61 protein-coding genes, 1 tRNA gene, 1 pseudogene and 1 riboswitch (1 of these 64 only partly in view) are annotated in these 54,384 nt (G+C 57.6%); of the genes and pseudogenes, 29 read left to right on the top strand and 34 right to left on the bottom strand.

Translation table 11 applies throughout. From position 1 onward, the window contains the following. Positions 1 to 679 carry the 3' portion of a bifunctional diaminohydroxyphosphoribosylaminopyrimidine deaminase/5-amino-6-(5-phosphoribosylamino)uracil reductase RibD gene (gene ribD, locus DS906_RS02950; RefSeq protein WP_113788757.1) on the top strand. It extends 422 nt beyond the left edge of the window, so only the last 679 of its 1,101 coding nucleotides appear in the window; its start codon lies off the left edge, out of view; its stop codon occupies positions 677 to 679. Here ribD and DS906_RS02945 read toward each other — a convergent pair. The 3 genes from DS906_RS02945 to DS906_RS02935 all read right to left on the bottom strand — a co-directional run bounded on the left by DS906_RS02945 (position 676) and on the right by DS906_RS02935 (position 5,203). Beyond that, the gene (locus tag DS906_RS02945; protein ID WP_113788756.1) at positions 676 to 2,673 is read right to left on the bottom strand and encodes a capsular polysaccharide biosynthesis protein; all 1,998 of its coding nucleotides are present in this window, start codon (positions 2,671 to 2,673) and stop codon (positions 676 to 678) included. The genes ribD and DS906_RS02945 overlap by 4 nt on opposite strands. Then, entirely contained in the window at positions 2,673 to 3,824 is a 1,152-nt protein-coding gene (locus tag DS906_RS02940; protein ID WP_113788755.1) for a polysaccharide biosynthesis/export family protein, read from the bottom strand. Before DS906_RS02940 ends, DS906_RS02945 begins: the two co-directional genes overlap by 1 nt. Before the next feature lie 80 nt (positions 3,825 to 3,904). Then, on the bottom strand, positions 3,905 to 5,203 hold the full coding sequence (locus tag DS906_RS02935) for a capsule biosynthesis protein (RefSeq protein WP_113788857.1): 1,299 nt from the start codon (positions 5,201 to 5,203) through the stop codon (positions 3,905 to 3,907). Positions 5,204 to 5,344: 141 nt separating this feature from the next. On the opposite strand from DS906_RS02935, the gene DS906_RS02930 reads away from it, so the two are divergent. Further along, positions 5,345 to 5,947: a riboflavin synthase gene (locus DS906_RS02930; protein ID WP_113788754.1), complete on the top strand. Its 603-nt coding sequence runs from the start codon at positions 5,345 to 5,347 to the stop codon at positions 5,945 to 5,947. Here DS906_RS02930 and DS906_RS02925 read toward each other — a convergent pair. After that, positions 5,902 to 6,903 carry a phosphatase PAP2 family protein gene (locus DS906_RS02925; RefSeq protein ID WP_113788753.1) on the bottom strand — a complete coding sequence of 334 codons (1,002 nt, stop codon included), beginning with the start codon at positions 6,901 to 6,903 and terminating at the stop codon, positions 5,902 to 5,904. The two genes, DS906_RS02930 and DS906_RS02925, sit on opposite strands and share 46 nt — an antisense overlap. 376 nt (positions 6,904 to 7,279) lie before the next feature. On the opposite strand from DS906_RS02925, the gene ribB reads away from it, so the two are divergent. From ribB to nusB, 3 genes are read left to right on the top strand one after another with little or no spacing between them, the layout of a single operon-like run. Continuing rightward, positions 7,280 to 8,401, top strand: a complete 1,122-nt coding sequence (gene ribB, locus DS906_RS02920) for a 3,4-dihydroxy-2-butanone-4-phosphate synthase (protein ID WP_113788856.1) — start codon at positions 7,280 to 7,282, stop codon at positions 8,399 to 8,401. 2 nt (positions 8,402 to 8,403) lie between these two features. Then, positions 8,404 to 8,955, top strand: a complete 552-nt coding sequence (locus tag DS906_RS02915; RefSeq protein ID WP_113788855.1) for a 6,7-dimethyl-8-ribityllumazine synthase — start codon at positions 8,404 to 8,406, stop codon at positions 8,953 to 8,955. Further along, positions 8,952 to 9,434, top strand: a complete 483-nt coding sequence (nusB, locus tag DS906_RS02910) for a transcription antitermination factor NusB (protein WP_108858974.1) — start codon at positions 8,952 to 8,954, stop codon at positions 9,432 to 9,434. Before DS906_RS02915 ends, nusB begins: the two co-directional genes overlap by 4 nt. 154 nt (positions 9,435 to 9,588) lie before the next feature. Here nusB and DS906_RS02905 read toward each other — a convergent pair whose 3' ends face one another. Further along, complete coding sequence (locus tag DS906_RS02905; protein WP_199528451.1) at positions 9,589 to 9,996, bottom strand: response regulator transcription factor; 408 nt, start codon at positions 9,994 to 9,996, stop codon at positions 9,589 to 9,591. An 18-nt stretch (positions 9,997 to 10,014) separates the two neighbouring features. Further along, positions 10,015 to 10,368 (bottom strand): autoinducer binding domain-containing protein, encoded by a 354-nt coding sequence (locus DS906_RS02900; protein ID WP_113788752.1) that lies wholly within the window; start codon positions 10,366 to 10,368, stop codon positions 10,015 to 10,017. A 94-nt stretch (positions 10,369 to 10,462) separates the two neighbouring features. Here DS906_RS02900 and DS906_RS02895 point away from each other — a divergent pair, with 94 nt between their 5' ends. Next, the gene (locus DS906_RS02895) at positions 10,463 to 10,759 is read left to right on the top strand and encodes a hypothetical protein (protein ID WP_113788751.1); all 297 of its coding nucleotides are present in this window, start codon (positions 10,463 to 10,465) and stop codon (positions 10,757 to 10,759) included. Positions 10,760 to 11,014: 255 nt separating this feature from the next. Here DS906_RS02895 and DS906_RS02890 read toward each other — a convergent pair whose 3' ends face one another. Next, complete coding sequence (locus DS906_RS02890; protein WP_113788750.1) at positions 11,015 to 11,440, bottom strand: SRPBCC domain-containing protein; 426 nt, start codon at positions 11,438 to 11,440, stop codon at positions 11,015 to 11,017. Beyond that, on the bottom strand, positions 11,437 to 11,757 hold the full coding sequence (locus tag DS906_RS02885) for a helix-turn-helix transcriptional regulator (protein WP_109311983.1): 321 nt from the start codon (positions 11,755 to 11,757) through the stop codon (positions 11,437 to 11,439). The genes DS906_RS02890 and DS906_RS02885 overlap by 4 nt, the downstream gene beginning before the upstream one ends. A 116-nt stretch (positions 11,758 to 11,873) precedes the next feature. On the opposite strand from DS906_RS02885, the gene DS906_RS02880 reads away from it, so the two are divergent. After that, positions 11,874 to 12,305: an MmcB family DNA repair protein gene (locus tag DS906_RS02880; protein ID WP_113788749.1), complete on the top strand. Its 432-nt coding sequence runs from the start codon at positions 11,874 to 11,876 to the stop codon at positions 12,303 to 12,305. A 4-nt stretch (positions 12,306 to 12,309) separates the two neighbouring features. Here the strand turns inward: DS906_RS02880 and DS906_RS02875 are convergent, their stop codons facing one another. Beyond that, the gene (locus DS906_RS02875) at positions 12,310 to 12,498 is read right to left on the bottom strand and encodes a DUF6324 family protein (RefSeq protein WP_113788748.1); all 189 of its coding nucleotides are present in this window, start codon (positions 12,496 to 12,498) and stop codon (positions 12,310 to 12,312) included. 77 nt (positions 12,499 to 12,575) lie between these two features. Here DS906_RS02875 and DS906_RS02870 point away from each other — a divergent pair, with 77 nt between their 5' ends. Together DS906_RS02870 and DS906_RS02865 are read left to right on the top strand one after the other, a co-directional pair. Next, positions 12,576 to 13,058, top strand: a complete 483-nt coding sequence (locus DS906_RS02870) for a GNAT family N-acetyltransferase (protein WP_113788747.1) — start codon at positions 12,576 to 12,578, stop codon at positions 13,056 to 13,058. Positions 13,059 to 13,105: 47 nt separating this feature from the next. Beyond that, positions 13,106 to 13,182, top strand: a tRNA-His gene (locus DS906_RS02865). A gap of 104 nt (positions 13,183 to 13,286) precedes the next feature. On the opposite strand, the gene DS906_RS02860 is transcribed toward DS906_RS02865, so the two are convergent. The 11 genes from DS906_RS02860 to secG all read right to left on the bottom strand — a co-directional run bounded on the left by DS906_RS02860 (position 13,287) and on the right by secG (position 22,172). Continuing rightward, the gene (locus DS906_RS02860; protein WP_113788746.1) at positions 13,287 to 14,093 is read right to left on the bottom strand and encodes an ABC transporter permease; all 807 of its coding nucleotides are present in this window, start codon (positions 14,091 to 14,093) and stop codon (positions 13,287 to 13,289) included. Beyond that, positions 14,090 to 14,977, bottom strand: coding sequence for an ABC transporter permease (locus tag DS906_RS02855; RefSeq protein ID WP_113788745.1), 888 nt, complete (start codon positions 14,975 to 14,977; stop codon positions 14,090 to 14,092). Before DS906_RS02855 ends, DS906_RS02860 begins: the two co-directional genes overlap by 4 nt. A 72-nt stretch (positions 14,978 to 15,049) precedes the next feature. After that, positions 15,050 to 15,763, bottom strand: a complete 714-nt coding sequence (locus DS906_RS02850) for a transporter substrate-binding domain-containing protein (RefSeq protein ID WP_113788744.1) — start codon at positions 15,761 to 15,763, stop codon at positions 15,050 to 15,052. 31 nt (positions 15,764 to 15,794) lie between these two features. Next, on the bottom strand, positions 15,795 to 16,571 hold the full coding sequence (locus DS906_RS02845) for an ABC transporter ATP-binding protein (RefSeq protein ID WP_113788743.1): 777 nt from the start codon (positions 16,569 to 16,571) through the stop codon (positions 15,795 to 15,797). A gap of 125 nt (positions 16,572 to 16,696) precedes the next feature. Further along, positions 16,697 to 17,278 carry a phosphate/phosphite/phosphonate ABC transporter substrate-binding protein gene (locus tag DS906_RS02840; RefSeq protein WP_233494664.1) on the bottom strand — a complete coding sequence of 194 codons (582 nt, stop codon included), beginning with the start codon at positions 17,276 to 17,278 and terminating at the stop codon, positions 16,697 to 16,699. 167 nt (positions 17,279 to 17,445) lie between these two features. Then, positions 17,446 to 17,883, bottom strand: a complete 438-nt coding sequence (locus DS906_RS02835; protein ID WP_113788741.1) for a TerB family tellurite resistance protein — start codon at positions 17,881 to 17,883, stop codon at positions 17,446 to 17,448. A gap of 20 nt (positions 17,884 to 17,903) precedes the next feature. Continuing rightward, positions 17,904 to 18,353 carry a TerB family tellurite resistance protein gene (locus DS906_RS02830; protein WP_058276107.1) on the bottom strand — a complete coding sequence of 150 codons (450 nt, stop codon included), beginning with the start codon at positions 18,351 to 18,353 and terminating at the stop codon, positions 17,904 to 17,906. 109 nt (positions 18,354 to 18,462) lie between these two features. Continuing rightward, positions 18,463 to 19,239, bottom strand: a complete 777-nt coding sequence (locus DS906_RS02825) for an isocitrate lyase/phosphoenolpyruvate mutase family protein (protein ID WP_113788740.1) — start codon at positions 19,237 to 19,239, stop codon at positions 18,463 to 18,465. A gap of 160 nt (positions 19,240 to 19,399) precedes the next feature. Further along, complete coding sequence (locus DS906_RS02820; protein ID WP_113788739.1) at positions 19,400 to 19,882, bottom strand: bacterioferritin; 483 nt, start codon at positions 19,880 to 19,882, stop codon at positions 19,400 to 19,402. Positions 19,883 to 20,004: 122 nt separating this feature from the next. Next, entirely contained in the window at positions 20,005 to 21,648 is a 1,644-nt protein-coding gene (locus tag DS906_RS02815) for a CTP synthase (RefSeq protein WP_113788738.1), read from the bottom strand. 158 nt (positions 21,649 to 21,806) lie between these two features. Then, positions 21,807 to 22,172, bottom strand: a complete 366-nt coding sequence (secG, locus tag DS906_RS02810; protein WP_113788737.1) for a preprotein translocase subunit SecG — start codon at positions 22,170 to 22,172, stop codon at positions 21,807 to 21,809. A gap of 150 nt (positions 22,173 to 22,322) precedes the next feature. Here secG and nthA point away from each other — a divergent pair, with 150 nt between their 5' ends. From nthA to DS906_RS02785, 5 genes are all read left to right on the top strand, one after another. After that, positions 22,323 to 22,937, top strand: coding sequence for a nitrile hydratase subunit alpha (gene nthA, locus DS906_RS02805; protein ID WP_113788736.1), 615 nt, complete (start codon positions 22,323 to 22,325; stop codon positions 22,935 to 22,937). Beyond that, positions 22,934 to 23,611 (top strand): nitrile hydratase subunit beta, encoded by a 678-nt coding sequence (gene nthB, locus DS906_RS02800; RefSeq protein ID WP_113788735.1) that lies wholly within the window; start codon positions 22,934 to 22,936, stop codon positions 23,609 to 23,611. The genes nthA and nthB overlap by 4 nt, the downstream gene beginning before the upstream one ends. Beyond that, on the top strand, positions 23,608 to 23,943 hold the full coding sequence (locus DS906_RS02795) for a nitrile hydratase accessory protein (RefSeq protein ID WP_113788734.1): 336 nt from the start codon (positions 23,608 to 23,610) through the stop codon (positions 23,941 to 23,943). Before nthB ends, DS906_RS02795 begins: the two co-directional genes overlap by 4 nt. A gap of 215 nt (positions 23,944 to 24,158) precedes the next feature. Next, entirely contained in the window at positions 24,159 to 25,454 is a 1,296-nt protein-coding gene (locus DS906_RS02790) for an adenylosuccinate synthase (RefSeq protein ID WP_113788733.1), read from the top strand. Next, positions 25,454 to 25,696: a DUF2842 domain-containing protein gene (locus DS906_RS02785; RefSeq protein WP_108858957.1), complete on the top strand. Its 243-nt coding sequence runs from the start codon at positions 25,454 to 25,456 to the stop codon at positions 25,694 to 25,696. The genes DS906_RS02790 and DS906_RS02785 overlap by 1 nt, the downstream gene beginning before the upstream one ends. A 75-nt stretch (positions 25,697 to 25,771) precedes the next feature. Here DS906_RS02785 and DS906_RS02780 read toward each other — a convergent pair whose 3' ends face one another. Further along, positions 25,772 to 27,403, bottom strand: coding sequence for a hypothetical protein (locus tag DS906_RS02780; RefSeq protein WP_113788732.1), 1,632 nt, complete (start codon positions 27,401 to 27,403; stop codon positions 25,772 to 25,774). 121 nt (positions 27,404 to 27,524) lie between these two features. Here DS906_RS02780 and DS906_RS02775 point away from each other — a divergent pair, with 121 nt between their 5' ends. Then, complete coding sequence (locus tag DS906_RS02775; protein ID WP_113788731.1) at positions 27,525 to 28,232, top strand: thiamine diphosphokinase; 708 nt, start codon at positions 27,525 to 27,527, stop codon at positions 28,230 to 28,232. Here the strand turns inward: DS906_RS02775 and DS906_RS02770 are convergent. The 4 genes from DS906_RS02770 to DS906_RS02755 are packed head-to-tail and all read right to left on the bottom strand — an operon-like array spanning position 28,177 to position 31,642. After that, positions 28,177 to 29,091 carry a DMT family transporter gene (locus DS906_RS02770; RefSeq protein WP_113788730.1) on the bottom strand — a complete coding sequence of 305 codons (915 nt, stop codon included), beginning with the start codon at positions 29,089 to 29,091 and terminating at the stop codon, positions 28,177 to 28,179. The genes DS906_RS02775 and DS906_RS02770 overlap by 56 nt on opposite strands. A 39-nt stretch (positions 29,092 to 29,130) precedes the next feature. After that, positions 29,131 to 29,541 carry a GFA family protein gene (locus tag DS906_RS02765; RefSeq protein WP_113788729.1) on the bottom strand — a complete coding sequence of 137 codons (411 nt, stop codon included), beginning with the start codon at positions 29,539 to 29,541 and terminating at the stop codon, positions 29,131 to 29,133. 24 nt (positions 29,542 to 29,565) lie between these two features. Next, positions 29,566 to 30,939, bottom strand: coding sequence for an L-serine ammonia-lyase (locus tag DS906_RS02760; protein WP_113788728.1), 1,374 nt, complete (start codon positions 30,937 to 30,939; stop codon positions 29,566 to 29,568). A gap of 1 nt (position 30,940) precedes the next feature. Further along, positions 30,941 to 31,642 carry a glutathione S-transferase family protein gene (locus DS906_RS02755; protein ID WP_113788727.1) on the bottom strand — a complete coding sequence of 234 codons (702 nt, stop codon included), beginning with the start codon at positions 31,640 to 31,642 and terminating at the stop codon, positions 30,941 to 30,943. A gap of 167 nt (positions 31,643 to 31,809) precedes the next feature. On the opposite strand from DS906_RS02755, the gene rpiA reads away from it, so the two are divergent. From rpiA to DS906_RS22115, 7 genes are all read left to right on the top strand, one after another. Continuing rightward, positions 31,810 to 32,595, top strand: a complete 786-nt coding sequence (rpiA, locus tag DS906_RS02750) for a ribose-5-phosphate isomerase RpiA (RefSeq protein ID WP_113788726.1) — start codon at positions 31,810 to 31,812, stop codon at positions 32,593 to 32,595. A 324-nt stretch (positions 32,596 to 32,919) separates the two neighbouring features. Continuing rightward, complete coding sequence (gene gor, locus DS906_RS02745) at positions 32,920 to 34,278, top strand: glutathione-disulfide reductase (RefSeq protein WP_113788725.1); 1,359 nt, start codon at positions 32,920 to 32,922, stop codon at positions 34,276 to 34,278. Positions 34,279 to 34,350: 72 nt separating this feature from the next. Next, the gene (gene hflK / locus DS906_RS02740; RefSeq protein WP_113788724.1) at positions 34,351 to 35,496 is read left to right on the top strand and encodes an FtsH protease activity modulator HflK; all 1,146 of its coding nucleotides are present in this window, start codon (positions 34,351 to 34,353) and stop codon (positions 35,494 to 35,496) included. Beyond that, on the top strand, positions 35,496 to 36,392 hold the full coding sequence (gene hflC, locus DS906_RS02735; protein WP_113788723.1) for a protease modulator HflC: 897 nt from the start codon (positions 35,496 to 35,498) through the stop codon (positions 36,390 to 36,392). Before hflK ends, hflC begins: the two co-directional genes overlap by 1 nt. Next, positions 36,392 to 36,586 carry a DUF2065 domain-containing protein gene (locus DS906_RS02730; protein ID WP_113788722.1) on the top strand — a complete coding sequence of 65 codons (195 nt, stop codon included), beginning with the start codon at positions 36,392 to 36,394 and terminating at the stop codon, positions 36,584 to 36,586. The genes hflC and DS906_RS02730 overlap by 1 nt, the downstream gene beginning before the upstream one ends. 185 nt (positions 36,587 to 36,771) lie before the next feature. After that, positions 36,772 to 38,208 (top strand): Do family serine endopeptidase, encoded by a 1,437-nt coding sequence (locus DS906_RS02725; RefSeq protein WP_233494672.1) that lies wholly within the window; start codon positions 36,772 to 36,774, stop codon positions 38,206 to 38,208. A 35-nt stretch (positions 38,209 to 38,243) separates the two neighbouring features. Then, positions 38,244 to 38,414 (top strand): hypothetical protein, encoded by a 171-nt coding sequence (locus DS906_RS22115; protein ID WP_158541275.1) that lies wholly within the window; start codon positions 38,244 to 38,246, stop codon positions 38,412 to 38,414. Positions 38,415 to 38,428: 14 nt separating this feature from the next. Here the strand turns inward: DS906_RS22115 and DS906_RS02720 are convergent, their stop codons facing one another. The 5 genes from DS906_RS02720 to DS906_RS02700 form a co-directional block, all read right to left on the bottom strand. Then, positions 38,429 to 39,097: a Crp/Fnr family transcriptional regulator gene (locus DS906_RS02720; protein ID WP_058274845.1), complete on the bottom strand. Its 669-nt coding sequence runs from the start codon at positions 39,095 to 39,097 to the stop codon at positions 38,429 to 38,431. Between the two features lie 160 nt (positions 39,098 to 39,257). Continuing rightward, positions 39,258 to 39,863 (bottom strand): inner membrane-spanning protein YciB, encoded by a 606-nt coding sequence (locus DS906_RS02715; protein ID WP_113788720.1) that lies wholly within the window; start codon positions 39,861 to 39,863, stop codon positions 39,258 to 39,260. 16 nt (positions 39,864 to 39,879) lie between these two features. Continuing rightward, the gene (locus DS906_RS02710; RefSeq protein ID WP_113788719.1) at positions 39,880 to 40,782 is read right to left on the bottom strand and encodes a DMT family transporter; all 903 of its coding nucleotides are present in this window, start codon (positions 40,780 to 40,782) and stop codon (positions 39,880 to 39,882) included. Positions 40,783 to 40,868: 86 nt separating this feature from the next. After that, positions 40,869 to 42,032 (bottom strand): signal recognition particle-docking protein FtsY, encoded by a 1,164-nt coding sequence (gene ftsY, locus DS906_RS02705; protein ID WP_113788718.1) that lies wholly within the window; start codon positions 42,030 to 42,032, stop codon positions 40,869 to 40,871. A 58-nt stretch (positions 42,033 to 42,090) separates the two neighbouring features. After that, positions 42,091 to 42,729 carry a lysoplasmalogenase gene (locus tag DS906_RS02700; protein ID WP_113788853.1) on the bottom strand — a complete coding sequence of 213 codons (639 nt, stop codon included), beginning with the start codon at positions 42,727 to 42,729 and terminating at the stop codon, positions 42,091 to 42,093. Positions 42,730 to 42,862: 133 nt separating this feature from the next. Between DS906_RS02700 and DS906_RS02695 the strand changes: the two genes are divergently transcribed. After that, positions 42,863 to 43,258 carry a hypothetical protein gene (locus DS906_RS02695; protein WP_113788852.1) on the top strand — a complete coding sequence of 132 codons (396 nt, stop codon included), beginning with the start codon at positions 42,863 to 42,865 and terminating at the stop codon, positions 43,256 to 43,258. 12 nt (positions 43,259 to 43,270) lie between these two features. On the opposite strand, the gene xseA is transcribed toward DS906_RS02695, so the two are convergent. Beyond that, positions 43,271 to 44,764: an exodeoxyribonuclease VII large subunit gene (gene xseA / locus DS906_RS02690; protein ID WP_113788717.1), complete on the bottom strand. Its 1,494-nt coding sequence runs from the start codon at positions 44,762 to 44,764 to the stop codon at positions 43,271 to 43,273. 74 nt (positions 44,765 to 44,838) lie between these two features. Between xseA and purD the strand changes: the two genes are divergently transcribed. Further along, positions 44,839 to 46,101, top strand: a complete 1,263-nt coding sequence (purD, locus tag DS906_RS02685) for a phosphoribosylamine--glycine ligase (RefSeq protein WP_113788716.1) — start codon at positions 44,839 to 44,841, stop codon at positions 46,099 to 46,101. Between the two features lie 81 nt (positions 46,102 to 46,182). Here purD and DS906_RS02680 read toward each other — a convergent pair whose 3' ends face one another. Both DS906_RS02680 and DS906_RS02675 read right to left on the bottom strand, forming a co-directional pair. After that, the gene (locus tag DS906_RS02680; RefSeq protein WP_113788715.1) at positions 46,183 to 46,905 is read right to left on the bottom strand and encodes a VCBS repeat-containing protein; all 723 of its coding nucleotides are present in this window, start codon (positions 46,903 to 46,905) and stop codon (positions 46,183 to 46,185) included. Continuing rightward, a complete protein-coding gene (locus DS906_RS02675) occupies positions 46,905 to 47,228 on the bottom strand; it encodes a 2Fe-2S iron-sulfur cluster-binding protein (RefSeq protein WP_113788714.1) in 324 nt (107 codons plus the stop codon). The genes DS906_RS02680 and DS906_RS02675 overlap by 1 nt, the downstream gene beginning before the upstream one ends. Before the next feature lie 127 nt (positions 47,229 to 47,355). Here DS906_RS02675 and DS906_RS02670 point away from each other — a divergent pair, with 127 nt between their 5' ends. Further along, positions 47,356 to 47,727, top strand: a complete 372-nt coding sequence (locus DS906_RS02670) for an OB-fold nucleic acid binding domain-containing protein (protein WP_113788713.1) — start codon at positions 47,356 to 47,358, stop codon at positions 47,725 to 47,727. A gap of 143 nt (positions 47,728 to 47,870) precedes the next feature. After that, positions 47,871 to 49,631, top strand: a complete 1,761-nt coding sequence (locus tag DS906_RS02665) for an arylsulfatase (RefSeq protein WP_113788712.1) — start codon at positions 47,871 to 47,873, stop codon at positions 49,629 to 49,631. A gap of 400 nt (positions 49,632 to 50,031) precedes the next feature. On the opposite strand, the gene DS906_RS02660 is transcribed toward DS906_RS02665, so the two are convergent. Next, the gene (locus tag DS906_RS02660) at positions 50,032 to 50,721 is read right to left on the bottom strand and encodes a glutathione S-transferase N-terminal domain-containing protein (protein WP_113788711.1); all 690 of its coding nucleotides are present in this window, start codon (positions 50,719 to 50,721) and stop codon (positions 50,032 to 50,034) included. A gap of 121 nt (positions 50,722 to 50,842) precedes the next feature. Further along, positions 50,843 to 50,920, top strand: a riboswitch (SAM riboswitch). 65 nt (positions 50,921 to 50,985) lie between these two features. Between DS906_RS02660 and metZ the strand changes: the two genes are divergently transcribed. The 3 genes and pseudogenes from metZ to DS906_RS22110 all read left to right on the top strand — a co-directional run. Further along, the gene (gene metZ / locus DS906_RS02655) at positions 50,986 to 52,176 is read left to right on the top strand and encodes an O-succinylhomoserine sulfhydrylase (protein WP_113788710.1); all 1,191 of its coding nucleotides are present in this window, start codon (positions 50,986 to 50,988) and stop codon (positions 52,174 to 52,176) included. Between the two features lie 169 nt (positions 52,177 to 52,345). Continuing rightward, a complete protein-coding gene (gene folE2 / locus DS906_RS02650; protein ID WP_113788709.1) occupies positions 52,346 to 53,449 on the top strand; it encodes a GTP cyclohydrolase FolE2 in 1,104 nt (367 codons plus the stop codon). A gap of 280 nt (positions 53,450 to 53,729) precedes the next feature. After that, positions 53,730 to 54,384: pseudogene (locus DS906_RS22110) on the top strand (hypothetical protein); the annotation flags it as partial.

The following is a 54,384-nucleotide window of genomic DNA, read 5'->3' as shown; positions in this document are numbered from 1 at the left end:
CCTGAAAACCGAACAGGGGCGTCCTTTCGTAACCCTGAAACTGGCCAGCAGTTTTGATGGGCGCATAGCCACCGCCACGGGGCACAGTCAATGGATCACCGGCCCAAAGGCGCGGCGTGCGGTGCATGCCATGCGAGCGCGTCATGATGCGGTGATGGTCGGGGCGGGAACCGCGCGCGCCGATGACCCATCCCTGACCGTTCGGGATATAGGGGTCGACGCTCAGCCTGTTCGAATTGTGGTCTCGCGCCATTTGGACATTCCCTTGTTGGGGCAGCTGGCGCGCACGGCTGCTGAGATACCCGTATGGCTATGTCACGGCCCATCCCCGGATGCCGAACGCGCGCGTGCTTGGGAAGGGCTGGGCGCGCGCTTGCTGCCCTGCGCGCTGGACGATCACCAGATCGATGCAGCGGACTTGTTGCAGCAGTTGGGTAAAGCGGGGCTGACCCGCGTGTTCTGCGAGGGCGGGGCGGCTTTGGCCGCGTCGCTACTTGCCGCGGATATGGTCGATGAATTGGTCGGGTTCACCGCCGGGCTTGCGATCGGTGCCGAAGGGTTGTCAGCCATCGGCACGCTGGGGCTGGAAAAGTTGGACAATGCCCCGCGTTTTGAGTTGATCGAGACCCAGGTCATCGGGCCGGACATCATGCATCATTGGGCGCGGGCGCTGCGTTAACGACGCCAGATATGTGCATGGGTCGCGAATGCGCCTTGTAGTTTTGACAGAACTCGAAGCAGTGGACCGCCTGCGGGCGCCGCACCTTGTGACAGCCGTTCAACCGCGACTTCTATGGGGCAGGGCTCACCTGTCACAGGGTCCAAATACCGGGGATAGTCGATCAGCGCGGCGTGAACCAAACCCAAAACCGTAGGTCGTGCACCCCTGCGGACTGGGACGGTTCCCAAATCGTTCGTCAGCCCCCAACCCGCATAAAAAGGCGCGCCCAGGGTGGTCACACTGACACCGCGCATCAAAGCCTCGAACCCTAGCAATGAGGTCATGGTCCAGACTTCTTGGACCTGCGACAGCAGAGCTGCCGGGTCGCAATGGGTGGCGATGACATCGGCGAGGTCTGCGGCCTCGACTGCCCCATCGCGCAAGCCCGCTTCGACATCGGGGTGCGGTTTGTAGATCAGAATGGCGTTTGGGTTTGCATCGCGCACAGCGCGCAACAGATCGGCATTTGTGCGAACAGTGCTGGTGCCCAAGCGGATTGAAGCATCGTCTTCGACCTGACCGGGGACCAGTATGCGATGCCCTTCAGGCAAATCGGGTACGCCGGACCCTGTGTTGTACTTGGTGATTTGGGCGGACACGATTTGAGCGATCAACCTTTCGACACGCAATTCCTGATCTGGCCGCAGGGTTTCCCGGGCGGCAATAAACCCTTCCAGCTGGCTGGGATGTGTCGGGTCGTAATAAATACCCTGATTGTCCGTTGCCAATGACAGCGGCGGTACAAGATCTGCGCCCAGCCCGCACGAGCGCAAAAAGCCATCCTCGACCCGGACGGCGCTTTCCGTGCCCCTGGCTTTACTTGCCCAGACCATATGAGGACGATCTGACTGCGCTGGTTGATCCGCTGTGAAGCGGACCGTTTTCTCTCGCCCAAACATCCGTTGCAGATGTTTGCGTTTCCACAGGCGCATACCCGAGGCGGTCCATCCCTTGTGATCCTGCCGCCAGGCGCGGCATCTCGCCTCCAGCGTATCCAGAACGGTTTCCAACTCGCTCAGCTGGTCCCGGTGTGGATCGTACCAGGTTGGATAGAGGATCATCGCCGCAGCGAACAATTGCGCGCGCGTCAGGTTGCGTTGGCGGCGTGGCAAGTGTGCTTCATCCTGCGTCAGCCCCCAACCTGCATAAAAGGGCTGGCCGAAAACACGCGGTTTATGCCCGGCCAAAATCGCCTCGAACCCCATCTGCGAGGACAGGGTGTAAACGCCAACCGCACCTTCCAACAAAGCCCACGGGCTGACCGGCGTACTGATGACCGAGACGCGATCGGATTGGTCTGTCTCGGTGAAATAACCTGAACGATATCCGACAATGGTGTCGGGATGTGTCTTGATCAGAACTCTGGCGCCGGGGTTTTCTTCCTGCGCCATCACCAGCATTTCGCGAAACCGGGCCTCATCTCCGGCGCTGGCCGTTACGGATGCGTCGTCGCGGGCCTGATCGACCACTAGCACATAGCCGGGGTCGGGGGGAGGAACGGACAGATCATAGGCCGAGTATTTGCTAAGGTGCAGGTTGCGCATCCGTTCGATCCCGCCTCGTGCGCGGTTCAGCAGGGCGGTGTCATCCAACGGATGAGTGGCCAACAACGTTTCCAGATCGGACGTCTGGGCCACGTCGAAATGCAAGCCGGACCGATCAAGCAACAGGCCAAGAGGCGGCTCTCCGCTGCGGCCAGGATGCAGAGACCGAAGAAATGCGTCTTCCACGCGCAGCACTGGGGCATTGTGCCGAGCCGCGACACCAAGGCCGCGATGGGCCGTCGGGCTGTTACCCCAAACCCCGACGGCATCACCGTCTTTGGGCAGGCCAATCCGGATGTCGTAACCGGACAGGGACAACATTCGGCGAATTCGGCGGGATGTCAGGAAGCCGCCATTGTAGACAAGCAGCCGGGTACGTTCAGACCCGGCTGTTGTTTCAGGCGACATCAGTTGCCTGTCAGCGTGGCGACATTGGCCAACGGCGTAAGGCCACCAGCGATCAGGGAAATTGACTTGGTCCACTGCGCATATGGTGCTTCGGTCACATAGATAGTGTCGTCGTCGCGGATCACGAAATCCCGAGCAACGAACAGCCCGTTGGGGGCGGTCAGGTTCAACAGGTAGACCATACGCTGATCACCCTGCAGGTCCGAACGTCCCATCACCGAGCGTGCGATATCCTGACGTTCGTCACGCAGGATAAAAATCCCCGTTGGATCGGACGACAGCGACAGCAGGCCACCGACTTGCGCCAAAGCCTCAAGCGCTGAAAGGTCCTGCGTGTCAAACGCTACGCGCGACTGGCCGCCAGTTGCCCCAAGAGCAATGTAGGACCGGCTGTCCGCTTCGACCAGAATGCGGTCGCCGCCGCGAAGGGCCACATCCAGCTTGGAATTGCTGAACAGGTCATCGTACCAGATGGTCCCTTTTTGGTTTCCGCGGATCAATGTCACGAGCGAAATGTCAGTACCACCTGATGCACCTGCACCAGTTGATACACCTCCGGCTTCTGACAACATGCCGGTCAACGTGCGGGTCGGGAGTTCGATTGGATAGATTCCCGGCGCCGCGACGCTTCCAGACACCGCGACAGTTGCGCCATCTCCGGCGGACCGGCGGACCTCGACCTGAGGGTCTGGCGTTTGATCCTGTAGTTTTGCAGTGATCACCTGACGCAGCTGCTCAGGTGTGTTTCCAGACGCACGCACACGTCCGGCATATGGCACGAAGATGAATCCGTCGGCGTCCACCTGAACTTCACTCAGCGTGGTCGAGGATCCGACTTCACCCGACAGCAGGCCGTCATCGACGTTTTCCCAGATCGTCAATCCCAACACGTCGCCAGGGCGAACGGTATCCGCCGTTAGGCTTTGCGCGCTGGTGAAGGACGACGAAAACCCAAATTGGGGGACTTTGGATGTCGCTTGTGCGACCCTGTCATCCACCTCGACGACAAAGGCATTGCCACCATTTTCAACTGAACCCGCCAAAATCTCGGATTTGTTGGGGCCAGATTTAGGGAGCTGGCACGCGGTCAGCACGCCACATAGAGCCACAAGGGCGGCTCCTCGCACCCAGCGAATTGGAAAGCACTGCACTGCCGATTATCCTCAGTCGTCTTTTGTTTGCGTCAACTTAACTTGTTCGGGGTTCAACATCCAGCACCAACCAACCCGGCTCAATCGACGAGTTTCAACTGTGGCGTCGACGCCTCGTTGTCGGACAGAACGGACTGATAGGGATCATGCGCCTGCAACAGCATGTCCGCAGCACGGCGCAGCAGTTGCCGTCGCCCACGCAGTGAATAAAATCCGCCGGGTAACTGGCTGGTTTTCAAAAGAAATTGCCGGTAAGCCCGGTAAGAATCGTGGTCCGGGATGTCCGGGTTAGCAAAGAACTGGGCAATGGGTTGTTGTGAAACAAATTCGGGTTTGTCGTAGACAGATCTTCCGAAACTGCGCAACGGGATCCCGCGCCACAGAACTTGTTGACCAGCCGTGGAGTTGATCGTCACAGCTGTGTTCGCGTCATCCAGCAATCCGGCCAGTTTGCCGCCGGGAACGTAGTGCACGCGATCCGCCACTTGGTGCGCGCGGGCTATTTCGCGCGCCCTGCGGCGCAGCGGCTCGCGGTGGTTTTCCAGCGGATGTTCCTTCAAAACCAGAAGGTGATGGGCCGGAGCGCCTTTGGCAAAACCCGATATGACATGCTCCAGAAAATCTGACATGCAGGTATAGTCTGAATGGGCTTGCACCGAACTGTCATGACCCAGTTGCAACAGGGCCAAGTGATAGGGTGCACCGTTTCGCCGAACGCGCATGGTGGCCCAGCGACGCCTAATCCTGTGGAAAGGCATCAGTGCAAGTCGTTTGAAGTACAGACGAAATTCTTTTGAAACGGGCAATTCTCGGTGCGTCTTGAAGTTGGAGTACCTCTGGTTCAGGAACAGAACAAACCAGTGATAAAGCGCGCCAAAGAATATGTGTTGCCGCATATCGCCCCAATGGGACGGTGGCGGTGGAACCGGTGCCTCGGACTGGTCAAGCGCATCTTGCATCTGCGCGACGTCCAAAGACATCAGCTGTGAGTGCCCATTTGATCCGTTGCGTTCGTAAGTGACCCACCACGGGCGCAGATACCCCTCTTCGAAAACATGGACAGTCACATCCATCTCGCGCGCAACATCCACAGCTTTGGCATGCACCGGACGGGTGTCGCCGTATAGAACGATATCTGTGACCGACTGCGACCGGATCAGTTCCCGAAGGGTTTCAGGCCATTGCTCGGAATTGTCCAAAAACGGGATGTAGGTGCTGCGGTCAAACCAGAACGCCTGATCACCGGCGTTAAACCCCACGCGCAGAACATCAGCCCCTGCGGCGCGCAAAGCGCGTGCCAGTGCGCTAAAGAAAGGGCCATGCGGTCCCTGCAAAAACAGGAATACACGGCGATGCGAGCGCGAGGCGAGTGGATGCATCCTGGTCTGCTCTTTGTCGTTTGGTACCAAAATTATGCCTGTATACATCAATCCGGGCAAGGCAGGGCTTGCCCGCAGCGTTTCTTGGGCTTACCTCGGCGGTTACACATACGCACAGGTTATAAGCTAAGGGTGAAAGCAATGTTCACAGGGATCGTCACCGATATCGGAATTGTTACCGAGTTGGACCAGCAAGGGGATCTGCGCGCTCGGATCAAAACGGGCTATGACACTGCGGGTATTGATATTGGCGCATCCATCGCCAGTGACGGCGTCTGTCTGACTGTGATTGCCCTTGGGGATGATTGGTACGATGTGCAGATCAGCGCCGAGACGGTGTCGAAAACCAATCTGAACAGTTGGCGAGTTGGCAAACGCCTGAACCTTGAACGCGCCCTCAAAGTTGGGGACGAACTGGGTGGGCACATCGTTTCCGGCCATATCGACGGCGTGGCCGAGGTTGTTGCCCTGCAGGACGAAGGCGACAGCACCCGTGTAACGTTGCGCGCGCCCAAGGAATTGGCCCGCTTTGTCGCGCCCAAGGGATCAGTTGCGCTGAACGGAACCTCGCTGACGGTCAATGACGTGGACGGTTGCGATTTCGGGATCAATTTCATCCCCCACACCAAAGAGGTGACAACTTGGGGCGATGTCTCGGTTGGTGATCAGGTGAACCTCGAGATTGACACATTGGCGCGTTACGTCGCCAGGCTTGCTGATTGGAGCCCGACTGATCCCAAATAGAATTTTTCGGTCAGGATTTTGGCGACATACCAGCAGACTAGCGCGACAAGCGCACCGAAGTATCCGTCAACTGCATAATGCCATGCCAGATGTACGGAGGCGATTTGGATTACTAGTGCAAAGACTGTGAACGCCCAGCCAAGCCAGCGTGAGTAGCGGAACGCAAAGAGTGCCATCAGGACACTGCTAGCGACATGCATACTGGGCATGGCGGATATCCCGCGGATCACGCCTTCGGTATTGTAGTTGGTCAAGAGAATTTTGTGTACATTAAGCGCCCAGACGGGACTGATCTCATTGAGCGATTCAAGCTTGTGCACCTGCTCTGAAAAGGTATCTCCAAATCCGAATGCTTCAAAATAGACTGGGCCGACAGAAGAAAATAGCGTGGCCAGCACATTGCCGCCAATGATAAATGTCAGAGCAAAAGCCACCAAATAGACCATGCCCCGTTCTGGATCGCGTCGGTCATATGCAGCTACGAAGGCCAGCAAGTAAATCAGAAGAAACCAAATGTGATATGCGACGTTTATCACCGTCGTGACAAAAGGATATCCAAACACGGGCCAGAGAAGGATCCACACATCGAAACCTCCATGCAGCATCCGATCCAGTTCGGCAAAAGTTGGATCCAAGAAAAATGGAACAAAATCTGAGATCAAATTCTTTAGCAGCGTAAACGTGTTTGCCAGCACTGCGAGTGCGACAAAGCATATAGTGCCATCAACCAACTTCACGTATCGTTGTAAGGAATTTCGAATGTCGACAATCATCCAGTGGATTGGTTTTTTGGGCTTTGCTCGGAAAATGGCGTAAATAAATCGCCACCCGACAAAAAAAGTGGCGAAAACACTAGTGAACTTGAGGATCATCAACAGTGTTGTGCGCAGACTGTCCAAAAGCAATGCCCAATACGGAATGCCAATAGGCAAACTGAACACGGCGCCAGCGAACATGTGCAGAAATACGATTGAAAGAAATAGGCGGTTTCGCCAAAGTGCCGACCTTAGCCCGCACCCGGCTGCGGTGATACCTGCAGAAATTGCTCCGTAAGCCATTTGCGCCACTTTTTAAAATCCGGTTGATAAATTCCAACAAAAATACCTGAGGTATATTGGCGCGTAATGGGCGGTATTAAGGTTTTTTTGTGGCCGACTAAAGTGCAACAAATTGGGATTTGATTTGTTGACCTTGATCGAGAGATAAAATGTCGGCCAATAAAGGTTGGAGAGCAGGTTGTCAGGCAGTATGTCGCTGCCGTTTGTGGTCTGGCATTTGGCGCCCGGTTGGTCTATCCAGCCGTCCAGACACGCTCTTGCGAAAGGCTGCCCCATGAGCTTTGAAACCCCCGGTCCGGTCGAGGCCCAGCTGCGCGACGCGATCAGCCCGATCGAAGATATCATCGAAGAGGCGCGCAAGGGCCGGATGTATATCCTGGTCGATCATGAAGATCGCGAGAACGAGGGTGATCTGGTCATCGCGGCCGAGTTTGCGGATGCCGAGGCGATCAACTTTATGGCCACCCATGGGCGCGGGTTGATCTGCCTGCCGATGACGGCAGAGCGCGTCGACGCCCTTGGCTTGCCGATGATGGCCGTGAACAACTCATCCCGTCATGAAACCGCGTTCACCGTGTCCATCGAGGCGCGCGAAGGCGTGTCAACCGGCATCTCGGCAGCGGATCGTGCGCTGACGGTTGAAACAGCAATCAACGAACAGAACACGATGGCGGAAATCGCGACACCGGGTCATATCTTTCCGCTGCGCGCCAAACGGGGCGGGGTGCTGGTGCGCGCCGGCCATACAGAGGCGGCGGTCGATATCTCTCGGCTTGCCGGGTTGAACCCCTCAGGGGTGATTTGCGAGATCATGAAGCCCGACGGCACCATGGCGCGCCTGCCTGATCTGGTCGCGTTCGCCAAAGAACATGACATGAAGATCGGCACGATCAGCGATCTGATCACCTATCGCTCGCGAAACGACAATCTGGTCGTCGAAACCTCACGCAGGTCGGTGACGTCAGAATATGGCGGCGAATGGGAAATGCGCCTGTTCGCGGATCAGACACATGGCATCGAACACGTCGTCATGATCAAGGGTGACATCACCACGCCCGAGCCGGTTTTGACTCGAACACATGCACTGCATGAAGCGCCTGATATTCTGGGCCTGGGGCCAAAATCGCCGCAGGAACTGCCGCGTGCGATGGAAAAGATCGCCGCCGAAGGACGTGGCGTGGTTTGCCTGTTTCGTGAGCCGCGCAATGCGCTTTACGCAACCGATGACGAAGGCCCGCGCACCATCAAGCAAACCGGTCTTGGGGCGCAGATCCTGTCCAAGCTGGGCATCCAGGAACTGGTGTTGCTGACCGATACACCGGAAACGAAATATCTAGGGCTCGACGCGTTTGGAATCTCCATCGTCGGAACCCGTTCCATTCTCAAGGATGATTGATCGTGGCTGAACAAGACAAACACGGCGTACTGCCAACGCCGACATTCGACAAGCCTGTGAAACTTTTGATTGTGGTGGCGCCTTTCTATCGGGCCATTGCCGACAATCTGGTTTCTGGTGCCAAGGCCGAGATCGAAGCCGCTGGCGGCACGTGCGAAGTTGTTGAGGTTCCAGGCGCGCTGGAAATTCCGACCGCCATCGCCATGGCTGATCGCCAGTGCAACTATGATGGCTACGTGGCGCTAGGCTGTGTCATTCGCGGCGAAACCACGCATTATGAAACGGTGTGCAATGACTCGAGCCGGGCGATCCAGTTGATGGGCCTTCAGGGTCTTCTCATTGGCAACGGCATCCTGACAGTCGAAAATGACGATCAGGCTGAGGTGCGTGCAAATGCCAAAAAGATGAATAAAGGCGGTGGTGCGGCCGCTGCGGCCTTGCATCTGATTGCACTCAGCCGTAAGTGGGGCTCTTCCAAAAAGGGCGTCGGGTTCAAGCCGCCGTCCGAGTCCATCCTTGTGGCGGGCGACAACAACGGACCCACAACAGCATGACCCAGACAGACGCGCCGAAACCGGCCAACCAGAAACGCCTGATGAAATCCGCCGCCCGGCTGTATGCCGTTCAGGCGCTGTTCCAGATGGAGCAATCAGGACAAACGACCGAAGCAGTCGTGAACGAGTTTTTGGATCATAGGTTTGGCGCTGTCTATGAGGGCGAGGAAATGCTGGACGGCGATATCCGCGTGTTCCGCAAGTTGGTTGAAGACGCGGTGAATTATCAGGCACCGATTGACCAGATGACTGACCGTGCTCTGGTCGCCAAATGGCCCATCGCGCGCATTGACCCGACCCTGCGCGCCACCTTCCGTGCAGCCGGGGCCGAACTGACCCAAGGCGATACGCCACCAAAGGTTGTCATCACCGAATTTGTTGACGTGGCGCGCGCATTCTTCCCGGACGGCAAAGAACCGAAATTCGTCAACGCCGTTTTGGATCACATGGCCCGCGAAGCACAGCCAGAGGCGTTTTGAGTTAAGCCTTAGTCCAGATGAATAAGGCGCAGCCACACAAAGCGCTGCGCCTGAAATCTAAAAATACACTTGTGCAAACAAGTCTTCGGCCTCCACCACTCACAGTTTTTTCCAAAGACACCAACATTTTACCGGAACGTAGCCGGCGTGCCACCTATCGATTCCGATAGCCCGGCGGATTGATCAGGCCAAGTTGCATCGCACGGACCAGTGCGGATTCTCGGGTCGGAGCTCTCAATTTTTCGCGCGCATTCTTCAAATGGGTTCGTACCGTTATCTCCGAGAGGTTCAACAGCTCGGCGATTCTATCGTTCCGGTGCCCAAGAGCCAAAAGGTTCAGGACCTGCATCTCTCGTGGCGTCAGGTCCGGAGCGGTTGGAGCAATGCTGGCGATGTCGTACACACGACCGTGATTGCTGGGGATATCCGATCCCAGATTGGTGGCCAGCACGGTTGCCAGGACACGCATTTCGCGCTGCCGTTCAGTCATCTGAACCTGGGCGTCCGCTCGGTCCGATGACAGAACCACCAGCTTGGCCTCGTTGTCGGGGCAGGGAACCACCAGAGAGTAAAGGTGAATTTATCCGGCCTTTTCCAGATCGTGATTCAGACCCAGCGCCTTGGAGGAATGGCCGTCCGCGGACCGGAGGCTTGCGGCCTGCACGTAGAGGCTTTCCTTGCCATTTTGAACCTGCGCCAGCATCGGATCCGCTTCGGCATAACCTTGGCTGTCATAGCGGTTCAGCCAACCTTTGGACATTGAACTTCGAACCCAATGAATTGCGCCAGTCTCGGGTGTGAAGCAAAGCATGTTCAGGGCGTTAAATCCGATCTCAGTCAGACGGTCTAACGTGAACTCCCACCGTTCCTGATCATCATGGCGCAGAGAAAGTTCTTCGAGAAGATCCAACGTGAACAGGCTGAGGGCATTCATAGAGACTCCGAATATAGTGTCGCACCCGTTGAGGCCGCGGTTTACTCAGCACGACCATGCGCTATTATCACGGTATCAGACAAGGAGCTTTGTCGTGCCCAAACTGATCCGCCTTTACATCACGCAAGTTGCATGGGGATTTGTCATCTCGGCCCTGTTTGTCGGGGTGCTGCTGGCGCTGAACGCGGCCAACTTGCGCGGCCTGATTTTCGGATCCGAGATCGGGTTAATCGCTCTGGCAATGATCTGGTTCATGAATGGCATTGTTTTCGCCGGTGTTCAGTTCGCCTACGCGATCATGAGCATGGCGGAAAAGCCGCAAGGCCCCAGGCGTGGTACACCTATTGCGGCCAAGTTCGAACCCGCCCGCGTTGCGGTGGACAAGGGCTGAGCCAACCTATTTCGGAAAATTAAGACTCTCCCAGACCGGGCGAGAGATAAGTTTATGTGGCGGGACCACCAGTCAACCGTGCGGTGTGATTCCCGAGGACCTGTATGTACAGGTGGGCGCCAGGTAATCAGGCCAGGACCTGAACAGAGCCAGCCCCCTCGGAATTGCTTAAGGCCACCAGAATGCTACCAATCACAAGAAGGGCAGAACCCGCCACGGGCCTAAGTAGGGGTTGCGGCGGGTTTGCACAAGGGGTCAGGCGTCAACAGTTTCGTGCAGGGCATTGCGCATCTTGCCCAAATGTTCGTCCCAACCGTCATCGAGTGCAAGGATCAGGCCAAATGCCTCTGCGCCTTGCGGCAGCCCTTCGTGAACCAAGCCCAGCCGGGTACCGCCCGGTACCGGGTCCAGCGTCCATTTTACGACGCTAACGGCGTCTCCCATGGGTTTGATGGTGAATGTATATTCCAGATATTCGGGCGGACGTGCAGCGCGTACCTCACCCCAGATCAGAAGATCGCCGCTAGTTGTCCCGAACATCTCAAGCTTTTGACCGGCGGCAAGCGGTTGTTCGGGTTTGTGAAACCACTCTGCCAAGCGGGCGGGTTCGGTCAAATAGGCCCAAACAGTTTCCGGCGCGGCCTTCAGGAAAATCTGCTTTTGCAGAACTGCGTTCGTCATTTCTTATTCCTTTCAATAGCTTCCTTCAGATTATTCAGGCGATCATCCCAGAACTGGTCAAAATAACTGAACCAGTCGAGGATGGGGGCCAATCCGTTCGGCTCCAGCCGGTTAATGCGCTCGCGTCCACGCGCCTCGACGGTGATGAGGCCGCCGTCGGAAAGAACCGTCAGGTGTTTTTTGACGGCTGCGCGGGTCATATCGAACTGATCGGTTAACTGAGCGATCGTCATGTCCCCGGAGGCAAGGATCTGAACGATCTCCCGCCGGGTCGGGTCCGCAAGGGCGCGGAATGCGTTTTGAATTTGTGTCTGCATTAGTCACCTCGATAGTGATACCATCTGGTATCGCAATTTATGTGATACCAAACGGCATCATGTCAAGGGCCTTTCAGGCGCTTGATTTTTGTTCACGAATTGTTCACATTTCAGGGATGACACTGGATTTACAGCCCGGACAAAAACTGGCCCGTGGGGTTTCGCGCCACTTATTGGCGCATGGCTTTGTATCTGTTGAGGAATTTGTTCCCACCCGCGGTTTGCGCGTCGACGTCATGGGATTGGGCCCCAAGGGTGAGTTGTGGGTGATCGAGTGCAAATCAAGCCGCGCAGATTATCTGACGGATTCCAAATGGCAGGGGTATCTGGATTGGTGTGATCGCTTTTTCTGGGCCGTGGATACCGATTTCCCAACCGATCTGTTGCCCGAGGAAACCGGGCTGATAATCGCAGATGCTTATGACGCCGAAATTGTCCGAATGGCGCCGGAAGATAAGCTGGCACCTGCGCGGCGCAAGAAGATGATTCAGAAGTTTGCAACAGATACAGCCCGCAGATTGCAGGCATTGCGTGATCCAAGAATTTGAACTGTCAGTCTTTTACGATCCGGGCAGCTTGCACAGCGGCGAGGATTTCGTCTGCGATTTCTTCCGCTTCTTCTGGTTCGAAGTCCATCGGAATTTCGACGCCGTCAGCCTCGATGAACAGGCGTACCATGCCGTGGTCGGTCGGGCCGATCTGAAGGTTTGCCTGAATGTCACGTTCGGTGTTTATGCTCATTTTCGCCTCCGGGACTGAGCGTTCCTGCTAGCGCGCAAAGGGTTGAGAATCAAGCCGCCTTTGCGGTCAGGTGGGGTATGGAAGATATTCTGATCAGATCATTCCGCCCGGAAGATACACCTTGGTTGGTCGAACAGCACGGCCGCCTCTATCAGCGGGATGAGGGGTTTGATGATACTTTCGCGCCCCTCGTTGAACGGATTCTGGCAGATTTCGTGGATGCGCACGATCCGGCGCGCGAGAGGGGCTGGATCGCGGAACAGGATGGCGCGCGCATCGGCAGTATCTTTTGCGTGGCGCTGGATAAGCACACCGCGAAGTTGCGGTTGTTTCTGCTGCTGCCAGAGGCCCGTGGGCAGGGTTTGGGTAGGCGCATGCTCAACACTTGTATGGGGTTCGCCCGCAATGCCGGTTACCGCGAAATGGCGTTGTGGACCCATGAAAGCCATCGGGCGGCCTGTGCGCTTTACAGGGCGTCTGGGTGGCAATTGACCGGCAGTAAGAAAGTCCATTCCTTTGGCCGCGATCTTGTCGAACAAAGCTGGGAATTTCGTCTTTAATTCTCTTGCATTCCCTGTGCGCGTTCGGTAAATCGCCTCTCACGAGTGCCGCCTTAGCTCAGTTGGTTAGAGCGCTGGATTGTGGATCCAGAGGTCGCCGGTTCGAATCCAGCAGGCGGTACCATTTCCCTTCATACGCAGAGCTTTCTCAGATGTTTTCCGAGAGATTTTTTGAGAAAAAAACCGGGCACAAACAAGCCCGGCTTCCGCATTGTTTGATCGTCTGACTTAACGGGCCAGGTTCAAACGGAACCTCATCTTCGCCTTTCTGGCCGCCGGTAGGTGGCGGTTCAGCCGTTTGTTGATCAGCCCGAACACACCGACAACCACCAGCGTCAGCAGGATGAAGTAGAAGGCCAGGATCGGGTAGGGGATGAACGGGTTGAACGTCTTGTCGGCGAAATAACTGGCGTAATACAGCGCGTCGCCACGTTGTTGCCAGGCGGGGAAGGCCGAAAAGAAGACCAGCGTGGTGGCGTGAAACAAGAAGATAGCTTCGTTCGTATAGGCAGGCCACGCCAGACGCAGCATGGTGGGCCAGATGATCCGACGGAACCTAGACCAGCCCGACATGCCATAAGCATCAGCGGCCTCGATATCACCCTTGGGGATCGAGCGCAGCGCGCCATAGAAGATCTCACCGGTATAGGCGGCGGTGTTCAGGAACAGAACGATCAACGCCCCCAGCCATGCCGATGTCAGGGCGTCGAACATGGGGTAGGACTTCTTCAGCGACAGGAAGAAGAAGTAGGCAAAGAAAAACTGAATGAACAGCGGTGAGCCGCGAAACAAAAAGATAAACCACTCGGACGGTTTGCGCAGCCACTTGTTGGAGGAGGCTTTGCCCAGAGCGACCGTTGTGGCCAGAAAGAATCCGGTGGCCAGCGCCATGAGGCCGAAATAGATATTCCAGATCATGCCTGAGCCGATCAGAGTGAATTGCTCGCACAGGGTAAAGTCGTTGCGCGGCAACAGACGCTCGCCAAGGCCCAGGGAACGCAGGCCGTAATCCTGGATGGTCTGGATGCAGCTCATGCGGTTGTCTCCTTGCGCAAAAGCTCTCCGCCTGATGTGGCCTGTCCGTGGGACAGGCGGCGCATCAGCTTTTCAAGCCCGATTTCCGAGACGCGGGTCATGCCGAGGTAGAAGATCAGCAGAGCCAGGAAGTACCACATGCGCCAGTCGCCATGGGGGTATTGGGTGAATTTCGTGGTCTTGGTCCCGCCCAATTCGCGGGCCCAATAGACGATGTCTTCGATGCCCAGCAGGAACAGCAGTGGGGTGGCTTTGATCAGCACCATCCACAGGTTCGACAGGCCGGGCAGGGCGTAAACCCACATTTGCGGCACAAGGATGCGCCAGAATGTCTGGCTGGGGGACAGGCCATAAGCGGCTGCTGTTTCCAGCTGCGCATGGGGAACCGCCCGCATGCCCCCAAACATCACGTTGGCGGCAAAGGCCCCGAAAACGATCGAGAAAGTGATGACCGCGAGGAAGAAACCATAGGTTTCATGCACAAATTCCGGCGCGGTGCTCAGCGGCAGTTTCGCCGACTGACAAACGATGAAGTCATTGCCCTGGCGGATCGGATCGGTCCAGTCGGGACAAAGGATCTTATGGCGCGTCCATTCAAAAGCCTGATCCAGCGCGATCACGAAGAACATGAAGAAGGCGATGTCCGGCACACCCCGTACAATCGCGATATAGCCTTTACCCAGCCAGCTGACGGGGGGGATATGCGAGCGGGCGGCCATCGCTCCAACGAACCCAAAACTCAACGCTACGGGCGCCGTGACGGCCAGCAACAGCAGGACCTTCAGGAACGACAGATAGAACGACCAGTGTACGCCGTTGGTCAGATAGCAGGAAAACCAGCGGAACGTGTCCAGCGTATCGGGATCAGTGCAAAACGAGAAAATGGCGGGCCTCTTGAGGTGCTAAGGCTCAGGGGCGGCGCGCCCTGGTATTCAGGGCGCGCAACCTGATTTAGATCAGAAGGTCGAGGACACTTCCCATTTGGTGATCAGCTCGTTCAGGCTGCCGTCATCCTTCATGGACTGGATGGCAGTGTTGAGCTTTTCTTTCAGATCCCCGTCCGACTCGCGCACGCCGATGCCGACACCACCGCCCAGCGGCACATCCCCAGCGACAAAGCGCAGGTCTGCGTCTTCATCTGCAATCGGCGCAAGGAACGACTTGTCGGCCAGAACGGCGTCAGCTTCGCCATTGCGCACGGCCGCGATGGTTTCCTCGGGGCTGGCGAACTCGACCAGAGTTGCACCGGATTCGGCAATGTAACCGGCCTGAATCGTGCCGGTCTGTGCCGCAACAACGCCGTTCGCGACATCTACGTCGTCGGAGGTTGCAACATAAGCCGACGGATCCGGAGGTGTGTAGTTCTGAGTGAAATCAATCACTTCGTCGCGCTCGTCAGTGATCGACATGCCCGCGATGATGACGTCATAGTTGCCAGACACCAGGTTCGGAATGATCGAATCCCAGTCGTTCTTGACCCATTCGCATTCCAGGTTTGCGCGCTTGCACAGCTCGTCACCCAGCTCACGCTCGAAACCGTCGATCTCGCCGGCGTCATTGATGAAGTTCCACGGAGGGTAGGCGCCCTCGGTGCCCATGCGGACCGTATCGGCCATGGCCATACCGGCGCTCAGCGCCAGTGCTGCTGTGGTCAGAATCAGGTTTTTCATTGTTACTCCCCTTTTTGGTTCTGTCCTGAATTTATGCCGCCATGGTGGCGGAGAGAAAACCCTGAAGTCGCGTGGATTCAGGGGTCGTAAAGATGTCTTCCGGCAGGCCTTCTTCTTCGATGAGGCCTTGATGCAGGAACACCACATGGCTTGAGATATCGGCAGCCATCTTCATATCGTGTGTCACGATGATCATGGTGCGGCCTTCGGCGGCCAGATCCTTGATCACCTTGATGACTTCCTGTTCCAGTTCGGGATCGAGGGCCGATGTGGGTTCGTCGAACAACAGGGCCTGAGGCTCCATGCACAGGCCACGCGCAATCGCGGCGCGCTGCTGCTGGCCGCCTGACAACTGCGCCGGATACGCGTCGCATTTGTCGCCGATGCCGACCTTTTCCAGATACCTGCGGGCGCTGTCCTCAGCCTCGGCCTTGTCGCGGCCCATGACGGTCACGGGGGCCTCCATCACGTTTTGCAGGATGGTCATATGGGCCCACAAATTGAACTGCTGAAACACCATCGACAGGTTGGTGCGAATGCGCAGGACCTGTTTCGGATCGGCCGGTCGGCGGTTATGCCCGTTGCCAGCCCAGCTGACCGGTTCGCCCTTGAACAGAATTTCGCCCTCTTGGCTGTCTTCCAACAGGTTGCAGCAGCGCAGAAGCGTCGATTTGCCAGAACCGGACGAACCGATCAATGAGACGACGTCACCACGTCTGGCGGTGATATCCACCCCTTTCAATACCTCAAGATTGCCAAAGCTCTTGTGTAGGTTCTTGATCTCGATGACCGGAGTGGAATCTGTCACGGGTGGTCCAGCTGCAATTGGTGTTGGTGCGGTACTAGGGCTGAAATTTCAGAGCAATGCAATGCGCAAATGACACGGAACGGGCCACAAACTGTCAAAATGACCAGCCGTTCTGACCAAAGTGGTCACGGATCGATCAATTTGGCAGCCTCAGGGGACGGGTCGGGAACGGCAAGGTAATGCTCGGCTGGAATGTCGATCAGACCACGCAAGTGCAGCATCTTTTGGTCGGCGGGGGAAAGATCGTTGATGGCTGCACGAACCGCCTTTGCAATCTGGGGCGCATCCTGACCATTGGCCGTGATGTAGGGCAGGGCCGGCGAAGGTTCCGTGGCTGTGACCTCGCGAAGCTCAGCGCCCAAATTCGAATGTTCCTTGAGTAATTCCCACGTCAGCGCATCCAGCGCGGCATAGTCCGCGCGGCCTTCCGCAATAGCGGCTGCCGAATGGGCGTGACCGCCAGATTCGGACACAGTACTTGGTAGGCGGCTGTGACGTGACAGATGAACCATAGGCGCAGCCCAGCCGGACTGTGACAGCGCTTCGTTATAGGCAAAGGTACCGTCGGCAAGCTGATCCAGATCGCGAGTATCGTCTTTTAGGGCCACGATAACAGATCGATAATACCCCGCTGGACAACCGGCCAAACCGAAATCCGGTGTGCCGACAAGCTGAACCTTCCCGTGCAGTCGGGTGCGGTAAGGCATGCTGCAGGTTTGGGAAAAAACAAGGTTGGGACTATGCCAGACATCCCAAAACTCTGCACCACGTGTCAGATATGTCGGGCCAAAACCAAGATGCGCCCGAATCAACGACCAGAGTCGGTCATTGGCAGGTTGCAGAGCGGGCATGTCGTACATGCCCAGCGCAGCAATCACGATTTGGCAGCCTTTTGCCGGGCCAGGGCAGAGTCGACGTCGCTGACACCCAGCAGGCTGACCACCAGACGCAGCAGCGAATCTTCTTCGCCAGTCCGATGCCCATCGGCCAGCGCGACCGACCACATCGCCTGTACCACGGCCAGACGGTCTTCGTAGGCGACGGCCTCTTTGATCGCGCGGGTAAAGCGGACGGTATCGGGGGCTTCGGCTTCTAGATCCTCGGCGCTGGCGCGCAAGGCTGCAGCCTCAAAAGGGGACAGGCCATAGCGTTCCACTGATATCCGGTCGATTCGTGCCATTTCCGTGTCGGCATAGTCGTTGTCGGATCTGGCGATACGTACCAGAAGGGCCGTCAGGGCCAAACGGGCGTCGTTATCGGCAAGTGGGTCGGGCTGCGGCTGCGTGAGCCGGGACAGAAAATCGCTGAACATGAATTGGTTATAGAAGCGGACTACTTCTGTTCCAAGCGCGTTTGTACCCGTTCATGCGCTTCTTGGCTGTCTTTAAAGCTCAGGCCCATGGCAATGCGGGCTTCTTCGACGATCTTCATTTCGCCTTCGTCCGAATTGCCATCGGCCAGAACGACCTCCCACAAGGCGTCCAGCGCGGCCAGACGTTCCTGCAGGTCGGTTGTTTCGCGGATCAACTTGCCGAATGTATCGGTGTCTGGCGCGGCGGCGTGTAGTTTTTCGCAGGTGGCACGGACTTTGGCGGCCTCGATCGCGTTGTGCTGATAGAGCCGGGCAAGAATGCGGTCGATCAGGCTGATTTCTTCCAGCTTGTAATCCCGATCCGCCTGCGCCACGCGCACCATCAAAGCACCCAAGGCCAGTTCGGCGTCAGGATCGGGCAAATGATCGTGCTGTGGCGGGCGAAACGCCTGAAGGAATTTTTTCAACATGCTGTGAGGTTATTCCATATTTTGTGGCCCGCCAAGCGCTGACTACCCGTCATAGCCGTGAATGGTAACAACTTTGCCGGTATCCGCTTGTATCGGTATCTACCCGCCGCTATGTGCCGGGTTGCAGCGCCTGTTTTGCCTGTTCCTGCAACCAGCCCAGCATCTTCCTGTACGGCACCGGCCCATAGCTGATCCGTGCGACGCCCAGCGACGCAAGCGTCGCAGTATCCGGGGTGCCGGGCAGGGCGATGATGTTCACCGGCAAATCAGTCGAATCACAGAGCCGGGCGATCATACCCTCATCCTTAAGGCCGGGTGCGAAAAACCCGTTGGCCCCTGCGTCGGCAAAGGCTTTGGCACGGGCCATGGCATCGTCCAGCATTGCCTCGTCATGCGTTTCCGGCGCAGCCTTCAGGAAGATGTCCGTTCTTGCGTTGATAAAGGCGGGGACGCCGGCGACGTCACACCCTTCGCGCATTGCGCTAACGCGGGCCGCCTGGGTTTCGATGTCGTACAGGTCTTTGGTGCCGACAATCTGGTCTTCGAAGTTGAATCCGACGACACCCGTCTCAAGCGCGCTTTGGACATTGGCGATGATCACTACTGCGTCCTCGGCATAGGCCCCCTCGAAATCCAATGAGACAGGAAGGTCTACGGCGCTGACGATTCGGCCGACGTTGTCCAAGGCGACATCCAGCGGGATGTTCTGGCCGTCGCCAAACCCCTGCGCCATTGCAACGGGTGCGCTGCCGGTCGCCAATGCCATGGCACCTGCATCCCGCACGGCACCGGCGCTGCCAGCGTCCCAGATGTTAAAAAGGATGACCGGATCGCCCTTTTTGTGCAGGGCCGCAAAGGTTTCTGCGTTTTGGATTTGATCGGTCATTTGGGCCTCTCCTGTCATCATTTACCCAACAGTAACCACTTGGAACTGTGCCCGAGTAGTGTTTTTTGGCCGCAGGCCGTCACTTTGCGGTGACGAAAGAAAATGGGCCAACATTTGTTGGCCCGAATTTTGCGACATGGTGAGATTAGTTGAAGAGGATTTAGTCTTGGCCGGCAGTGCCAGATACGTACCTGGCACTGAACGCCGACTCGCCTAGCCGCTTAAGAAGTGACAACTCGGTCTCCAACCATGCTTTGTGGCCTTCTTCCTCCAGCAAAATTCGTTCAAACAATGTTCGGGTTCCGATGTCGCCGGCCTCGGCCGCCTGTGCTGCGGCATGGGTGTAGAAATCGATGGCTTCCATTTCATCCTTCAGGTCCGCGGTAAACATCTCTTCCAGGCCGTCCGCCGCCTTTGGGTTTTTCTGAAGCTCAAGCTCTGGCTTAGCGCCCAGGAAAAGAATGCGTTCGATATATGCATCAGAGTGCCCCAATTCTTCCTGCATTTCGCCGCGCATTTTTTCGGCCAGAATGTCCAAGCCCCAGTCATTCAGCACATGCGCATGCAGCTGGTACTGATGCGCAGCTGTCATTTCCATGTGAAGCGCTTGTTGGAGGTTTATTATTGTTGTCGCATTGCTCATCGGAATACTCCTGAATCTTTGAACTGCATCTAACTACGCGGCACGCGGGCCTGCTTGTTCAAATAGTTAGGAAGTCACACCCCACAAAACAATGCGGGGTGACAGTCCGACACAGATAGCTCTTAAACGAGGCGAGAGGTGTCTTTCGCTGCGCGCACAAAGTCGCGGAACAGTGGATGCGGTTCAAATGGTTTGGATTTCAGTTCCGGATGGTACTGAACGCCGATGAACCAAGGGTGGTCAGACCATTCGACGATTTCGGGCAGACGACCATCGGGCGACATGCCCGAGAAGTTCAGACCAGCCTTTTCCAGCTTGTCGCGATACTTGATATCCACCTCATAGCGGTGGCGGTGGCGTTCTTCGATTTTGGTGCCGCCATAAACCTCGGCCACTTTCGAGCCCTCGGTCAGCATTGCGTCATATGCGCCAAGGCGCATAGTGCCGCCCTTGTCGTCGCCCACTTTGCGTTCAACCTTGTGGTTGCCCTGCACCCATTCTTTCAGGTGATAAACAACGGGTTCAAAACGTTTCTTGCCGGATTCGTGGTCGAACTCTTCCGAGCCCGCCTCCTTGATGCCAGCAGCATTGCGGGCCGCTTCGATCACGGCCATCTGCATGCCAAGGCAGATCCCCAAATAGGGCACCTTATGCTCGCGCGCGTATTGCGCCGCCTTGATCTTACCTTCGGTGCCACGTTCGCCAAAACCACCGGGGACGAGAATCGCGTGGAAGCCCTCCAGATGCGGGGCTGCGTCTTCGGTATCAAACACCTCGGCATCGACCCATTCGACTTTGACGCGAACCCGGTTGGCCATACCGCCATGGGTCAGGGCCTCGGCAATCGATTTATAAGCGTCTTCCAGTTGCGTGTACTTGCCGACAATGGCGACTTTCACTTCACCTTCGGCATTGTGGATACGGTCACTGACATCTTCCCATTTCGACAGATCAGGCTTGGGGGCCGGGCTGATCTGGAACGCGTCCAGAACTGCCTGATCCATACCTTCGCGGTGATAAGCCAGCGGGGCGTCATAGATGGTCGACAGATCCTGTGCTGCGATCACGCTGTCAGGGCGCACATTGCAGAACAGCGCCAGCTTTTCGCGTTCTTTGATCGGGATGGGACCCTCGGAGCGACAGACCAAAATGTCAGGGGCCAGACCGATCGAGCGCAGTTCTTTCACTGAGTGCTGGGTAGGCTTGGTTTTCAATTCGCCCGAGGCTTTGATGTAGGGTAGCAGGGTCAAGTGCATAAACAGGCATTGGCCGCGTGGCTTGTCCTGGCTGAACTGACGGATGGCTTCAAAGAAGGGCAGGCCTTCGATATCGCCGACGGTGCCGCCAATTTCACACAGCATGAAATCGACCTCATCCTCACCGATCGAGATGAAGTCTTTGATCTCGTTGGTGACGTGCGGAATCACCTGAATGGTTTTGCCCAGATAGTCGCCGCGGCGCTCTTTCTCGAGCACGTTGGAATAAATCCGACCAGAACTGACCGAGTCGGTCTTGCGCGCCGCCACTCCAGTGAAACGTTCGTAGTGACCAAGATCCAGGTCGGTTTCGGCCCCGTCATCGGTCACGAACACTTCGCCATGCTCGAACGGCGACATCGTGCCGGGGTCAACGTTCAGATAGGGGTCCAGCTTGCGCAGACGCACCGAATACCCTCGGGCCTGCAACAGCGCGCCCAAAGCCGCCGAAGCCAGTCCTTTACCCAAAGACGAAACCACACCACCAGTGATGAAAATAAAACGCGCCATGTTTTCGGCTGCTCCCGTGAGACGTCAAAATCAGCTGCCCGACGGTTCCGAAAAACCGCTGCACCACGGGACTTCACATATAAAGGATTCGCGCCAATAGCGCAAGAGAACCGCAAGATGCTGTTGCAGTTCTCTTTCAGGTTTCTAGGTTTTGTGGATCAGTTGGCTTGCGGGATCAGCGGCGCGTTGTCGCCATCTGCCGGAGGCAGCAGATCGTCAGCCGACGGAACCGCAGGTGTGCTTTCCTCAGTCGGTGCCGGGGCCGGAACGCCCAAACGGTCGATCACCGAACTGCCCGAGGATTTCTGTGCGGCCAGAATGGTCAGCGTGATTGATGTCACGATGAAACAAGCGGCCAAGATCCACGTCACTTTGCCCAGAGCGGTTGCCGCCGAGCGACCAGCCATTGCACCGCCGCCACCGCCGCCCATGCCAAGGCCACCGCCTTCGGACCGCTGCATCAGAACGACGGCGATCAGGCCCAGAGCCAAGAGGAGGTGGATAATGAGAACGACGTTTTCCATGGTGTTCCTGTACAGCGTGGCGTGTATCGCGTGGTACTTATGCAAGTTTTCCAGCGGGGGCAAGGGAGGAGTTGGCATCAAGAACGGTGATGTTTCAGATCACGGCAAAGGGACTGGACAGCATGGCCGCACCTCGCGCAGGCTGCGGCCATGCCACATGATGATCACGACCACCCGCACGCCCTTTTGCCCCCTGATCCTGCGCTGCGCGTAAAGGCGCTGGAAACGATTCTGACTCGCAAGGGGCTGATCGATCCGGCGGCGCTAGATGAAATTATTGATACCTATCAGAATAAGATCGGCCCGCAGAACGGCGCGCGGGTTGTTGCCAAAGCCTGGACCGACCCGGACTTCAAAGCCGCGTTGCTGAAAGATGCCACGTCGGTTGTCGCCGATCTGGGTTATTACGGGCGTCAGGGCGAACACATGGTTGTCGTCGCAAACACGCCCGAACAGCACAACATGGTCGTGTGCACCCTGTGCAGTTGTTACCCGTGGCCGCTGCTGGGTATTCCGCCGGGTTGGTATAAATCCGATGCCTATCGGGCGCGGGCTGTGCGTGAGCCGCGCAAGGTCCTGGCTGAGTTCGGGGTGACCCTGCCCGAGACGTCCTCGGTTCGTGTTTGGGATTCGACAGCTGAGGTGCGGTACCTTGTGCTGCCGATGCGGCCTTCAGGCACGGACGGCTTAACCGAAGACGAATTGGCGGCGCTTGTCACGCGCGACAGCATGATCGGAACCGGCCTGCCAAAGGTGCCGTCATGACCAGAGTTCACGATATGGGGGGGCGGTTTGGCGATGGAGCTGTGCGTCTTGAACCCGATGATGCCCCGGTTTTTGCCGAAGACTGGCATGCACGGGCATTGGCCGTCACGCTGGCTGCTGGATCGCTGGGGCAATGGAATATTGATATCTCACGTCACGCACGCGAGAGGCTCTCGCCCAAGGATTACACGCGATTTTCTTATTATGAGAAATGGATTTCAGCCCTGACGGACCTGCTTGTCGAAAGCGGCGTGCTGACCGAGGAAGACCTACGTGGCGAGGCAGACAAAGAAGAACACCCGCTGGCGGGCCGTAAGATGAAGGCCGAAGCGGTTGCTGGTGTGCTGGCCAGTGGTGGTCCTGCGGATCGGCCCTCGAACGTGCCGGTAGAATTTAAACCGGGGCAAGAGGTTGTGACCGCCCGTCAGTCCGCAAACCGCCTCGTCGATGGCGGGCATACCCGCTTGCCTATGTACGCCACCGGGGCGAAGGGTCGTGTTCTTATGGTGCATGGAACGCATGTGCTGCCAGACTCCAGTGCCCATAAGTTGGGCGATGCCCCCGAACCGCTGTACGCCGTGGTCTTCCCGGCATCCGAACTTTGGGCGAGCCCTGAACACCCGCAGGATGAAGTGGTTCTGGATCTCTGGCAAAGTTATTTGGAACCCGCATGAGTGAATGCCCTAGGCATACGGCACCAGAACCTGTTTTTGCCGAACCATGGCACGCGCAGGTCTTTGCCGTGACGGTCGCGCTGAACGAGGCCGGACTGTTCGATTGGCCGGATTGGGCTGCGCGCTTCTCAGCCACTTTGAAACGGAACGGTTTGGATCGTGAACTGAATGGCGGGGACGATTATTTTACCGCGTGGCTGGAAACGCTCGAGGCCCTGTTGACCGAACAGGGGTCCACAGCAACAGGTGATATCAGCCATTTGCGCGACAAGTGGGAAGAAGCCTATCTGACGACGCCCCACGGCCAGCCCGTGCGACTGACCAAGGGATAGGGGGCTCTGCCCCCGCCGCCCGTGCCGGGCGACTCCCCCGGGGATATTTTTAGCCAGATGGAGCAGGGGATCCGTTTCTTCATCTGGCCAAATAATTCCCCGCCGGAGACATCGTGCGCAACATGATCCCTGCATGCGTCGAATTACCGGTTTCCCTGTCGCTTTCCCCCCGCTATACGAGCCAAGTTTAATAACTCAGCGCAAAAGGACCGGATATGGCCAACGTGGTTGTTGTCGGCGCCCAGTGGGGTGACGAAGGAAAAGGCAAGATCGTCGACTGGCTTAGCGAGCGGGCAGACGTGATTGCACGTTTTCAGGGTGGCCATAACGCCGGTCATACGCTGGTCATCGATGGTGAGGTCTACAAGCTGCACGCGCTGCCGTCTGGTGTTGTGCGCGGAGGAAAGCTCAGCGTCATCGGCAATGGGGTCGTTCTGGACCCATGGCATCTGTTTAAAGAGATCGGAACCATCCAGGCACAGGGCGTTGATATTTCGCCTGAGACACTGATGATTGCCGAAAACACACCTTTGATTTTGCCGATCCACGGTGAGTTGGATCGTGCGCGGGAAGAGGCCGCGAGCAAAGGCACCAAGATCGGGACAACCGGGCGGGGCATCGGCCCGGCCTACGAAGACAAGGTTGGTCGTCGCTCTGTCCGTGTCGCTGATTTGGCAGATGAGGCGACGCTCGAGGCACGTGTCGACCGCGCGCTGCAGCATCATGATCCGCTGCGCAAAGGACTGGGGATCGAGCCAGTTGATCGCGATGCGCTGATCGCTCAGCTGAAAGAGATCGCGTCGCAAATCCTGCCGTTCGCCGCTCCGGTCTGGAAAGTGCTGAACGAAAAGCGCAAGGCCGGCAAACGCATCCTGTTCGAGGGCGCACAGGGCGCGCTGCTGGACATTGATTTCGGAACATATCCATTCGTGACATCGTCCAACGTCATCGCTGGTCAGGCTGCGACGGGTGTGGGCATCGGTCCGGGCTCGATTGATTTCGTTCTGGGCATTGTGAAAGCCTATACAACCCGCGTCGGTGAAGGCCCGTTCCCGACAGAGCTGGAAGACGATGATGGTCAGCGCCTTGGTGAGCGTGGGCACGAGTTCGGGACGACCACAGGCCGCAAACGTCGTTGTGGATGGTTCGATGCCTGCCTGGTGCGCCAGACATGCGCGACCAGCGGTGTGAACGGTATCTCGCTGACCAAACTGGATGTTCTGGACGGATTCGAAACCCTGAAAATCTGCGTTGGCTATGAGTTGGGCGGCGAACGTCTGGACTATCTTCCGACTGCCGCCGATCAACAGGCGCGTTGCAAGCCGATATACGAAGAGATGCCGGGTTGGAGCGAGTCCACGGAAGGCGCGCGCAGCTGGGCGGATCTGCCGGCTAATGCAATCAAATACGTGCGCCGGGTCGAAGAGCTGATTGATTGTCCCGTCGCCCTTTTGTCCACCAGTCCGGAGCGGGATGACACCATACTGGTGACAGACCCGTTTGCAGACTGATGGCCGAGAAACAGAAACAAGGCCTCAGCTATAAGGCGCGCCGCCGCTGGTCTCTGGCGCTTTTGCTGATTGGGTTGCCGCTTTATATCGTGGCCGTGGTGACGGTTGTGAACTGGCTTGATCGCCCGCCGATCTGGCTTGAGCTGCTGGTCTATGTCGGTCTGGGCATCGTGTGGGCCTTGCCCTTCAAGTTCGTGTTCAAAGGCGTTGGGCAAGCAGACCCGGATCAGTCGCAAGACTGAGAAGGCGCTTCTTTTTCCGTACAAAAAAATGGGCCGATGATAGCATCGGCCCATTATTCTTTTGATTTTTTAAGTTCAGCCTGCGGCGCGCTCATCATCGGGGCGGAACCCGATCTGCGTTGAGGCGGCAAAACGACCACCACCGGCTTTTTCGATCTTGCCGTCCCGAAGTAATTGACCGAACGAGCGCAGGCTTTCTTCGCGGTTGAAGTCGTCCTGCTTGAGCGAGCGGATCTTATTCATTAGCTGCGGGCGTGAGAACTGCTCCTGACCTTCGATGAACGACAGGTAAGCGGCGGCAGCCTCCAACAGGTCGGGCAGCGATTGTGCGCCTTGTTCCTGTGCAAACTGGGCAAAACCGCCTTCTTCGTTGGAGTCGCCAGCTTCGTCTTCTGATTTGGACGTAACGCGGCGCGGGGTCACCGGACCGGCATCCTGTTCCCCTGCGTCAACACGCTGTTCCGCAACCAGTTTCAGCGGCGACGAGGTGTCCGACTGCGGGCGCATGCTGGTGACCTGAATCTCGGGGCGGCGCGGGCTGACGACCGAGGTCAGATCGCCGCGATATCCGCTTTCCTCGGACTCTTCTTGCCGGGGCCGGTCCTCGCGCTCAGCTTCGGTTGCGGCGACTGCCGTGCGCAGATGCGAATAGGTTTCGCGCTGCGTGCTGGTCGCCGGGTCATCCATCTGGCTGTCGGCCTTGTCCATCAGGCGGGACAAATCCTGATCCAGAGCGGTTTCGTTCGGGGATTGACCGTCCATTGCGGCCTCGACCTTCGAGATCTCACTTAGAACATTGACCTCATCCTCGGCGGTCAGATAACCTTCTTGGGTCTCCGCGGCTTCATCGATCTGATCCTCTTCGGTCTCTTCGCTTAGGATATTGCCGGGCTCATCGGTTTCAGCCGTTTCCTCAAGATCAGTGAACAGCGCCGAGGGCGTGGGCGCCTCTTTCTCGTCTTCGTAGTCGGCGTCCTGCTGCATCGAGAATGGCTGCACGGGTTCTACCGGTTCTTCCGTTGTTTCGGCTTCTGCCACTGGCTCTGTCACGGCAGGGGTATCCTCGAATTCTTCCGCCTCAAAAGCCGGTGCCATCGGTTCAACGGCTGCCTCGGGCTTGCCCGTTTCGGTAAGGTCCGACGAATCGAGCGAACCCATCTCAAACGCGGCGGCGACCGCATCCATCGGGGCAGCTGGCTGATTACCCAGGCTTGTGTCCTCGTCTTCTGTATAAATCACCGAGTTTTCTTCTGAATGCGAAACGACGGCGCGAATGCGCTGCAGTTTGGCGGCAATGCTGTCCGCAGCCGGGGCAGGCGCGCTTTCAACCGGCTCGGCATCAGCAAAGAACGACTCGGCCCCCTGGGCAGGGGGGGTGGCACTGGGGCTCATCACTTGGGGGTCTGCTTGCGCAACGGTTGGGACCTCAGCAGGGGTTGGCTTAGCTGCCTGCTGGGTCGCACGCAGCAACAGGCCGGAATCGCTCTGGCTGGCTTCTACATGTTTTGCGGCGTCGCGCTGTGCGATCCGGGTCAGCATTTCTGCGTCAGGCTGTGGGGGTTCAGAACCAAAATACCGATCATCTGCAGAAAGATCACGGAAGTATTCTGCGATTGCCTTCATCGTTTCGAATGAATCGTCGAATCCTTCCAAAGTGCAGGAGAAGGTTCCATAAGAAACGGTCAATACCTTGTTGTTCTGTACCATCAGACGCACGTCCTCTACAAACTACGAGAGCCAACAACCTTATGCAGGCACACCCATTGGCTCGGAACTCTCTGCATGAACCTATCATTTTGTGGTCTCAATGTGTCCAAATCCGGGAAAAATGATCAATCTAAGTAAAAAACGCCCAATTGTACGGTCATTTGAGCCAATTGCACTGGTCGGAGGTGGGGAAATCGGCCCTGACGACCTGGAGGTGATGCTGATTCGCGCCAATACAGTCGTGGCGGCCGATGGTGGAGCCGCCCCACTGGTAGAATCGGGTCGCCTCCCTGATGCCGTGATTGGTGATTTCGATTCGCTGGACAGCCGACACAAAGACCAAATTCCAGTGGACCGGTTGTATCCCATACGGGAACAAAACAGCACAGATTTTGACAAGGCTCTGCGCAGCATCGACGCGCCTGTTGTATTGGGGGCAGGGTTTCTGGGCGGGCGGCTGGACCATCAGCTTGCTGTTCTTAACACGTTGGTTCAGAGACAGGATCGCCCCTGTATCCTGTTGGGCGAGACCGAGGTCGTCTTCCACGCGCCTCCACAGATTTCCCTGTGTATCACCCCTGGCGATGTCGTTTCATTTTTTCCGTTTCAGCGGGTAACCGGAACCAGCAGAGGGCTGGAGTGGCCCATCGACGATTTGGTGATGGAACCAGGCGGGCAGGTAGGCACATCCAACCGCGCGCTGGCGGATGTTGAACTGACGATGGATGCGCCGGGATTGCTGGTGATGGTGCCGCGATACGCTCTGGATCAGGTTATGCAGGCGTTTCTGTCGGGGCAGACCGGGCGCTGGCCCGCTCGCGCAGAATGACATACAGGCCTGCGGCGACGGTGATGCCAATGCCGACAGCGGCCATGCCATCCGGAAGGTCATGGAAGATCAACCAGCCAAAGAACGTCGCCACCGGAATCTCAAGATACTGCATGGGGGCCAGCGTGGCAGACGGTGCATAGCGCAACGACCACGTCATGAACAGATGCGCGACAGTGCCCAGAACACCGATCCCGATCAGCAGCAGGTGACTTTCACGCTCGGGAACGATGAAGGACAGCTCCCAAATATTGCCGAGTGTTCCCAGCGCCAGAACCGGCAGCAGAAGAACCGTCGCCATCACTCCGGATACGGCCTGCAAGGCAATTGGGTCGGTTTCCTTGGCAATCCGTCGTGTCACCAACATGAAAAGGGAAAAGACAATCGCAACGACCAACGGTAACAGAGCGGCGGCGCCAACTTGAACAAAGCTGGGCTGGATGACCAGCAGAGTGCCCACGAACCCGACAACACAGGCGATCAGGCGGCGCATACCGACCTCTTCACCCAGCACGTACTTGCCCAGCAACAACATGATGAAGGGCATGACAAAGGCGATGGCGACTGCATCCGCCAGCGGCAAGTATTGCAGTGCGCTGAACATTGCCGCGATAGCGACGATGTGCAGAACCGTTCGGATGAACGCCAGCCACACAAGACGTCCACGCATGCGCCAGCGTCGCTTGGTCAGGGCCACCAAAGGTATCAGAATCAACGCCTGAACGGCAAAGCGAATGAACACCAAAACACCGACCGGTGTCGTCCCGCCCAACAGCTTGGCGATGGAATCGCCCATCGGTGCAATCACGCAAAAGCACAGCATCAAGAAGATGCCAAAGACGGGACGATCCTGGGTCATGCGGCGACGCTACGGGTTTTGGCACCCGGTTGAAAGCGTCTATGAAATCGGCTGCACCTTTGTGTAGTCGGGTCCGATGCAGACGGGCAGGTCGTCGTCCAGTTTCAGCCAATCCAACCGTTCTTCATGGGCCACGTGCAGTGTGGGCTGCAATTGGTTGGGATCCTCTAATGTGGCGACATACAGGTGCAGCACGTCCGACATGGCTTGCGATCGAAACGAGATCGGCGTGCCGCAATTGGGACAAAAGCTGCGCTCGACACCGGGCGAGGAATTGAAGGTTTTCGGCGGCTCGCCGGTCCAGCGCCAATGCCCGTCGCGCACGCCAAAATAGGTCGTCATCGGAGCCGCACATTGCCTGCGGCAACTATCGCAATGGCAGCTCACGCAGGACAGGACTGGAGGATCAATCTCGTACTGGATGGTGCCGCACAGGCAATGTCCTTGCATCGTTGACCTCCATTGCTGTCACTGTCAGCAGTTTGGCACGTTTACGGCCAGGCCGCCCAGAGACGTTTCCTTGTACTTCTCATGCATATCATGCCCAGTTTGGCGCATGGTTTCGATCACTGAATCCAGCGGTACGAAGTGTTTCCCATCACCGCGCAGCGCCAGGGAAGCAGCCGAGACGGCTTTGATGGCCGCCAACCCGTTGCGTTCGATGCAGGGAACTTGCACCAGACCAGCTACCGGGTCGCAGGTCATGCCCAGATGATGCTCCAATGCAATTTCGGCGGCGTTTTCGACCTGCTCGGGCGTACCACCCATCACTGCGCAGAGGCCCGCTGCAGCCATAGCCGCGGCGCTGCCAACTTCGGCCTGACACCCCGCCTCAGCGCCTGAGATCGAGGCGTTGTATTTGACCAACCCGCCAATGGCAGCTGCCGTAAGGAGGAAGTCCTCGATATGACTTTCCGAGGCACCCGGAACGTGATCGAGGTAATAGCGCAGTACGGCTGGCATCGTGCCAGCGGCCCCGTTGGTAGGCGCGGTGACGACTTGCCCGCCAGCCGCGTTTTCCTCGTTTATCGCCATCGCATAGACGCTCATCCAGTCGTTGATGGTGTGCGGCGCGTTCAGGTTCATACCCCGTTCGGCCAACAACGCGTCGTGGATGCCCTTAGCGCGGCGGCGCACTTTCAGGCCGCCGGGCAGGATGCCATCTGTCTTCAGTCCACGTTCGATACAGTTGTTCATGACTTCCCAAAGGCGGGCGGTGCCTTTGGCAAAACTGTCCGCACAGCCCCGCGCGATTTCGTTCTCGCGCTTCATCTGGGCGATGCTTTTGCCGCTGGCGTTTGCCATCTCCAGCATTTCGGCCGCCGAGTGGAACGGGAAGGGTACTGCTGGGCCGTCATTGGTGGCTTTGCCTTCGGCCAGTTCTTCCTCGGTCAGGACAAAACCGCCGCCTACGGAATAATAGACCTGCCGCAGGATCACGTCGCCTTGCGCGTCTGTCGCCATCAAGATCATGCCGTTGGCGTGGCCGGGCAGGTTGTGGTCGTAGTCAAAGATCAGATCGACCTTTGGATCGAATTGAAGGGTCGGCAACCCCTCGGGCGTGACTGAGTGCGTTTCAGCAATAGCAGCCAGCGCGGCCTCGGCCTTGTTGTTGTCATAGGTGTCAGGAACAAACCCGGCCAGCCCAAGGATCGTAGCTCGGTCGGTTGCGTGGCCCACACCGGTAAAGGCCAGCGATCCGTGCAGCGATCCGCGAAGACCAGCGAATTCAAACGGTGAGGCGCGCATCAGGTCCAGGAACCGTGCGGCGGCAACCATCGGCCCCATTGTGTGTGACGAGGACGGGCCGATGCCCACTTTGAACATATCAAAAACAGACAAGAACATATCAGGTAGCAGAGCCTTCTGGAGGGTGAGCATAAGATGGACTGGTGAAGGGGGTAACCCCCAACCCCTCGGCCGCGATGGCAGCCCGGGTTGCTGGACGGCTTTCCAGGCGCATCAGAATGGATTGCAGGTAAGGCGTATCCGCCAATTGATACCAACTGCGATCAGCGCGCGCCGGGTAAAGGGCCATCCAACGCATTTGGCAGGCAAGGTAGTATGTAAGGACCGAAGGCTGATCGGCGTTCAACCAGCTGGGCGCAGTTTTAGCCACGTCATCCAGAACCCGAAGATGTTGGCGCAGGCGCGGGCGAATACCATTGCGCAAGGGTTCGGCCTGTGCCGCGTCGATGTATTTTTCGGCATAGAACAGGATGCGCAGATCGGCATGTAAAGTGTTCGACGCGAAAAAGAGCCATTTCAGGAACGCAGCCCGATCCGGGTTGTCAGTGGCGGGAGCCATTTGCGCATGTGTATCTGCCAGCCACAAAAGGATGGCGGCTGTTTCAAAGATTGGGCCTTGTGGCGTTTCAAGAACCGGGATCAGGCCGTTCGGGTTCAACTCTCTGTAAACCGCGCCATCCTGTGCGTTTTGCCGACGATCCACCAAAGCCGTGTCATAAGGCAGGCCCATCTCTTCCAACACCAGTCTGATCACCAGGGAGGCATTGTCGGGGGCAAAGTGCAATCTGTAGGGCGCGTTCATGGGCTGTATCTATACACGAGCAGGGATGTCGAACGTCTCGATTGCGACGTTTCCAATAGGAAACGCGTAGTTTCGCGACTAGTTGGCCCGTTGGATCGGCGAATTGGCGCTCGCAGTTGCGTCGGACATTCCGTATAAATTCCGCAATACCAAGGGGGAATGCACCAATGACCGGAGATTTGTCACCCATAGACAAAGCCAAATATGTCGCGGCGCGACGGGCCGCCGATATGGTTCAGGACGGGATGCGTGTTGGGCTGGGCACCGGATCAACGGCCGCCTGGATGGTCCGCCGCCTGGGAGAACGGGTGCAGCAGGAAGGTTTGCGGATCAAGGCTGTTCCGACCTCAACCCGCACCGCGCAACTGGCCCGTGAGTTGGGGATCGAGGTTGTCTCGCTGGATCAGGCGGGTTGGCTGGACCTGACAATCGACGGCGCGGATGAATTCGACGGAGATCTGAACCTGATCAAAGGCGGCGGCGGCGCGCATCTGCAGGAAAAGATCGTTGCCACGGCAAGCGATCAGATGATCGTTATTGCTGACGCCGGGAAAGAGGTCGAAACGCTAGGCGCATTCCCTTTGCCGGTCGAGGTTATCCCTTTTGGCTGGCAGACCACGCGCACTCTGATCCAGGAGGCGCTGGATACGATGGATGTTCTCGGCACCTCTGCCGCGCTGCGCATGAACGAAGAGGCGCCGTTTGTCACGGATGAAGGCAATCACATTTTGGACCTCCAACTTCAGCGCATCGGAAATGCACGGCAATTGGCACTGGTGCTGAATCAGGTGCCGGGCGTGGTCGAGAATGGTTTGTTCATCGACATCTGTGACAAAGTTGTGATCGGCCACGGCGATGGCCGGGTCGAGCTGCGCGATATCGACGATGGAACGGTCGAACTTGACCAGTTGGCCGAAGGCGGCGAGAACTTGTTCTCAGATTTGGCGGATTAAGCGGAACATACACAGATCGCTCTATGAAACTCGTTTTTTTGGGGGCGTTACATTGAAATGAAGGATGTCGTGACCGTGAACGATTTGCGACACGTTCATTTAGACACTTGGTGTGACCAATCCAAGTCGCAGAGGCTGCCGTTGAATAATACAAATACAACCATATCTGGGCGTTTGATCAATACGCTGTAGTGGTTCCCTGCGCAAGTTCGAGAACTCGGAGAGGCTGGAGCCCCGGCGATCACTCTGGACAGCAGCGAGAGATAGAGTACACCCCATGCAAGGCCTGCGGGCGCTTGCGGAAATTTGGAAGAGGCAGGACAAATGAGCTTTGACTATGATCTGTTCGTTATCGGCGGAGGCTCAGGCGGGGTCCGGGCCGCACGTGTGGCAGCTGGTGAGAACGGTGCCAAAGTGGGACTGGCCGAAGAAGACCGCTACGGCGGCACCTGTGTCATCCGGGGCTGTGTACCCAAGAAGCTGATGGTCTTCGCCAGCGAGTTTTCTGGTATGGTCGGTGATGCGAAGGCCTATGGCTGGGACATTCAGGCAGGTGCTTTGAACTGGGATACCTTTCACTGCAAGCTGGTGACTGAACTGGACCGGCTTGAAGGCATCTACCGCAATATCCTGAAAAACAACGGCGTCGAAAGCTTTGACCAACGGGCGATCGTTGTAGATCCTCATACGGTCGAATTGGCCGATGGGGCACGTAAAACCGCCAAGCATATTCTCATCGCCACAGGCGGCCGCTCGGTCGTACCCGAGTTTCCGGGATCGGACCTGGCGATTACGTCGAACGAAATCTTCCATCTCGAAAAACTGCCCCAAAGCATTCTGATCGTCGGTGGCGGCTACATCGCCAGCGAGTTTGCCGGAATCATGAACGGGATGGGCGTCAAGACCACTCAGTTCTATCGCGGCGCGCAAATTCTGCGAGGATTCGACGAAGAAGCACGTGGCCTGATCTGCGAAGAGATGCGCCAGAACGGCATCGATGTTCGTTTGGGCACCAATGTGCTGGAAATGACCAAAGAAGGCGAAAAGATCCGCGTCAAGGCCACCGATGGCACCGAGGATCAGTTCGACGTGGTCATGTACGCCACCGGGCGTGCCCCGAATGCGGATAATCTGGGCCTCGAGGCGCTGGGCGTGGAACGTGGCCGCAAAGGTGAGATCGTGGTGGATGAGTACAGCCAGACTGGCGTACCCTCGATCTATGCCATTGGCGACGTGACCGACCGCGTGAACCTGACACCCGTCGCGATCCGCGAGGGGATGGCCTTTGTCGAAACCGTGTTCAAAGGCAACCCGACGCCTGTGGATCATGAATTGATCCCGACCGCGATTTTCACCCAGCCGGAATTCGGCACTATAGGACTGAGCGAGGAAGAAGGCGCGGCACAGGAACCGATTGAGGTTTACGCGACTTCGTTCAAGCCGATGCAAAAAGCCTTTGCCGGTGGAACACAGCGGGTGCTGATGAAGCTGATCGTCAGCCAGGCGACCCGCAAGGTTCTGGGCTGTCACATCGTCGCGCCGGGCGCGGGCGAGATGATCCAACTGGCTGGCATTGCCGTAAAAATGGGCGCAACCAAGGAAGATTTCGACCGCACGGTTGCCGTTCATCCGGTGATGGCAGAGGAATTGGTAACAATGCGGCAACCTGTGCGCACTGCTTGATTTGCAACCGCGCGCACACAAGTTACAAGGGAACCCGTGATCACACGGTCCAACACAAGGGAATAGATACATATGGCGGGCAATAGCGGCGGCCCCTGGGGGGGCGGAGGCTCCTCGGGCGGCGGAGGAAATCGGGGTGACAACGGTGATGGGCGCAAGCCCCCCGAAGGCGATGGTCCGCAGATCCCCGAGATTGATGAGCTGATGAAGAAAGGCCAGGAACAGCTGCGCGTCCTGATGGGCGGCCGCGGTGGTTCGGGCCGAGGTGGCAACGGTCAGGGCTCTGGCGGCGGTGGCCCCATCTTCACAAAGGGTACGGTTCTTATAGGTGTCGTCGTCGCGGCGGTATTATGGGGAGCGGCCAGCTTTTACACGGTTAAGCCCGAAGAGCAGTCGGTTGAGCTGTTTCTTGGCGAATTCTCGGCCGTCGGAAATCCGGGCCTCAACTTTGCGCCGTGGCCTTTCGTAACCGCCGAAGTAATCCCGGTGACTCGCGAACAGAACGAAGACATGGGTGGCGCGCGCAGCAGCGACGATGGTCTGATGCTGACGGGCGATGAAAACGTGGTCGATATCGACTATCAGGTCGTCTGGAACATCAACGACCCTGCAAAGTTTCTGTTCAACCTGCGTGATCCGGTCCAAACGATCCGCGCCGTGTCGGAATCAGCGATGCGAGAGATTATTGCGCAAAGCGAACTGGCACCGATTCTGAACCGGGATCGTGGTGTTATCGCGGATCGCTTGCAGGAACTGATCCAGTCCACGATGGACAGTTATGATTCAGGGATCAACATTGTCCGCGTCAACTTTGACAAAGCTGACCCGCCGCAGGACGTGATCGCCGCCTTCCGCGACGTTCAGGCTGCTGCGCAGGAACGGGACCGGTTGCAGAACGTAGCCGATGCCTATGCGAACAAGGTATTGGCGGAAGCGCGCGGCGAAGCTGCGCAGGTTCTGGAAGAGGCGGAAGGATATCGCGCCCAACAGATCAACAGTGCGCGGGGTGAAGCCAGCCGCTTTAGCGCAGTTCTGGAAGAATACTCCAAAGCACCCGATGTGACGCGTAAGCGTCTGTATCTGGAGCGTATGGAGCAGATTCTGGGTGACGTTGACAAAATTATTCTGGACCAGAACTCAACCGGGCAAGGGCAGGGTGTTGTGCCCTATCTGCCGCTGAACGAGCTGCGTCGTAGCCCTGCCGGGGAGAGCAACTGATGCGTAAATCACCCATTATCCTCATTATTGTAGTGATCCTTGGCGTCGTTGGCCTGTCTTCAATCTTTATCGTGGATGAACGCGAACGCGCGCTGGTCCTGCAATTTGGTCGTGTCGTTGCGGTCAAGGAAGAACCTGGGCTGGCGTTCAAGATTCCGCTGATTCAAGAAGTTGTCCGCTATGACGACCGTATCCTGTCTATTGACGTGCAGCCCCTTGAGGTGACCCCTCTGGACGATCGGCGTCTGGTTGTCGATGCATTCGCACGTTACCGGATTTCAGATTTGAATCAGTTCCGTCAGGCCGTTGGTGTCGGCGGTATCCCGGTTGCCGAGGATCGCCTGGATCGTATTTTGCGGGCCGAAACCCGGGAAGTGCTGGGTTCGGTTTCGTCTCGTGACATCCTGAGCTCGGACCGTGCGGCGCTGATGCTGCGCATCCGAAACAGCGCGATTGCCGAAGCACAGGCGCTGGGCGTGACTGTTATCGACGTGCGATTGAAGGCGACCGACTTGCCACAGGCCAACCTTGAGGCGACCTTCGATCGCATGAAGGCTGAGCGGGAACGTGAAGCAACAGACGAACGTGCCCGCGGTAACGAGGCGGCGCAGCGAGTGCGTGCGCAAGCTGACCGGACCGTGGTAGAACTGGTGTCAGATGCACGTCGTGAGGCCGAAATCACCCGTGGTGAAGCGGACGCCGAACGGAACGCGATCTTTGCGGAAGCCTATGGCGCGGACCCGGAGTTCTTTGAATTCTACCGTTCGCTGACCGCGTATGAGAATGCGTTGCAGGGTGGCAATAGCTCGTTGGTTCTGAGCCCGAATTCCGAGTTCTTCAACTACCTCGGTTCGCCAACCGGACGGCAAGCTCCGGCTGCTGCGGCCTCCGAATAATGGGGCTGATCCTTCTGGCTTTCGGGCTGGTATTGATTGTCGAGGGGCTGGCCTATGCGCTGGCCCCTTCGCTTATTGAGCGCATGTTAGAGGCATTGCGGTCACTGCCCGAGCAGGCGCGGCGGCTGGCCGGTTTGCTGAGCGTAGTCAGTGGCTTTATCCTGCTATGGGGGGCTTATCAGGTCGGGTTTTGATGCGGTGACCTCACTTGCAGGTGATTTCCCCGCGATCCCGAGTTGCGGGCAAGGACAAACCGACTACATTGGTTCCTGAGAAGATTTGCCCGAGGGCAGTTTTACAAGACTTGTTGACAAGGAGTTCCCAAGTGCAGGCACAAGCACGCAGTATTTCAGTCCGGCAGGACGAGGGTGTTGGTTTCATGCGGCTGATGTGGCTGGCCATTGCGGGGATGATTCTTGTTCTGGCCCAAACCGTCGCAGCACAGGCGCGGAGCGAAAGCCTGGCGCCGCTGGCAGAAAAGATCAGCCCGGCCGTGGTCAACATTACCACCTCGACGTTGATCGAAGGCCAGACCGGCCCGCAGGGCATTGTGCCCGAAGGGTCGCCGTTCGAAGATTTCTTCCGCGATTTTCAGGACCGGAACGGTGATGATGAAAATCGCCCGCGCCGTAGCAACGCGCTGGGTTCGGGGTTCGTGATTTCCGAAGACGGCTACATCGTCACCAACAATCACGTGATCGCCGAGGCCGATGAAATCCTGGTGGAGTTCTTCCCCGGTGATGGACAGCCGCCGGAAGAACTGCCTGCCAAGGTGATCGGCACGGACGAGAAAACCGATATTGCGCTGCTGAAGGTCGAGGCCCCGGGCCCGCTGCAATACGTGCAGTTTGGCGACAGTGACGTCGCCCGTGTCGGTGATTGGGTTATTGCCATGGGCAACCCGTTGGGGCAGGGCTTCTCGGTTTCGGCCGGGATCGTTTCGGCTCGCAACAGGGCGCTGAGCGGTTCTTATGACGACTACATCCAGACCGACGCTGCGATCAACCGGGGCAACTCGGGCGGCCCGCTGTTCAACATGAATGGCGAAGTGATTGGTGTGAACACCGCGATTCTGTCGCCCAACGGCGGCTCGATTGGGATCGGCTTTTCAATGGCGTCCAACGTCGTGGTCAAGGTGGTCGACCAACTGCGTGAATTCGGCGAAACCCGCCGTGGTTGGCTGGGCGTTCGTATTCAGGACGTGACCGAGGACATGGCCGAGGCAATGGGGTTGGCCAAGCCGGGCGGTGCGCTGATCAGCGATGTTCCGGATGGGCCGGCCAAGGATGCTGGACTGCTGGCTGGTGACGTGATCCTCAGCTTTGATGGGGTCGAGGTCGAAGATACACGTGGTCTTGTGCGTCAGGTCGGTGAGACGACCGTAGGCAAAGCCGTGCGTGTTGTCGTGCATCGCGATGGCGGCACACAGACCGTTCTGGTTACTCTGGGACGTCGTGAGGATGCTGAACGGGCCGAGCAGGGCGACGAGGAAACCTCTGAGGCTCCAACGGATGAGAACGCAGCTATTCTGGGCCTGACCATTTCGCCACTGACAGACACACTACGTACGGACCTTGGTCTTGAAGAAGACGCCGAGGGGCTGGTTGTGACCGAAGTGGATGAAGCCTCTGAGGCGTTCTCCAAAGGGTTGCGCGCCGGTGATCTGATCACCGAGGCTGGACAGCAAAAGGTGACGTCGATTGAAGATCTGGAAGCACGCATGGAAGAGGCGCGTGAGGCCGGGCGTAAATCGCTGTTGTTGCTTGTACGTCGCGGCGGCGACCCTCGCTTTGTCGCGCTAAGCCTGGGCGAGTAACGCACCACATCAAACGTGATGACAAGGCCGGGGCAATGCCTCGGCCTTTTCCGTTCTACGTGGCGCTGAAAGTAAGTGAGCCACACGCCGGGGAGGCGCATGGCTCTGGTACAGGGAGAGGCCAGTGGACAGATATCGGGGATGATTCTCTGGCCCCCTACGGTAACAGCTACGACGATAGCCATTTCGGCGGACATCGTATGTGAAGGAGGTCACAAGGTCAGATTAAGTCGGATTCGGCCAGTTCTTTCAGGGCGTTGAAGTCCTGGATCATCAACCCGCCGCGGGATGCCTCGACAACATTGTCGCGTTTCCAGGTGGAAATCGTCTTGGATACAGCCTCGCGCGTGGCACCGACGAACTCGGCCAATTCGCTTTGGGACAGGGTGATGCGCATGGCGGGGTCGTCCTGAAGGGCAGACAGATGCAGCAATTTGCGCGCCAGACGAATGGGCATCGGCAAGAACACCTGTTCGTTCAGCTGTGACCCCATCCAGCGCATGCGCAGGCCCGCTAGACGGATCATGTCGACGGCAAGATCGGGATGCTGGCGGATCTGGTCCATGACGTCGCTGCGGCGCACGCGCAGCACGCTCGATGGCTCGGCCGCTGCAATTGTGGCCGTGCGCGGCCCGCTGTCGAACAACGCGATTTCGCCAAACACTTCGCCGGGCTTCATAAGGGTCAAAGACAGCTTGCGCCCACTCATCGCAAGGAATGAAACCTCAAGCGTGCCCTCAGAAATCACATAGAGCGCATCGCCTTCGTCCCCCTGCTCAAACAGCACCTGGCCCTGATCCAAGGAAATCTCGGTCGCGAGTGCCGAAAGCATAGCCCTGAGTCGGTCTGATGCCTCGGACAGAAATCCGCTGTTTGGGAGTGCCTTCATGTGGTTGAGGGGTCTCCGGCTGCTTGTGTTGAGTGGTGCCCCAATGTTCCACAGCCGGGCTATTATTCCAAGGTTTTTATTGGTTTGCCTGATTACGCACTGTGTGACGGCTCAATATGACAGCAAACGCTTGAGCTGCGCGCCAATTATCAGAGTTCGCCTATTGGTGGTCTGGATCATCCATGTAGCGTTGCAGCAGACTGAACTGAAGCATCAGAAACGCCATCAGTGCGATGGGAAAGGCGAAAGTTTCGATTTTGACCCATAGGTCCGTCGACATGGTGCGCCAGACAAATTCATTGGCTACGGCCAGAACCGCAAAGCAGCCGCACAACCGACGGGTCAGGATCATCCAGCCCTCGTGGCGCATCGGCAGCATATCTTCGAGGACATAGGCCAGATAGGATTTCCCCTGCAGGAGGCCAATTCCAAGGATGACCGAGAAAAAACCGTAAACCAGCGTGGTTTTCATCTTGAAGAACCGCTCATCATTGAACCAAGCGGTCAGGCCCCCAAAGAAGATGACCATGAAGGCGGTGAATATCTGCATCCGGCTAAGTTTGCCGGTCAGGACCCAAAGGATGCCCATGGCGGCCAGCATCAGCGGGACGAAGATGATCGTCGCGACGATAAAACCGGAATATTCTGTGCCTCCGATCAGGAAATTGTCGTCACGCAGGCGTAGGTAGATGAAGAAAAAGGCCAGTGGGGGCCCAAGCTCCAACGCCTGTTTCAGAAATGGATTGATTTCTTTTTTGCCTGACATGTCGGTTTCCTGATTTCTACCCGCCCATTTCAACTATTACGGCGCCCAATGCAATCAATGCCATCAGCGCGACCCGTCTTGGTCCCACGGTTTCTTTTAGCACCAGCCACCCGATAAGCGCCGCGAAGACTGTCGAGGTTTCACGTAGGACGGCGGCTTCTCCGACCTTGTCCAAGCGGGTAGCCAGCATGATTGCTCCGAAGGACATAGGGGCGATGATGCCTCCGGCCAAGCCCCGCAACATCAATGGACCAACGGCTGGACGGTCGATCATGGCGCGCCATCTGAAGAAGGCGTAAATCGGCATCGCAAAACCGTCGATCATGAAAAACCACGCCAGAAAGGTGAACGGGTCGGCGGTGGCCCGGATACCATAGGCGTCATAAGTGGTGTAGAGCGCGACAAACAGGCCGGTTGCGATGGCCAGTACCAGCGCGATGCCCAGCGTTTCCCGGTTGGTTTCCAGAAAACGCAAATTATAGGCGGCCAGACCGAAGATACCAGCTAGCAGGACCAAAACGCCAAACCATTGAATCCCGGTAAAAGTCTCGCCGAATAGCAGATAGGCGCCGATGACCGTGAATAGGGGGCCCGTGCCGCGTACGACCGGGTAGACGACAGTGTATGAACCCTTTGTATAGGCCATGGCCTGAAGGACCTTGTAGGCGATGTGGATCACCCAGACCACGGCGAAGATGGACCACATGTAGGGTTCAGGCCACGGCACCACGAAAAAGGCAAAAGGGGCGGCCATCAGGCAATAGCAGGCGTCGATTGCCCCACGGGACAGCCAGGGATCGTGGCGGCCCTTCTGCAGCGCGCCAAATACCGCATGCAGGAAGGCGGCCATCAAAGCGAGGCCAAGAGCCAGCTGATGGCCCGCTTCGGTGCCTTCGAGAGAAATCAGCCAATCGCTCAAATGTCAGTCTTTTCGCTGGGAGGAGAGGCTGGGGATTTTCCACCCTCAGACCCCCGGATGATATTTGGGGCCAGATTAAAGGGGGATCAGGTTTGGTCCAGGCCAGTGAGGGCGGCAGCGAACTCTTCGGGGTCGAAGGGGGCGAGGTCGTCGATCTGTTCTCCGACGCCGATGGCATGGATTGGCAGGCCGAACTTGTCGGCCAGTGCCACCAATACGCCACCTTTGGCGGTGCCGTCGAGTTTGGTCATCACCAGGCCTGACACGTCAGCGAGGTCGCGGAATGTCCGGACCTGGCTCAGTGCGTTCTGGCCAGTGGTGGCGTCCAGCACCAGCAGCGTGTTGTGCGGGGCGGTCTCGTCGATTTTGCGGATTACCCGGACGATCTTGGCCAGTTCCTCCATCAGGTCCGCACGGTTTTGCAGGCGACCGGCCGTGTCGATCATCAGCAGGTCCGCGCCGTCTTGCTGCGCACGGGTCAGGGCGTCGAAAGCCAATGAGGCCGGGTCAGACCCCTCGGGTGCGGTCAGCACCGGTACGCCGGCGCGGTCGCCCCAGACCTGGAGCTGCTCGACGGCGGCGGCGCGGAAGGTGTCCCCGGCGGCGATGACGACCTTCTTGCCGGCGGCCTTGAATTGGCTGGCCAGCTTTCCGATGGTTGTGGTCTTGCCGGACCCGTTGACGCCCACGACCAGCACGACCTGCGGGCGCTTGGGGTAGATGGGCAGAGGCTTGGCAACTGGTTCCATCACACGGGCGACTTCCTGGGCCAGCAATTGCTTGATCTCTTGAGTGGAGAGTTTCCGGCCCAACCGCCCCTCGGCCATGTTGGATGTGACCCGCATTGCGGTGTCGACGCCCATATCCGAGGCGATCAGCAGTTCCTCTAGCTGCTCAAGCATGTCGTCGTCCAACGTACGACGGACGACTGCCTTGGCTTCGTTCCGGCCAAACAGGCGTCCAAGCATACCTTTGGATGGCGCGTCCTCGGGTGGGGGTGGGGCTGGTGTTGGGTCGACGGGTGCGGGTTCTGGCGTTTCGACCGGCTGTGGCACAGGGGCGGGTTCAGGTGTCTCTGGCACCGGCTGTGGAATTTCGGGAACCGGTTCCGGCTGCGGCTCGGGCTCGGGGATAACTGGATCGGGGGCGGTCGTTTCCTCGCCACCGTCTTCGACGATGGCATCCAGCCCCTGTTCGAGGCGGGACGAGGATTTGAACAGCTTGTCCTTGAGCTTTGAGAAAAACGCCATTTTTGGTCTCCGCAGGTGTTCCTCTCACCTAATGCGGATTTGCGGCAGTTGCAAAGGGTCAGAAAAACGCAATCAACAGCCCGGCTTGCGCGCCCCAGTAGAGGATCCAGATCATGTAGGGCGTGATGCGTAGCGCCGGATGGCCGTCAGGCAGCAAGAACTTTTCGGTCGCCAGGATCAGGTCCGAGGCTATGAAGGCCAGCGCCGCGGGCAGGGCCCAGCGCAACGCGCCCGCCTCGGGCAGGGCGAGGACCGTGATGCCCATGCCAAGGATGATCGGGATATAGCCCAGAACCGGTATCTTGAGGTCACCGGCACGGGGTGTGAGCAGGGTTGCGGCAACGATCCCGAGGATGATCAGCGACCAAAAGATACCGGGCTTGTCGAAGATCAGAGCGGTGTCGCTGGATGGGTGGCTGAGGAACAGAGCGATATAGGCCAGGTGGCCGGCTGCAAATGCACCGATCCCTGCCATGAAGGTCGAGTCCGTCTCGCGTGATAACAGCGCGTCGCCCAAGGCACACAGGACTAGCGCAAGGGACAGTAGCATAGGTGCACCACTTAAGACAGAAACCAGCGCCAGTAGCGCGACAGAGGCCGTCTTGAAGAGGGATCGCAGGGGGCTGGCCGGGCGCGGTGACATCGGCAAATAGGCCAGCGCGCTGGCGGCAGCGATCCAGAAAAGAACGGTTGTCATCAAATGTCCCCCATTTGGTTTTTTCAGCAGCATCACCGGGATCGCCATTACAACTCAAGCGGTGACGTTAAGGCAGCCGGTTTTAGGGGATTGTCTGTTGGCGATGCTGACCGGCATCTGCCAGAATGTTCCCATGCTCAGGCGTATTGCGATTCTTCTGACACTTTCTGCGCAGACGGCAGCGGCTCAGTCAGCCTTGTCTGGGGCTGAGTTCGACAGCTATACGCGCGGAAAAACCATGTTCTACGGGTTTCAGGGAACGGTGTACGGGGTCGAACGCTATTTGCCCAATCGCCGCGTGATCTGGTCGTTTCTGGACGGCAATTGCAAAGAAGGTGTCTGGTACGAACAAGCGGGCCAGATCTGCTTTGTCTACGAAGACCGGATTGACCCGCAATGCTGGGTCTTTACAAAGTCTGACGGGGGCTTAATCGCCCTGTTCGAGGGCAACTCGGACACCACCGAACTGTACGAGGCCGAAGACATCAATGAAGAGATGGTCTGTCTCGGCCCCGAAGTTGGGGTCTGAAGGCGCATTTGGCTAGAATAGCGAGCCCTGGTCGGGTGCATCTTTCTTAGCTGACTTCTTAGGTGCCGCCGGTGAAGTTGTGGGCTGGCCCGTGTTCAGCAGGCCATCTGCGAATTCGATCTCGAAGGTGCTGTGTTTCGACGCCTGTTCTTTGGTTGTCAGAACCTCGCCCTCCGCTCGGACCACAGCGTAGCCACGCTGCAACGTCGCCTTGTAGCTTAGTGTTTCACGCAGGCGGTCGGCAGCGTCCAGCTGTTGCCGCATCCGATCCAGGCGCGTGGCTTGCGCCGCGTTCATACGGTCGGCCAACCTGTTGATATTCTGCTTCTGTTGTTCGATCTCTCTGTGGATTGGGCGCAGGGACAGACGGGATGACAGGTTGCGTAAGGCCTCGTTTCTGGTCGAAACAAGGTTGCGCAATGTTGACGGGCGCAGATGCGCGGACAGCTCGACGACCTGCAGACGTCGGTTCTGTACGCCGCGATTCAGGGCGGGCGCCAACCGATCCGCAATTAAATCAAGGCGTTGGCGTGGTGTGTTCAACAAGCTGTCCGGGCGCGGCAATGCGCGGGACAGGTCGCGAAGCCGTTGAGAGCGCCTTTGAACCGCGTCCGTCGCGGCACGAGACAAACGCGCGCCTTGCTCACCCGTCCAAGCCAGAAGTTCCATCCGAACCGGCACGGCAAGCTCGGCCGCGGCGGTCGGTGTTGGCGCGCGTCGGTCCGAGACGAAGTCGATCAGCGTTGTATCCGTTTCGTGACCCACCGCTGAAATCAGCGGAATGTCCGATGCAGCCGTCGCACGTGCGACGATTTCTTCGTTGAACCCCCAAAGATCTTCGATGGAACCGCCGCCACGGGCGACAATGATCAGGTCGGGCCGAGGCAATGAGCCGCCCGGTGTCAGTTTGTTAAAACCGTCGATGGCCTGGGCAACTTCTGGTGCGCAGTTGGAGCCCTGTACAGCGACAGGCCAGATCAGCACCTTGCGTGGGAAGCGATCCCGCAGACGGTGCAATATGTCCCGGATCACAGCGCCAGATGGTGAGGTCACCACGCCAATAATCTGCGGCAGGTAGGGCAGAGACTTTTTGCGTTCGGGCGCGAACAGACCTTCAGCCTCAAGCTGTTTCTTGCGCTTTTCCAGCAGGGCCATCAAAGCGCCTTGCCCGGCGACCGCGACTTCATCAACGTTTAGGTTGTATTTTGACTGGGCGCCAAAGGCCGTCAGACGGCCGGTGACGACAACCTCAAGACCTTCTTCCGGCACCACCGAGAGGCCCGAAACCTGACCTTTCCAGGTGGTGCAGGCCAAAACGTTCCGGTCATCCTTGATGTCATAGTACAGATGCCCCGAGCGCGCCGTGAACACGCGTCCGACCTCACCACGCACACGGATTCGCCCAAACGTGCCTTCGAGCGTGCGTTTCACTTCGCCCGAGATATCCGAAACGGTGTATTCTGGGGTGTTTTGGCCCGGGATCGGGTCATCAAGCAGGTCGGACATTTCAGCGCCTTGTGTCAAATGCCCGGCCAGCTTAGAACGCCCGGAAGGCGAGGCCAAGCAGATCGGAGACCTTCATGAATATCCTTATTCTCGGCAGCGGCGGGCGCGAACACAGCCTCGCCTGGGCGGTGATGCAAAATCCCAAATGTGACCGCCTGATCGTGGCACCGGGAAATGCTGGGATTGCACAAATTGCCGAGTGCGCGGCACTGGATGTCGAAAACGGCGGTGCGGTTGTCAGCTTTGCCGAAGAGAACGCGATTGATTTCGTGATTGTCGGCCCCGAAGCGCCCCTGGCCGCTGGCGTCGCAGATCGTCTGCGTGAAGCGGGTGTGCTGGTCTTTGGCCCGTCCGCCGATGCGGCGCAGTTGGAAGCATCGAAGAGTTTCACCAAGGAAATCTGTGACGCGTCGAACGCTCCGACCGCAGCCTATGCGCGGTTTACCGAGGCCGAGCCTGCCAAGTCTTACGTCTGCGAACAGGGCACGCCGATCGTGGTAAAAGCCGATGGTTTGGCGGCAGGCAAGGGTGTGATCGTCGCCATGGACGAACAGACCGCGCTGGAGGGCATCGACGACATGTTCGGCGGCGCTTTTGGTGGCGCGGGGGCCGAGGTGGTGATTGAGGAGTTCATGGAGGGCGAAGAGGCCTCTCTCTTCGTCTTGTGTGATGGCGAGGACATTCTGTCCATCGGCACCGCGCAGGACCACAAGCGCGTGGGAGAAGGCGACACGGGCCCGAACACAGGCGGTATGGGGGCGTATTCCCCAGCACCGGTCCTGAGCGCCGAGATCGAAGCGCGCGCGATGGAAGAGATCGTGCGCCCGACCATGGCCGAGATGAAGCGCCGGGGCATGCCGTTTCAGGGCATTTTGTACGCGGGACTGATGATAAAGGACGGCCAACCGAGGTTGGTCGAATACAACGTCCGCTTTGGTGACCCGGAATGCCAGGTTCTGATGATGCGGCTTGGTGCCCAGGTTCTGGACCTGCTTCATGCCGCGGCCGAGGGTCGTTTGAGCGAGACGCAGGTGAACTGGGCTGACGATCATGCGATGACCGTTGTGATGGCGGCACAGGGGTATCCGGGTTCCTACGTAAAAGGATCTGCGATCAAGGGCTTGGATGCGCTTCCTGAGGACAGCAGCAACATGATCTTTCACGCTGGAACCAAGGCCGTTGATGGGCAGGTTCAAGCCGCAGGCGGGCGCGTGCTGAATGTGACCTCGCGCGGGAATACACTGCAAGAGGCGCGAGACCGGGCATATGCGATGGTTGAAGGTGTGGATTGGCCCGAAGGCTTTTACCGCCGCGATATCGGCTGGCGAGCTCTTTGAGTGGTCGGCAGGTAAGGGGGCTTTGCCCCCTCGGCCTGCGGCCTCACCCCCAGGATATTTTTGGCCAGATGAAGAGGCGGATCAGCACTTGAGCGGATTGTTTAGGCTTTGTGGCCCTGTGAATGCGCCGAGGTCAGTTTTGGTCCAGTCATTTTGGTAGGAGACGCTGATAACGCGTGTCCAGTTGCCGTTGGCGAGGATCAGTTCCGGAGTGCCGCCGCAATCGCGTAGACCGCCGGAGATGAAATCTTCTCCAATGCGGTGATTGGTGAGATTGGGCAGCGATGCGATTTCGGTCAGTTTGCCGTCTGCAAACCGCCAGATGCGCAGGGTTTTGGCCAAGTGAGGGCGATCGACATAGGCGATCTCGACGTTGCCATCGCCATCCATGTCTGTCGCTCCGACCGGAGCGAGCCAGCGAAAGCGGGTTCCGATATGGGGCGTAGCGGCGATCAGGCCGCCGCCATTGTAGATTGCAAGCCGTGCACCTTTATCACGATGGCTTTCAACCACCAGAGCTTCGCGACGTCCATCGTTGTCAATATCAATCAGGCGCGGTCGGATATCTTCGAAAACGCGCTCTTTTGGCAGCCGGATTGTGTATTTCGCCCATTCCGGCGCATATTGCAGGATCAGAGCGCCGTATTCGATCTGATCACCAAGTACCCCGTGCGGGTATCGCGCAGTGGGTTCGGAGTACTCCGCCGAACCCAGCGGTTCATACTGCCATGGCTGCTGAGATCTTGTCTGGCTCGGACAGATTCCAATTGCGATCGCGGCAGCCGCGATCGCTTTGAAAAGCATCAGATCTGCTTTTCCGGCATCTGAACAACCAACCCGTCCAATTCGTCAGTGACCTTGATCTGGCAGGTCAGGCGCGAGCGGGCCGGGTCGGGTTCAAAGGCGAAATCCAACATGTCCTCTTCCATGTCGTCCTTGGCCGGAACCTTTTCGACCCATTCGGGGTGGATATAGACATGGCAGGTCGAACAGGCGCAGGCGCCGCCGCAATCGGCCTCGATGCCGGGGATATTGTTGTCACGAGCCCCTTCCATGACGGTCAGGCCGCTGGCGACTTCGACTGTATGTTCGGTACCGCCGTGCTCGACATAGGTGATCTTTGCCATTGCTTGCGTCTTCCTTTTTCGCTTGTCGAATTCTTCCTTAGTGAAGGCATTTAGCTCTTTCCAGTCTCATTTGCGTCTCAGCATGCCGTGACTGGACTTTCCCGTTGTTTGTTCTATTTTTGTTCCCATGATTGTAGCTCCTGCTCCCTCTGCGGTGTCAAACCGCGACTGGCCACGCCCGCCCGCGTGTCTGCCGGCCAATCGTCTGGACGACCCGCCCGAGGGTGCGCTGGTGGCGGTCGCGGGGCTGGTGATCCTGCGGCAGAGGCCCGGGACGGCCAAGGGGGTGATCTTTGTCACGCTCGAGGATGAGACCGGCATCGTGAACGTGGTGGTCTGGCGTAAAATCTACGAAACCTTCCGCCGGGCGGTGATCTCGGGGCGGCTGCTGCGGGTCACGGGCCGGATGCAGCGGGCACATTCGGTGACCCATGTGATCGCGGAAGAGGTCGAGGATATCTCGGGCATGCTGGATGTGCTGGTGCGGGGGGAGGGATAGGTCCGCAGAGCGGACTATGCTGCCGTTGACCCTAGCGCTGGTGGAACGAGTTGTCGGCTTCCTTGAAACTGGAACTGTAAAGCTATGTGAAGTAGAAATCCTAGTGACGAATTGCGCACCCTTTTTGAAGCAATGGAAACCAGATGAGAAAATTCAGTCTTGCAAAACTAGTGACGCTGCTACTTTGGGCAGCTTCTCCACAAACAACTTTGGCGGATGAACGTCCTAACGTACTTCTGATCCTTGGCGATGACATGGGCTTTGCGGACATCGGTCCTTTCGGCTCCGAAATTGAAACTCCGACTCTTGATGCGCTTGCCTCAGAAGGACTGAAGTTTACAAATTTTCGTGCCACACCCGTGTGTTCAGTCTCCCGATCCGAGATATTGACGGGTGCAAACAACATTCAAGTCGGGTTAGCGGCTTTCGATTATGCTGTTTACCCCGACGCGGCTGGAAAGCCCGGGTATGAGGGATATCTGACCGACAATGCTGTCACGATCGCGCAACTTCTGCAGGATGCCGGATACAACACCTACACGACAGGCAAGTGGCACTCGGGACACCCGACACGCAATACCGGGCGTGGTCCGAATGCGTGGGGATTTGATAGGAGCTATGGTATTTACGTAGGTGGGTCCAACCATTGGAACCAGGAAGTAATGCTTCCCGATTCGAAGGATCCTGAAACAGCAGAGGCTATCAAGAACGGTCAGATCCCAAAAATCTCTCAGGAAGAATTCCATGAGGATGACAAACTGGTGACGCGCCCAGAAGGCGTGTATTCGAACAATCTTTATACTTCGAAGATGATCGAGTTCCTGAAAGAAGGACAGGAAACCGGAAAGCCATTCTTTGCCTATATGGCTTTCACAACTGCGCACTTCCCTATTCAAGCCCCCAATGACCTGATCGACAAATATTATGACATGTACCTAAAACTCGGGTACGAAGGTCTGCGTGAGCAACGCTACGCATCCTTGATCAAACATGGCGTCATCTCGCAGTCCGCGAATTACCACGACGGAAAGGCGGACAACTCCGACAATCTTGTTGTTCCGTGGTCATCTCTCTCTGAGGACCAACAGAAATACCAGGCAAGGATCATGGCCACTTATGCCGCGATGATCGACTCGCAAGACCAACACATCCAGAAGTTGTTCGACTACTTGGAGTCTGTCGACGAACTCGACAACACGCTCGTCGTCTATTTGACCGACAACGGTCCGGAAGGGACCGACTTTCGCGGCAAATTAAGCAACCCGCTCCTGAGTAAATGGGTGGAGGCAAACTACGACCAGAGCCTTGAAGCAATCGGGTCCGAACAGGCACTTTGGCAGATCGGCACCACGTGGGCAAACGCTTCAACAGGTGTGTTGACCTTCTGGAAAGCCTACGTGTCAGAAGGTGGCGTGCGCGTTCCATTCATGATCAAACCACCCGCCGGCTACGAATTCCCTAACGCAGGTCAGAGCACGAATGCCGTCGCCAGCATAAAGGATGTCCCTATGACCATCCTCGACTACGCAGGTGTCGAAGCGGAGGGCAAAAGATACGAAGCGCCTAACAAGGTCAAACCCACCGGTGTTTCGATGCGAGGTTTCCTAGAAGGCAAGAAAGACCATGTGCGCACTGAGGACCAATGGGTCGCATTCGAGCTCTTTGGCAATACTTATGTGGTCAAAGGGAACCACAAAGCAGTACGCATCCGCACGGGCATGTTTGGAAGCGGGGAATGGCACCTCTATGACATCGTCGCTGACCCGGGTGAAACTACGCCCCTTGAAGACAAATTTCCCGATAAACTCGAAGAGTTGAAAGCGATTTACCAGAGTTATGCGGACGAGATGGGCATCATTCAGGTCGCAGAAGACTGGAATCCTTGGACAGTCGTGGGAAAGTAACGTGACTCAGTGTGTGTTGCTGCCAAAAGCGCAGAGGCAGCGGCGCTACTATGGAATCTCGAACTGGCCGAAGGACTGACGTAATCGCAACGTGTTCGTGCGGTTGCATTTCGACCTAACGCCTGCGGATTTTTGTTCCTGATATCTTGTATCGGTGAGAGCTTTCCAAAGATCGAAAACTTGTCACACGCGTTCTTCCCTCCCGTATTCAGTCTGGAAAACGGGTCTGTGAGTATTGGCATAACTCCGGAAACAGACGAAAAATCTCACCATTGCTCTCGACCGAAAAATTGCGCGGAACTTTGAACACTCCGGTTAACTCACTCAACCGACCTAACCGTATTTTGTGCTTTTATGCACTTCCGCTTCGGGCTCTTAGCGGACATTGGATCAACGTGCCTTAACGCTTAAACAATACCCCCTGCGCCTGCTTGTCCCTGTGATCGCCACGCATCTCGGCGTGTAACGCGCGCCCGGCTTGAACGCCCGGACGGGCACTTACCGTCTCAAGCCAGCGGGTGAAATGGGGTTTGTCCTCCAGCACCTGCTGCTGGCCTTCCCATAGGCTGGCCCAGCCCCAGATCGACATGTCGACGATGGAATAGAAATCGCCCGCGACGTATTCATTTTGGGCCAACCGCCGGTCCAATACTCCGTACAGCCGCGCGACCTCAGCGCGGTAGCGGTCCTTGGCATAGGGCAGGTCCTGCGGCGGCTCGAGGTTTGGCGCGTATTTCAGGAAGTGATGCGCCTGACCGGCCATTGGGCCGACGCCGCCCATTTGCCACATCAGCCATTCCTCGACGGCGATCCGGTCACGTTCGGTTTTGCCATAAAAGCGCCCGGTCTTGCGAGCGAGATACATCAGGATCGCGCCGCTTTCGAACACCGAGATGGGTGCGCCATCCGGGCCGTCCGGGTCAACGATGGCAGGCATCCGGTTGTTGGGCGCAATTTTCAGGAACTCGGGGTCGAACTGATCACCCTTGCCGATATTGACAAGGTGGGTGGTGTAGGGAAGGTCCATCTCTTCCAAAGCGATGGACGCCTTCCAGCCATTCGGCGTGGGCCAGAAATACAGATCGATCATGGTGCCTCCTCAGGTTGAGGCGATCATGCGGTATTCTGCGCAATCGGCAAGAGGCGGTTACGAAAGCGTGACACAGGGCAACCGGGCTTGACGGCCAAGAGTGCGCGGCGTATTTGCATCGCAGAAGCTACGTGGCGATTTGTTACCGGATTGCGGGCCACGCTAAACAACACCGCTAAAAGGTCAGGATGAAAGGCCCCTTTCGCTTGACCGCGTCTGGGGTTTTTTTGATGCCCTTGCCAGACAAGGGTCGAGAGGAATGAGATGAGCGAGAGCTGGAACAAACGCACCCAAGCCGTCCATGGCGGCATCCGTCGCAGCCAATATAACGAAGTCAGCGAAGCAATTTTTCTGACACAGGGCTTCGTCTATGAGACAGCCGAACAAGCCGAGGCGCGGTTCATCGAATCCGGCCCGGATGAATTCATCTATGCCCGCTATGGCAACCCGACCGTTTCGATGTTCGAACAGCGCATCGCGGCGCTGGAAGGTGGCGAGGATGCGTTTGCCACCGCGTCCGGCATGGCAGCTGTGAATGCGGCGCTGACCTCGATGCTGCAGGCCGGCGACCATGTGGTGTCGGCCAAGGCACTGTTTGGGTCCTGTCTGTATATCCTCGAAAACATCCTTGCCCGTTATGGCGTGGACGTCACCTTTGTTGACGGTACCGATCTGGACGCCTGGAAAGCGGCGATCCGCCCTAAGACCAAGGCGGTTTTCTTTGAATCCATGTCAAACCCGACGCTTGAGGTCATTGATATCGAGGCGGTTGCCAAACTGGCCCATGCGGTTGGCGCGCTTGTCATCGTGGACAATGTGTTTTCGACCCCGGTTTTTTCGCGCGCGATCGAACAGGGGGCGGATGTCGTGGTCTATTCCGCGACCAAACATATCGACGGGCAGGGGCGTGCTTTGGGCGGTGTCATCATTGGCACCAAGGATTTCATCCGGGGAACGGTCGAGCCCTATCTGAAGCACACCGGTGGTGCGCTGAGCCCGTTCAACGCTTGGGTCATGCTGAAAGGTCTGGAAACGATGGCGCTGCGCGTTAACGCTCAGGCCGAGACGGCACAGACCATTGCCGAAGCGCTTGAGGGGCATCCGGCGCTGGAACGCACGCTTTATCCGGGTCTGAAAACCCATGCGCAAAACGCGTTGGTCCAAGCCCAATTGGGCGGCAAAGGCGGAACTGTTCTGTCGCTGGACATCAAGGGCGGCAAGGACGCAGCGTTTGCGTTCCTGAACGCGCTGACGATCCCTGTCATTTCGAACAATCTGGGCGATGCCAAGTCGATTGCGACACACCCGGCCACGACAACGCACCAGCGTCTGAGCGACGATCAGAAGGACGAGTTGGGCATCACACCCGGCCTGATCCGTTTTTCCGTAGGGTTGGAGGATGCGGGCGATCTGCTTGCAGACATCAAGCATGCGCTGGACGTGTCGCAACGTTAAATTGCGGCGGTGGTTTACTGACAACCGGGTCGAACCTAGGTGAAAATGACGTAAGTCATGCGATTTTAGCCGAATTTCGATCCGGGCTGTGTTTTTCAGCGTATAAAGCTACACTGGAAAGCAAGCCGAACGCGAATAAGGTTCGGCGACCAACCGAGGAACCCGATCGATGAACGTGCACCCCCGCGACATTGAGGATATGCCCGACAATGACGAAGCCGCAGCCGCTCTGAAGACGCTGCGCAAATGGGCCGAGTCCGCAACTGAGGCCGAGATCAGCCAGCTCGACCCGGCAATTGCGCGCCTTGTGCCTGGTCTGGTGCCCGTGAACTATCCGTCCCTGTCGCGCGAATACCCAGGTGGGTTCACGGTCGACAGTGCGTATCGCGCGACCTTGCCGGATTTGCAGAATGGCCCGTCCAGTCTGATCCGGGGCGCAAAGCAGCAAATCCAGCATGTTGGTATCTCGAATTTCCGCCTGCCGATCCGGTTTCATCGCAAGCGCGGCGATGACCTGACGCTTGAGACCTCGGTGACCGGGACTGTCAGCCTGGATGCCGAAAAGAAGGGCATCAACATGTCCCGGATCATGCGCTCGTTTTACAAACACGCCGAGCGTACGTTCAGCTTTGAGGTCATGGAGGCCGCGCTGGATGACTATATGACCGATCTGGACAGCTTTGACGCCCGTATCCAGATGCGGTTTTCCTATCCCGATCGTGTGCAAAGCCTGCGGTCCGGATTGGAAGGGTACCAGTATTACGACATCGCACTTGAGCTGGTTGAACAGGGAGGAGTGCGCCAAAAGATCATGCATCTGGACTATGTATATTCCTCAACATGTCCCTGTTCGCTGGAACTCAGCGAGCATGCACGCGCAACACGTGGACAGCTGGCCACACCGCATTCGCAACGTTCAGTGGCGCGGATTTCTGTTGTTGTCGATTGCGACACGGATTGCCTGTGGTTCGAGGATCTGATTGCTTTGTGCCGCCGTGCCGTTCCGACAGAAACGCAGGTGATGGTCAAACGCGAGGATGAACAGGCCTTTGCCGAGCTTAATGCGGCCAATCCGATCTTTGTCGAAGACGCCGCCCGGCTGTTCTGTGCCGAATTGTTGGCCGATCACCATATCGGCGATTTCCGCGTGGTCGCAAGCCACCAGGAAAGCCTGCACAGCCACGATGCGGTGTCGGTTCTGACCGAAGGTCCGACCTTTGTGTCACCCAGCCTGGACCCGCGGCTGTTCACCACCCTGTTCCATGTCGGGTAGACGAGGCAGGGTAGATCAATAAAGTATCACTTTTAGACTAAGAGCGGTTTTCCGCCGCAGCGCGGCAATTCGTGCTGCATTTGCACGGTCGTTCAAGTAACACTGGTGTGGAATGCAGCCGTGGCAGGCGAATTTCTGTTCGTGCGTCTGCCACTCTGAAAGGAAGCTGAGACGTGCGACGCTCAGGACTTCGTGACTGCTTGATCCGCCCGAAAAATCGGGACGGGCAGCTCAATTCACTCTTTTGCAGGCTGCATCGCTTTCAGAGGAGAACTAAAGTATGAATCCAATTTCCCAACCGCTGGAATTTCAGGCTGCGGCCATCCGAATGGCCGGCTATGCGGTTAGCAACCAAATGAAAATTATGCAGATTTTGACCCGCTCGGCGATGGAGCTGCCGTTTGTGTCTGTTAGTGCCTTGCACGCGTCCGCTGCTGCTCCTGCCCCTGTTGCACCATCGGAAAAATCCGCGCCCAAGGCCAAACCGGTTGCCAAGGCAAAACCTGCGGTGGTGGCCAAGCCCAAGCCTGTGGCCCGCAAGAAAGCCGCCGCAAAGCCCAAGGTCGAATCATCCAAACCAACGGCGCCCAAAACGGTGGCTGCAGTAACCAAACCCACCCCAGTGGCAGTTAAACCGGCCGAAGTTTCTGAAAAGCCTACCGCCAAGCCTGCCGTCGCCAAGGGGCAGCCGGCGGCTAAACCCATTGTGGCAGCCAAACCAAAGCCAGCCGCTGCGCCTGCGGTTGCTAGAAAAACACCTGCGCCAAAACCGGCAGCGGTTGCCAAGCCGCAACCTGTGGCAGCGAACACCACAGCGCCAAAGACCCCGGCCAAACCAACCGCACCCAAGCCAGCCGCAGCTCAACCTGCACCGGCCAAGCCGGTCGCGGCGCAGCCTGCGCCTGCAAAAGCCGATGCTGCAAAGCCCGAGGTGG

This window comes from Ruegeria sp. A3M17 (assembly GCF_003318255.1).
GTDB lineage: Bacteria > Pseudomonadota > Alphaproteobacteria > Rhodobacterales > Rhodobacteraceae > Ruegeria.
The sequence above is the reverse complement of the archived record's forward strand: the minus strand, read 5'-3'. Positions and strand labels throughout refer to the sequence as shown.

Bases quoted from the DNA above. Each gene is read 5' to 3' on its own strand.
- nusB (WP_108858974.1), top strand. From the start codon at position 8,952: ATGACCCAGACAGACGCGCCGAAACCGGCCAACCAGAAACGCCTGATG.
- DS906_RS02860 (WP_113788746.1), bottom strand. From the start codon at position 14,093: ATGAGCTGCATCCAGACCATCCAGGATTACGGCCTGCGTTCCCTGGGC.
- nthB (WP_113788735.1), top strand. From the start codon at position 22,934: ATGACCAGAGTTCACGATATGGGGGGGCGGTTTGGCGATGGAGCTGTG.
- DS906_RS02900 (WP_113788752.1), bottom strand. From the start codon at position 10,368: ATGAATGCCCTCAGCCTGTTCACGTTGGATCTTCTCGAAGAACTTTCT.
- ribB (WP_113788856.1), top strand. From the start codon at position 7,280: ATGAGCTTTGAAACCCCCGGTCCGGTCGAGGCCCAGCTGCGCGACGCG.
- DS906_RS02790 (WP_113788733.1), top strand. From the start codon at position 24,159: ATGGCCAACGTGGTTGTTGTCGGCGCCCAGTGGGGTGACGAAGGAAAA.
- DS906_RS02665 (WP_113788712.1), top strand. From the start codon at position 47,871: ATGAGAAAATTCAGTCTTGCAAAACTAGTGACGCTGCTACTTTGGGCA.
- folE2 (WP_113788709.1), top strand. From the start codon at position 52,346: ATGAACGTGCACCCCCGCGACATTGAGGATATGCCCGACAATGACGAA.
- DS906_RS02835 (WP_113788741.1), bottom strand. From the start codon at position 17,883: ATGTTCAGCGATTTTCTGTCCCGGCTCACGCAGCCGCAGCCCGACCCA.
- DS906_RS02730 (WP_113788722.1), top strand. From the start codon at position 36,392: ATGGGGCTGATCCTTCTGGCTTTCGGGCTGGTATTGATTGTCGAGGGG.
- DS906_RS02760 (WP_113788728.1), bottom strand. From the start codon at position 30,939: ATGTTCTTGTCTGTTTTTGATATGTTCAAAGTGGGCATCGGCCCGTCC.
- DS906_RS02870 (WP_113788747.1), top strand. From the start codon at position 12,576: ATGGAAGATATTCTGATCAGATCATTCCGCCCGGAAGATACACCTTGG.
- DS906_RS02680 (WP_113788715.1), bottom strand. From the start codon at position 46,905: ATGCTTTTCAAAGCGATCGCGGCTGCCGCGATCGCAATTGGAATCTGT.
- DS906_RS02815 (WP_113788738.1), bottom strand. From the start codon at position 21,648: ATGGCGCGTTTTATTTTCATCACTGGTGGTGTGGTTTCGTCTTTGGGT.
- DS906_RS02670 (WP_113788713.1), top strand. From the start codon at position 47,356: ATGATTGTAGCTCCTGCTCCCTCTGCGGTGTCAAACCGCGACTGGCCA.
- DS906_RS02945 (WP_113788756.1), bottom strand. From the start codon at position 2,673: ATGTCGCCTGAAACAACAGCCGGGTCTGAACGTACCCGGCTGCTTGTC.
- purD (WP_113788716.1), top strand. From the start codon at position 44,839: ATGAATATCCTTATTCTCGGCAGCGGCGGGCGCGAACACAGCCTCGCC.
- DS906_RS02930 (WP_113788754.1), top strand. From the start codon at position 5,345: ATGTTCACAGGGATCGTCACCGATATCGGAATTGTTACCGAGTTGGAC.
- DS906_RS02795 (WP_113788734.1), top strand. From the start codon at position 23,608: ATGAGTGAATGCCCTAGGCATACGGCACCAGAACCTGTTTTTGCCGAA.
- DS906_RS02695 (WP_113788852.1), top strand. From the start codon at position 42,863: ATGCTCAGGCGTATTGCGATTCTTCTGACACTTTCTGCGCAGACGGCA.
- DS906_RS02830 (WP_058276107.1), bottom strand. From the start codon at position 18,353: ATGTTGAAAAAATTCCTTCAGGCGTTTCGCCCGCCACAGCACGATCAT.
- DS906_RS02890 (WP_113788750.1), bottom strand. From the start codon at position 11,440: ATGACGAACGCAGTTCTGCAAAAGCAGATTTTCCTGAAGGCCGCGCCG.
- metZ (WP_113788710.1), top strand. From the start codon at position 50,986: ATGAGCGAGAGCTGGAACAAACGCACCCAAGCCGTCCATGGCGGCATC.
- xseA (WP_113788717.1), bottom strand. From the start codon at position 44,764: ATGTCCGACCTGCTTGATGACCCGATCCCGGGCCAAAACACCCCAGAA.
- DS906_RS02785 (WP_108858957.1), top strand. From the start codon at position 25,454: ATGGCCGAGAAACAGAAACAAGGCCTCAGCTATAAGGCGCGCCGCCGC.
- hflK (WP_113788724.1), top strand. From the start codon at position 34,351: ATGGCGGGCAATAGCGGCGGCCCCTGGGGGGGCGGAGGCTCCTCGGGC.
- DS906_RS02675 (WP_113788714.1), bottom strand. From the start codon at position 47,228: ATGGCAAAGATCACCTATGTCGAGCACGGCGGTACCGAACATACAGTC.
- DS906_RS02725 (WP_233494672.1), top strand. From the start codon at position 36,772: ATGCGGCTGATGTGGCTGGCCATTGCGGGGATGATTCTTGTTCTGGCC.
- DS906_RS02825 (WP_113788740.1), bottom strand. From the start codon at position 19,239: ATGACCGATCAAATCCAAAACGCAGAAACCTTTGCGGCCCTGCACAAA.
- DS906_RS02885 (WP_109311983.1), bottom strand. From the start codon at position 11,757: ATGCAGACACAAATTCAAAACGCATTCCGCGCCCTTGCGGACCCGACC.
- DS906_RS02840 (WP_233494664.1), bottom strand. From the start codon at position 17,278: ATGCCTTACCGCACCCGACTGCACGGGAAGGTTCAGCTTGTCGGCACA.
- nthA (WP_113788736.1), top strand. From the start codon at position 22,323: ATGCCACATGATGATCACGACCACCCGCACGCCCTTTTGCCCCCTGAT.
- DS906_RS02935 (WP_113788857.1), bottom strand. From the start codon at position 5,203: ATGCATCCACTCGCCTCGCGCTCGCATCGCCGTGTATTCCTGTTTTTG.
- DS906_RS02720 (WP_058274845.1), bottom strand. From the start codon at position 39,097: ATGAAGGCACTCCCAAACAGCGGATTTCTGTCCGAGGCATCAGACCGA.
- DS906_RS02765 (WP_113788729.1), bottom strand. From the start codon at position 29,541: ATGCAAGGACATTGCCTGTGCGGCACCATCCAGTACGAGATTGATCCT.
- ftsY (WP_113788718.1), bottom strand. From the start codon at position 42,032: ATGGCGTTTTTCTCAAAGCTCAAGGACAAGCTGTTCAAATCCTCGTCC.
- DS906_RS02660 (WP_113788711.1), bottom strand. From the start codon at position 50,721: ATGATCGATCTGTATTTCTGGCCCACGCCGAATGGCTGGAAGGCGTCC.
- DS906_RS02755 (WP_113788727.1), bottom strand. From the start codon at position 31,642: ATGAACGCGCCCTACAGATTGCACTTTGCCCCCGACAATGCCTCCCTG.
- gor (WP_113788725.1), top strand. From the start codon at position 32,920: ATGAGCTTTGACTATGATCTGTTCGTTATCGGCGGAGGCTCAGGCGGG.
- hflC (WP_113788723.1), top strand. From the start codon at position 35,496: ATGCGTAAATCACCCATTATCCTCATTATTGTAGTGATCCTTGGCGTC.
- DS906_RS02770 (WP_113788730.1), bottom strand. From the start codon at position 29,091: ATGACCCAGGATCGTCCCGTCTTTGGCATCTTCTTGATGCTGTGCTTT.
- secG (WP_113788737.1), bottom strand. From the start codon at position 22,172: ATGGAAAACGTCGTTCTCATTATCCACCTCCTCTTGGCTCTGGGCCTG.
- DS906_RS22115 (WP_158541275.1), top strand. From the start codon at position 38,244: ATGCCTCGGCCTTTTCCGTTCTACGTGGCGCTGAAAGTAAGTGAGCCA.
- rpiA (WP_113788726.1), top strand. From the start codon at position 31,810: ATGACCGGAGATTTGTCACCCATAGACAAAGCCAAATATGTCGCGGCG.
- DS906_RS02780 (WP_113788732.1), bottom strand. From the start codon at position 27,403: ATGGTACAGAACAACAAGGTATTGACCGTTTCTTATGGAACCTTCTCC.
- DS906_RS02715 (WP_113788720.1), bottom strand. From the start codon at position 39,863: ATGTCAGGCAAAAAAGAAATCAATCCATTTCTGAAACAGGCGTTGGAG.
- DS906_RS02775 (WP_113788731.1), top strand. From the start codon at position 27,525: ATGATCAATCTAAGTAAAAAACGCCCAATTGTACGGTCATTTGAGCCA.
- DS906_RS02875 (WP_113788748.1), bottom strand. From the start codon at position 12,498: ATGAGCATAAACACCGAACGTGACATTCAGGCAAACCTTCAGATCGGC.
- DS906_RS02850 (WP_113788744.1), bottom strand. From the start codon at position 15,763: ATGAAAAACCTGATTCTGACCACAGCAGCACTGGCGCTGAGCGCCGGT.
- DS906_RS02820 (WP_113788739.1), bottom strand. From the start codon at position 19,882: ATGAGCAATGCGACAACAATAATAAACCTCCAACAAGCGCTTCACATG.
- DS906_RS02700 (WP_113788853.1), bottom strand. From the start codon at position 42,729: ATGACAACCGTTCTTTTCTGGATCGCTGCCGCCAGCGCGCTGGCCTAT.
- DS906_RS02925 (WP_113788753.1), bottom strand. From the start codon at position 6,903: ATGTTCGCTGGCGCCGTGTTCAGTTTGCCTATTGGCATTCCGTATTGG.
- DS906_RS02880 (WP_113788749.1), top strand. From the start codon at position 11,874: ATGACACTGGATTTACAGCCCGGACAAAAACTGGCCCGTGGGGTTTCG.